The organism is Methylobacterium ajmalii, assembly GCF_036448855.1.
Lineage (GTDB): Bacteria > Pseudomonadota > Alphaproteobacteria > Rhizobiales > Beijerinckiaceae > Methylobacterium > Methylobacterium ajmalii.
This window is the reverse complement of sequence record NZ_JAZFXT010000030.1, coordinates 1-47633: the sequence shown is the minus strand read 5'-3', so window position 1 is coordinate 47633 and position 47633 is coordinate 1. Positions and strand designations below refer to the sequence as shown.

Annotated in this window: 42 protein-coding genes and 2 tRNA genes; 21 read left to right on the top strand and 23 right to left on the bottom strand. The window is 71.0% G+C overall.

Features of this window, described 5'->3' with window-relative positions; all coding sequences use genetic code 11:
- Together V3T34_RS15525 and V3T34_RS15520 are read left to right on the top strand one after the other, a co-directional pair.
- Window positions 1-481, top strand: a 481-nt coding sequence (locus tag V3T34_RS15525; protein ID WP_331369227.1) for an IS5 family transposase, incomplete at its 5' end; no start/stop codon positions are given.
- Window positions 482-534: 53 nt separating this feature from the next.
- Entirely contained in the window at window positions 535-2943 is a 2409-nt protein-coding gene (locus V3T34_RS15520; protein ID WP_305079144.1) for a DEAD/DEAH box helicase, read from the top strand.
- 288 nt (window positions 2944-3231) lie between these two features.
- Here V3T34_RS15520 and V3T34_RS15515 read toward each other — a convergent pair whose 3' ends face one another.
- The 5 genes from V3T34_RS15515 to V3T34_RS15495 all read right to left on the bottom strand — a co-directional run bounded on the left by V3T34_RS15515 (window position 3232) and on the right by V3T34_RS15495 (window position 7854).
- Window positions 3232-3912, bottom strand: a complete 681-nt coding sequence (locus V3T34_RS15515) for a hypothetical protein (RefSeq protein WP_305079143.1) — start codon at window positions 3910-3912, stop codon at window positions 3232-3234.
- Window positions 3909-4259: a hypothetical protein gene (locus V3T34_RS15510; protein WP_305079142.1), complete on the bottom strand. Its 351-nt coding sequence runs from the start codon at window positions 4257-4259 to the stop codon at window positions 3909-3911. The genes V3T34_RS15515 and V3T34_RS15510 overlap by 4 nt, the downstream gene beginning before the upstream one ends.
- 145 nt (window positions 4260-4404) lie before the next feature.
- Complete coding sequence (locus tag V3T34_RS15505; protein ID WP_305079141.1) at window positions 4405-5202, bottom strand: hypothetical protein; 798 nt, start codon at window positions 5200-5202, stop codon at window positions 4405-4407.
- 361 nt (window positions 5203-5563) lie between these two features.
- On the bottom strand, window positions 5564-6607 hold the full coding sequence (locus V3T34_RS15500; RefSeq protein ID WP_305079140.1) for a hypothetical protein: 1044 nt from the start codon (window positions 6605-6607) through the stop codon (window positions 5564-5566).
- Window positions 6604-7854: an MBL fold metallo-hydrolase gene (locus V3T34_RS15495; protein WP_305079139.1), complete on the bottom strand. Its 1251-nt coding sequence runs from the start codon at window positions 7852-7854 to the stop codon at window positions 6604-6606. Before V3T34_RS15495 ends, V3T34_RS15500 begins: the two co-directional genes overlap by 4 nt.
- 110 nt (window positions 7855-7964) lie before the next feature.
- Between V3T34_RS15495 and V3T34_RS15490 the strand changes: the two genes are divergently transcribed.
- On the top strand, window positions 7965-8222 hold the full coding sequence (locus tag V3T34_RS15490; protein ID WP_048463683.1) for a helix-turn-helix domain-containing protein: 258 nt from the start codon (window positions 7965-7967) through the stop codon (window positions 8220-8222).
- Window positions 8223-8296: 74 nt separating this feature from the next.
- Here the strand turns inward: V3T34_RS15490 and V3T34_RS15485 are convergent, their stop codons facing one another.
- Entirely contained in the window at window positions 8297-10054 is a 1758-nt protein-coding gene (locus tag V3T34_RS15485) for a site-specific integrase (RefSeq protein ID WP_331369226.1), read from the bottom strand.
- A gap of 117 nt (window positions 10055-10171) precedes the next feature.
- Window positions 10172-10246: transfer RNA gene (locus tag V3T34_RS15480), tRNA-Gln, on the bottom strand.
- A 200-nt stretch (window positions 10247-10446) separates the two neighbouring features.
- Between V3T34_RS15480 and V3T34_RS15475 the strand changes: the two genes are divergently transcribed.
- Both V3T34_RS15475 and V3T34_RS15470 read left to right on the top strand, forming a co-directional pair.
- A complete protein-coding gene (locus V3T34_RS15475) occupies window positions 10447-11202 on the top strand; it encodes an SDR family oxidoreductase (RefSeq protein WP_305079137.1) in 756 nt (251 codons plus the stop codon).
- 261 nt (window positions 11203-11463) lie between these two features.
- On the top strand, window positions 11464-13077 hold the full coding sequence (locus V3T34_RS15470; protein WP_091889759.1) for a peptide chain release factor 3: 1614 nt from the start codon (window positions 11464-11466) through the stop codon (window positions 13075-13077).
- Between the two features lie 40 nt (window positions 13078-13117).
- Here the strand turns inward: V3T34_RS15470 and V3T34_RS15465 are convergent, their stop codons facing one another.
- Both V3T34_RS15465 and V3T34_RS15460 read right to left on the bottom strand, forming a co-directional pair.
- Window positions 13118-13570: a response regulator gene (locus V3T34_RS15465; protein ID WP_060847270.1), complete on the bottom strand. Its 453-nt coding sequence runs from the start codon at window positions 13568-13570 to the stop codon at window positions 13118-13120.
- 57 nt (window positions 13571-13627) lie between these two features.
- Entirely contained in the window at window positions 13628-14098 is a 471-nt protein-coding gene (locus V3T34_RS15460; protein ID WP_060847271.1) for a BLUF domain-containing protein, read from the bottom strand.
- Window positions 14099-14330: 232 nt separating this feature from the next.
- On the opposite strand from V3T34_RS15460, the gene V3T34_RS15455 reads away from it, so the two are divergent.
- The 3 genes from V3T34_RS15455 to V3T34_RS15445 all read left to right on the top strand — a co-directional run bounded on the left by V3T34_RS15455 (window position 14331) and on the right by V3T34_RS15445 (window position 19542).
- On the top strand, window positions 14331-15704 hold the full coding sequence (locus V3T34_RS15455; RefSeq protein ID WP_091889761.1) for a flagellar hook protein FlgE: 1374 nt from the start codon (window positions 14331-14333) through the stop codon (window positions 15702-15704).
- Between the two features lie 142 nt (window positions 15705-15846).
- Complete coding sequence (gene flgK, locus V3T34_RS15450) at window positions 15847-17718, top strand: flagellar hook-associated protein FlgK (protein ID WP_331369225.1); 1872 nt, start codon at window positions 15847-15849, stop codon at window positions 17716-17718.
- Window positions 17719-17733: 15 nt separating this feature from the next.
- The gene (locus V3T34_RS15445; protein ID WP_305079135.1) at window positions 17734-19542 is read left to right on the top strand and encodes a hypothetical protein; all 1809 of its coding nucleotides are present in this window, start codon (window positions 17734-17736) and stop codon (window positions 19540-19542) included.
- 193 nt (window positions 19543-19735) lie between these two features.
- On the opposite strand, the gene V3T34_RS15440 is transcribed toward V3T34_RS15445, so the two are convergent.
- The 4 genes from V3T34_RS15440 to V3T34_RS15425 all read right to left on the bottom strand — a co-directional run bounded on the left by V3T34_RS15440 (window position 19736) and on the right by V3T34_RS15425 (window position 22938).
- The gene (locus V3T34_RS15440; RefSeq protein WP_305079134.1) at window positions 19736-19978 is read right to left on the bottom strand and encodes a hypothetical protein; all 243 of its coding nucleotides are present in this window, start codon (window positions 19976-19978) and stop codon (window positions 19736-19738) included.
- A 111-nt stretch (window positions 19979-20089) separates the two neighbouring features.
- Window positions 20090-20998 (bottom strand): LysR substrate-binding domain-containing protein, encoded by a 909-nt coding sequence (locus V3T34_RS15435; protein WP_060847275.1) that lies wholly within the window; start codon window positions 20996-20998, stop codon window positions 20090-20092.
- Between the two features lie 110 nt (window positions 20999-21108).
- Window positions 21109-21699, bottom strand: a complete 591-nt coding sequence (locus V3T34_RS15430) for a glutathione S-transferase family protein (protein WP_305079133.1) — start codon at window positions 21697-21699, stop codon at window positions 21109-21111.
- A gap of 15 nt (window positions 21700-21714) precedes the next feature.
- Window positions 21715-22938 carry an ABC transporter substrate-binding protein gene (locus V3T34_RS15425; protein WP_060847277.1) on the bottom strand — a complete coding sequence of 408 codons (1224 nt, stop codon included), beginning with the start codon at window positions 22936-22938 and terminating at the stop codon, window positions 21715-21717.
- Between the two features lie 301 nt (window positions 22939-23239).
- On the opposite strand from V3T34_RS15425, the gene V3T34_RS15420 reads away from it, so the two are divergent.
- Both V3T34_RS15420 and V3T34_RS15415 read left to right on the top strand, forming a co-directional pair.
- Window positions 23240-24445: an iron-containing alcohol dehydrogenase gene (locus tag V3T34_RS15420; RefSeq protein ID WP_305079132.1), complete on the top strand. Its 1206-nt coding sequence runs from the start codon at window positions 23240-23242 to the stop codon at window positions 24443-24445.
- A gap of 377 nt (window positions 24446-24822) precedes the next feature.
- Window positions 24823-25263: a porin family protein gene (locus V3T34_RS15415; RefSeq protein WP_305079131.1), complete on the top strand. Its 441-nt coding sequence runs from the start codon at window positions 24823-24825 to the stop codon at window positions 25261-25263.
- 7 nt (window positions 25264-25270) lie between these two features.
- Here V3T34_RS15415 and V3T34_RS15410 read toward each other — a convergent pair whose 3' ends face one another.
- Genes V3T34_RS15410 through V3T34_RS15400 form a run of 3 tightly spaced genes read right to left on the bottom strand, consistent with a single transcriptional unit; the run spans window position 25271 to window position 27256 of the window.
- Window positions 25271-25747: a hypothetical protein gene (locus V3T34_RS15410; protein ID WP_091753125.1), complete on the bottom strand. Its 477-nt coding sequence runs from the start codon at window positions 25745-25747 to the stop codon at window positions 25271-25273.
- The gene (locus V3T34_RS15405) at window positions 25740-26081 is read right to left on the bottom strand and encodes a rod-binding protein (protein WP_048431051.1); all 342 of its coding nucleotides are present in this window, start codon (window positions 26079-26081) and stop codon (window positions 25740-25742) included. Before V3T34_RS15405 ends, V3T34_RS15410 begins: the two co-directional genes overlap by 8 nt.
- A 53-nt stretch (window positions 26082-26134) precedes the next feature.
- Window positions 26135-27256: a flagellar basal body P-ring protein FlgI gene (locus V3T34_RS15400; protein WP_060847281.1), complete on the bottom strand. Its 1122-nt coding sequence runs from the start codon at window positions 27254-27256 to the stop codon at window positions 26135-26137.
- 234 nt (window positions 27257-27490) lie between these two features.
- On the opposite strand from V3T34_RS15400, the gene V3T34_RS15395 reads away from it, so the two are divergent.
- The 5 genes from V3T34_RS15395 (at window position 27491) to dksA (ending at window position 32874) form a co-directional block, all read left to right on the top strand.
- On the top strand, window positions 27491-27907 hold the full coding sequence (locus V3T34_RS15395; RefSeq protein ID WP_060847282.1) for a flagellar assembly protein FliX: 417 nt from the start codon (window positions 27491-27493) through the stop codon (window positions 27905-27907).
- A gap of 168 nt (window positions 27908-28075) precedes the next feature.
- Window positions 28076-29755, top strand: coding sequence for a methyl-accepting chemotaxis protein (locus V3T34_RS15390; RefSeq protein ID WP_305079130.1), 1680 nt, complete (start codon window positions 28076-28078; stop codon window positions 29753-29755).
- Window positions 29756-29867: 112 nt separating this feature from the next.
- A complete protein-coding gene (locus V3T34_RS15385) occupies window positions 29868-31244 on the top strand; it encodes an MBOAT family O-acyltransferase (RefSeq protein WP_091889781.1) in 1377 nt (458 codons plus the stop codon).
- Window positions 31245-31256: 12 nt separating this feature from the next.
- The gene (locus tag V3T34_RS15380; RefSeq protein WP_305079129.1) at window positions 31257-32294 is read left to right on the top strand and encodes a hypothetical protein; all 1038 of its coding nucleotides are present in this window, start codon (window positions 31257-31259) and stop codon (window positions 32292-32294) included.
- Between the two features lie 160 nt (window positions 32295-32454).
- Complete coding sequence (gene dksA, locus V3T34_RS15375) at window positions 32455-32874, top strand: RNA polymerase-binding protein DksA (protein ID WP_060847286.1); 420 nt, start codon at window positions 32455-32457, stop codon at window positions 32872-32874.
- Window positions 32875-33400: 526 nt separating this feature from the next.
- Here the strand turns inward: dksA and flgH are convergent.
- The 4 genes from flgH to flgF are packed head-to-tail and all read right to left on the bottom strand — an operon-like array spanning window position 33401 to window position 36782.
- Entirely contained in the window at window positions 33401-34147 is a 747-nt protein-coding gene (gene flgH / locus V3T34_RS15370) for a flagellar basal body L-ring protein FlgH (RefSeq protein ID WP_091754694.1), read from the bottom strand.
- Window positions 34148-34158: 11 nt separating this feature from the next.
- Window positions 34159-35220 (bottom strand): flagellar basal body P-ring formation chaperone FlgA, encoded by a 1062-nt coding sequence (gene flgA, locus V3T34_RS15365; protein WP_060847288.1) that lies wholly within the window; start codon window positions 35218-35220, stop codon window positions 34159-34161.
- An 8-nt stretch (window positions 35221-35228) separates the two neighbouring features.
- Window positions 35229-36020: a flagellar basal-body rod protein FlgG gene (flgG, locus tag V3T34_RS15360; RefSeq protein WP_048431285.1), complete on the bottom strand. Its 792-nt coding sequence runs from the start codon at window positions 36018-36020 to the stop codon at window positions 35229-35231.
- Between the two features lie 15 nt (window positions 36021-36035).
- The gene (gene flgF, locus V3T34_RS15355) at window positions 36036-36782 is read right to left on the bottom strand and encodes a flagellar basal-body rod protein FlgF (protein WP_060847289.1); all 747 of its coding nucleotides are present in this window, start codon (window positions 36780-36782) and stop codon (window positions 36036-36038) included.
- A 281-nt stretch (window positions 36783-37063) separates the two neighbouring features.
- Between flgF and fliL the strand changes: the two genes are divergently transcribed.
- The 5 genes from fliL to V3T34_RS15330 all read left to right on the top strand — a co-directional run bounded on the left by fliL (window position 37064) and on the right by V3T34_RS15330 (window position 44049).
- A complete protein-coding gene (gene fliL / locus V3T34_RS15350; protein WP_060847290.1) occupies window positions 37064-37579 on the top strand; it encodes a flagellar basal body-associated protein FliL in 516 nt (171 codons plus the stop codon).
- Window positions 37580-37606: 27 nt separating this feature from the next.
- On the top strand, window positions 37607-38821 hold the full coding sequence (gene fliM / locus V3T34_RS15345) for a flagellar motor switch protein FliM (protein ID WP_060847291.1): 1215 nt from the start codon (window positions 37607-37609) through the stop codon (window positions 38819-38821).
- A 62-nt stretch (window positions 38822-38883) separates the two neighbouring features.
- Complete coding sequence (locus tag V3T34_RS15340) at window positions 38884-39507, top strand: DUF6468 domain-containing protein (protein WP_305079128.1); 624 nt, start codon at window positions 38884-38886, stop codon at window positions 39505-39507.
- Window positions 39504-40499 carry a MotE family protein gene (locus V3T34_RS15335; protein WP_331369224.1) on the top strand — a complete coding sequence of 332 codons (996 nt, stop codon included), beginning with the start codon at window positions 39504-39506 and terminating at the stop codon, window positions 40497-40499. The genes V3T34_RS15340 and V3T34_RS15335 overlap by 4 nt, the downstream gene beginning before the upstream one ends.
- Before the next feature lie 91 nt (window positions 40500-40590).
- On the top strand, window positions 40591-44049 hold the full coding sequence (locus V3T34_RS15330) for a hypothetical protein (RefSeq protein ID WP_305079127.1): 3459 nt from the start codon (window positions 40591-40593) through the stop codon (window positions 44047-44049).
- A 164-nt stretch (window positions 44050-44213) separates the two neighbouring features.
- On the opposite strand, the gene V3T34_RS15325 is transcribed toward V3T34_RS15330, so the two are convergent.
- The 3 genes from V3T34_RS15325 to V3T34_RS15315 form a co-directional block, all read right to left on the bottom strand.
- Entirely contained in the window at window positions 44214-45332 is a 1119-nt protein-coding gene (locus tag V3T34_RS15325) for an aminotransferase class V-fold PLP-dependent enzyme (RefSeq protein WP_305079126.1), read from the bottom strand.
- Window positions 45333-45488: 156 nt separating this feature from the next.
- The gene (locus V3T34_RS15320; protein ID WP_305079125.1) at window positions 45489-45689 is read right to left on the bottom strand and encodes a hypothetical protein; all 201 of its coding nucleotides are present in this window, start codon (window positions 45687-45689) and stop codon (window positions 45489-45491) included.
- 144 nt (window positions 45690-45833) lie between these two features.
- Window positions 45834-45918: transfer RNA gene (locus V3T34_RS15315), tRNA-Leu, on the bottom strand.
- 497 nt (window positions 45919-46415) lie between these two features.
- Here V3T34_RS15315 and V3T34_RS15310 point away from each other — a divergent pair.
- A protein-coding gene (locus V3T34_RS15310) for an IS3 family transposase (RefSeq protein WP_331369223.1) occupies window positions 46416-47599 on the top strand; the annotation gives its coding sequence in 2 pieces (ribosomal slippage) (window positions 46416-46680 and window positions 46680-47599; 1185 coding nt in all).
- Window positions 47600-47633 lie beyond the last annotated feature (34 nt).

The window sequence follows — 47633 nt, the reverse complement described above, 5'->3', positions numbered from 1 at the left end:
CGGCGAAAAAAGGGGGTCTGCCACCGGCCCGAACCCGACGGATCGGGGCAAGGCGGGCACCAAGCGCCACCTCGTCACCGACGCCCGTGGCACGCCGCTCGGCCTCGTCCTGACGGGTGCCAACTGTCACGACAGCCCGCTGATGGCCCCGACGCTGGAAGCGATCCCGCCCTTGCGCAGCGGGCGGCGTGGACGCCCGCGCCAGCGCCCCGACAAGCTGCACGCCGACAAAGCCTATGATGCCCCCGTGCGGCGGCAGGAGTGCCGGGCGCGGGGGATCAGGTCGCGGATTGCCCGACGCGGCATCGAGAGAAGTGACAGGCTCGGGCGGCACCGCTGGGTGGTCGAGCGCAGCCATGCCTGGTTCAACCGCGCCCGCCGCTTGCCCGTCCGCTACGAACGGCGCGCCGACATCTACGAGGCCTTCACATTCCTGCAGGCCAGCCTCATCACCCTCAACCAGATCAAGAGGTTCTGTTAGGCGCTCTAAATATGCCTGATGCACCGTCTTCGGCGGAGGTCGCCAAGGCGGTGATGTCGGCCGCCATCCTTGCATGCTCGGAGGTCCCCCGGCACCGCCTCGCGGCGTTCCGAACCGCGACATCTGCCTACGAACTTCGCGGCGCGTCTGAGCTACCCCTCGACCAAGCAGTCCGCGTTGTGCTGGCGCGACTGGGTAATTTCCCGTCCATGCTCACGCAACCAGAGGTACGGACGGCGCGTGACGCGCTGCCGATCGGTCTCCTTGCCGAAGAGCTGGTGGAGAGCGACCGTCGCACCGTCCTCATCGGCAAAGAGCCCACGCAGCTAACCGACTTCCAGCTAGACCTCTGGTCGAGGCTGCGCTCGGGTCGGCGCGTCGCAATGGCCGCCCCGACGTCTGCGGGCAAGTCCTTCGTCCTGGAGCGCTTTCTTGCAGCTTCGTTTGAGGATCCCAGCCCACGCTCTGTGGTGTATCTCGTGCCGACGAGGGCCCTTATTACGCAGGTCTCCCGCTCGATTCGCGTTGGCCTGGCTGGCTCCCAGGGGCGTGTGGCCCCACCGGAGGTGCCGACCGTGCCCATTGAGGCGGCTTCAACGCCGCCGGCCCGCGCCGTCTATGTGTTGACGCCCGAGCGAGCGCAAGCTCTGCTCGCGGCCCACCCCGGTTTTGCGGCCGACGCTGTAGTGGTCGATGAGGCGCATCTCGTTGCCGAGGGTGCGCGCGGAGTCAGGCTAAACACTGTCCTGCGAGACTTGATAGAGCGCAAGGCCTCGATCCAGTTGATGTTCGCTAGCCCCGGCGTCAGGAACCTCGACGTATTCGGACGCCTGCTCGGCGTCCCGGATGTGCAGACGCTGCGCTCGCGCGAGCCTACCGTCGCGCAGAACTTCGTTCTCGTACGTGTGGACGACCCGGGCGCCGGGGGGATCTCGCTTCGGCTCGTGGGCGAGGACGGAAGTCGTCTGCTTGTGGGCGAACTCCGGTTGGGCCGCCGGACGACGACTAAAATTGAGAAGCTGGCCAACGTCGCCGCAGCATTGGGACGGGGTACAACGAACATAGTCTATACGAACGGCCAGTCAGACGCGGAGGAGGTCGCGCTTGAACTAGTACGACGGCTGGGCGACAGACCTCTCACCCCAGGACGTGCAGAACTCGCCCGTGTGGCCCGTGAGTCGGTCCACCGCGATTATGCTCTGGTCGGGTGCGCGATGGCCGGCGTCGCGTTCCACTACTCAAACATGCCCACGCAGCTTCGTGTTGCAGTCGAGGATGCCGTGGCCGCTGGTGACGTCGACTACTTGGTATGTACGAGCACCTTGCTTCAGGGTGTGAACCTGCCGGCAAGGAACATCTTCATGTTCCGACCTGAGAAGGGGCAAGGCATCCCGTTGCGGGGCGTTGATTTCTGGAATCTTTCGGGCCGAGCCGGACGCCTGCTGCGAGAGTTCCAGGGCAACATCTTCCTCGTCGATTACGACGACTGGAGGACTGCTCCGCTCGCGGAATCGAGAGACGCACCGCTGCTACCTGCGCTGGACGGAGGGGTTGTTCGAACCACGCGGCTGCTGTCGACGATTGCCGGGCCGACCGGTTCCGCGCCCGACCAAGCAGGGTTTGACGCGGTGTTCATCAGCCTACTGGGCGATTATCGGGACGGCACGCTACCCGCGACGCTTGAAAGGATTTCTCGGGATCACGGGGTCGACAGTCGTCGGGTCGATGCCATCCAGGCCGCAATCTCGACCGCGTCCGGAGTCATCCGCTTGCCACAGGGGGTGCTGCGGCAAAGCCCAGACATCTCGGCCCACAGGCAGCAGCTACTTTATGACCAGCTTAAGGAGCAGGCGTCCGACGACCTTAGGGCAGCTGCCCTCGTACCGAAGTATCCCGACAACAAAAACGCTTATGATTCCTACTGCGCAGTCCTTGAGGCGTGCCACAAGACGCTGCTGGGTCTCCTTGAGCGCAGCCGCCTGCATCGCTTCCTTGCCCTGGTTTGCCTCTGGTGGATGCAGGGCCGTTCGCTGCCGCGGATTGTGCAGAACCAACTGGACAAGGACCCCGGGGAGGACCCGCGGCGCGTCATTCGGGCTACCCTTGAGCTTGTCGAGCGAGACGTTCGCTACCAGTGTGTGAGGTTATTCACGTGCTACGGCGCCATCCTGGCTCAAGTCCTCGGGGACCTCGGCTATCACTCCCTTGCGGGTCGCATACCAGAGTTGCCGCTCTACTTAGAGTTCGGGGCGTCCGACCGTACGACGATCAGCCTTATGTCGCTTGGGATTTCTCGTCCGACGGCGACGCGCTTGAACGGATCTGCGCCTTCGGCGCGGATGGACGTAGCCGCTGTGCTGTCGTGGCTGGCTTCCTCCCCCGACGCGGTATCACGGCTCCCTCCGACAGCGTTGGCGGAGGTTAGGAGCGCTATGCTGAGCATTGTCCCGCCGTCCCGATAGCTGGTGCTGAGGTCACCTTTCGCCGTGCTCGGGGACATGTTAATGTACCGAAGGTTGGGATCACTTGTCCGCCTGTCTGGGGTACGCTGGTGCTCACCGGTCGAATCTCGCTGGCTCTTGGTTTGGGCCTCTGGCCCAACTTCTCTGCTGCTAGCCGGGACAATTTTCGCTGTAATGTAGTCGTCGGGACACCCGCAGGGCAGCCGTGGACGCGGTCGTCCTCCAGAGCGCTCCGGGGTTGTGGCCCAGCGGACCACTGTGCTCTCAGCGATCGTCGCGGTCTGCGGCCTACGCTTGGCGCAGGCGCCAGACCGGCACTCGGTTCGGGTCGAGCCGGGCCCGCCGCTCGGCCATGAACCGGCTGAACGAGGACGTTGCCGACAGGACCGCGTCGCCGATTGCCAGCCGCAGTCGCCGCTGACCGATTTCCTGCACGTCATCCGTCGTGCGCAGCAGATCCCGTACGGAGTAGAGGTCGACAGCGCCCCCCGTGATCAGTGCTGACGCGTCTACCGCGTGGTCGAGGCTGTCGGACCGGCACCATAGCCAAAGCAGGTACTCGGCGCTCGCTAGCCGAGCCTGGACACCGAACCACTGGCATGTGACCGCGTCCGCTAGCAGCTGCGTTTCGGCGACACAGGTGCTGAGTCTCAGCGTCAGAACGATGTGGAGCCGGCACAATCGCGGGTCCATGTGTGCCGCGAATCGTGCTTGGGTTGCTCGTGCGAGGGCGGCGATGCGGTCGTGTTCGTCTGCGTCGCCGCCCACAACGATCTCGATCTCGCGCACGAAGCGGGCTCGCTCGTGAAGCGCCAGGGCGATGCGGCCGATCACGGCATACGCGTAACCGCCCGCGTCGAGGCGTCCGACGATGTCGCGGAAGATCGCCGGCAGCATGCCGGGCGTCGGGTTGCTCAGGTCGTTGACGTCAACCAGTAGCGCTTCGATGTCTGCAGAGCTGCCGGTCATACTAACTGCCTTCCGCCCCGGGTCCGATAGTGCGCGTCTGAGCGCACCGTGTGTCGCTCGCCGGCGAGGCCGAAAAGCCAGATGATGTTGGTGATCGTCTCCGGCCGTTGCAGGTGCCGGTCGGCGTAGAGGGTGAAAAGCGCCGGTTCGCGCATGTAGACCACCCGCCCGCGCGGGAACGCCTCGTACTCGTGATTTACGATGGCCGGCGGCAAGCCACGACGGCGCAGCGCCGTGGCTCCGAGCTTGCGACATGCTTCCCAGACCTCGTGGTGCCCGCGCGGGTGGGTGAGGCAGTCGCCATAGATTTCCGCCTCGGTCATGGGCGTGCGGTCGGTGACCAGCACGGTGCGTCCGCCGTCCGGCACGCCCCAGAAGATGCCGACGCTCGGTAAGGAGGCTCCCGTGTTGTCAGGGTGCTCCAGTTGGCATCCACCTGCTGGTTGCATTGCCTAGCTTCTCCAGCTGTTGAGTCGTTAGGGCACGGGCAGTTTACCGGACGTGCAGGCGGATCTCGTCCGCGCTACAGGTGTCGCGGCAGACGATCTTCAGAACCTCGAGCGTCTCCGGCCTTACGACGTAGTCCAGCGTCGCGCCGTCCGCGCGCTTCCAGCGGCCGACGCAATAGTCGGCGTAGCAGGCGCGGATCTCGGGGTACTTGCGGCAGAAGTCTAGCAGGCAGACCTCGTCCTTCGCGCGCGGGAGGGGCGTCCCTTTCTCGCCCAGGAGTTCTTGGCGGCGCTCGTCATAGTCCGCCGGGTAGGCGTGCCCCTCGTAGTACTCGCCTGTACGCAGCGGGGGCAGGACGTAGTGCGGCGTTGTCGGGTCCGGGGCGCCGGGCTTCGCCGCGACCTCGTTCGGGCGCTCACACAGGACCAGCTTCTCGGTGTAGGGCTCGCCGCCGACGAAGCGCGTCGTGTAGGTCAGCGTCTTCGGGCCGGTGCGGGTCGCCGTGGCCGTCGTCTCGAAGCTCAGCGGACCCTCGCTGCCGAAGTCGCAGACGAGCGCGAGCGCGACGCTCGTGCGGTGCGGGGTCGCGCGCTTGACGCGGCAGCTTAGGTTCTCCGCCGCGCGGCCGTCTGTGACCTGCTCGTTTTCCGTGATGATCGTGACGCGCTGGTCCCGGTGGGGGCAGGCCCGCTCGCTCACCGCCCAAGTGCCGGCGATCTGCGTCAGCGCGCTCGTCGTCTCGGGCGCGCGTGCGGCGGCCGGCGGCCCGCCCGCCAGGAACAGGGCTGCCGTCAGCGCGGGGGCGGCGTAGTAACGGGGGCGGGGGTGTGGGCGGGCCATGATGCGCGGTCCTGCGTCGCCCGCTGCCGTGCTTATCTCAGCAGGCGGAGCGGGTTGAGGGAACGAACGATGTCTGAAGGGGCTAAAGCGCGACCGCGGCGTGGCACTCGCTCAGCGTCAGCCCTGAGCAACGGATCGCCCGCAACGTGTAGTCCGTGCGGACCGTCGCAAGTTTACGCACGGAGGTGCGGCGTGCGGCGCACAGGGCGGATGACGGGATTGGGCTGGACATGACGAAGGGGTCTCGCGGAGGCTCCGGCAGAGCCGACGATATGTATTCCCGTTGACCCCCCTCGGAATTTACCGCCGGACGCAGATTCCTGCCGCGGCCGGCGGTCGCACCCTATCTGGGCGGGTGCTGTCAGGCCGCGTCGGCAGGGCGGCGGAAGGCAGCTGTCGTGCGCCCGCCGGGGCGGCCGACCGCATAGACCTGTAGCCTATGCTGCCCGCGCAGTTCGTCGATCACCGCCTTCAGTGCGCCGTCACGCTGATCGGCATCGAAGCCGAACACCACGAGCCGGGGCTCAGTGTCGACTCGGAGCCGGCGCGCGCCGCGGGCGATCTCGTCCACCAGCGGATCAAGGGTCGGCACGGCGGCGAGGCCGCGGGCGGCACGCACCGTCCCGCGCAGGGCATCGAGGCGGACCAAGTCGCGGCACAGGGCCGGGTAGCTCTCTGCCAGCTGTTCCGCCTGCTCCGTCAACGTCGCGCGGTAGCGCGCGACCTGCGTGACGATCGCCGGAGTGGTCTTCGAACGAAGGCTCGGGTTCGCGGCGAGCTTGGCCTCGTGGAACACCAACCACGCCTCGTCGGCCGCGCCCTGTTCCTCCAGGCTCGCGACATCGAGCCGATCCTGGCGGGTCTGAGCCGGAGCTGGGGTGGCCGCGGCTTCTGTGTCCGGCGCCAGGAGCATGGCGTCCGCTTCTGCGCCCTCCCGCTCGGCGGACGCAGCCTCCACCGATGCGCCGGTGAGCGCGATCTCGACATCGACGACGTTCGGGCTGGCCTTCACGAGCGCGTGCACGCCCGCCTTCTCCAGGCCGGAGAGCGCGGCGGCGGCCCGCTTCATCTCGGCCAGCGTGCCGGGCCCCTCGTAGCGCGTCCACACCGCCGTGCCCGGGTCGAGCGTGAAGCCCCCGTCCTGGCCGAGCCGGGTCAGCGCTTGACGCTGGCGCACGAGGTACTTCACGTGCGTCTCAGCCGAGACGCCCGCGCCCGCCGGGGTAATCCGGAACAGCGACGCGCCGCGATAGTAGACGTTGAGCGAGCGGTCGCGCACTGCCAGCAGCAGGTCCGAGTCGGCGAGGACGTCGGCCCACCAGCCGCCATGCGGCGCGGTCGCGAGGGCTTCGAGCGCCGCGAGGAACGGCTCGCCCAGGGCCCGATAGGGTGTTGTCTCGCTCATGCCGTCGTGTCCCACCACTGTCCGTCCTCCTTGATGTCGACGCTGGCGCCGAACAGCGATGGGAAGCGCTGCGGCTCGAAGGTGTGAATCGGCACGAGCCGCCGGGGCGCGATCGCCGCCACCAGACGCTTGAGGTCCGGGATGCTGGCATGGCCCGAGGTGTGGGCGTGGGTCAGCGGGATGTCGCGGGCAGCGAGGCCGGCGGCGAGCGCCTGTCCGCGGGGCTGTCGGAGGTAGCCGTCCCACTGTGACCAGATCGCCTCGGCGCCCGCGAGGCAGCCGGCTCGGTCGAGGTCTGGCAGCAGGGAGTGCCGGAACAGCAGGGCCGCCCGGGGCGCGAGCGCCGCGAGTTGCTCCGCGTAGATCCGCTGACGGCCGTGCCGCGTGAGCAGGTCGAAGCGGCCGGTGCGCTTAATGCGCACGCGCTGGTGGTGCGGGACGAAGACCGCCACGCTCGGCCAGTCGGATTGCGGGATGCTGGGGTGGCCGGTCGCGGCCAGGATCTCAGCGGCGTAGAGGTCGAGGATCAACGTACGGTCGGTGCGCTTGCAGGCACGGTAGAGCGAGACCACGCGGTCGATGTTCTGGGCGGAGGCCGCGACGAGGGCCAGGCCTGACATCTCGCGGAACCGCGCAACGAAGCGGTGCTCGATCTCGTCCTCGGTCGGGAAAAGCCGCTCTGCGTCGAGGCGGCCGAGGCTCGATCCTTCCATGAGGAGGGCATCGATGGCGCGCGGCGGGCTGCGGACCAGACTCTCGAAGAGGGCACCCTTGCGTCCGTGCGCGCGCAGGTCGCCGGAGTAGAGCAGCCGCTGCCCGCCGGCTTCCACGACGAGCGCGTAGGCGTCGAAGGCGGAGTGGTCGACGAGGATCGGCGTGACGGTGAAGGGGCCGAAGGTGAGGGACTGGCCGTCGCCGAAAGTCACCGTGTTGGGCGGTACCCAGGTATCGGGAACGAAGGCAGCGGCGGCTTGGAGGATGCGGAGGGTCGCCGCGCCGAGCGCCACCGACAGGTCGGGTCCGGTGAGGTGGCTCAGCCCGACATGGTCGCGGTGGCCGTGGCTGAGAATGAGCGCGAGGAGGTCGCCGCTGCCGTCGAGTCCTTCGACCGGTGGGTGACAGTTCGCGTCGTCCGGCGTGCCGTCGAGGGGCAGGCCGAGGTCGAGTAGGAGCCGGGCACCATCGTGGGCGAGTTCGACGCAGGTGCCGCCGATCTCGCGCGTGCCGCGGTGAATGCGCACCCGCATCGTGACCCTGCCTGCCCCGCGCGGTCTTCCTCGCCGCGGGACAACCGTAGCCGTTCCCTGTGGCTATGGCCAGTGGTTTGATGGCCCTCGCTGGCCGCTGGTCCTCGTCCATGAAGGGACGAGCTTTGGTCGCGTGGAACCTGCGCCGCGTACGCGTGGCACAAGGGCTTAGCCAGGAGCGACTGGCTGCCGATGCGGGCGTGGACCGCGCGTATCTTGGCGGCTTGGAGCGGCAGGTCGAGAACCCGACGGTCGACCTGCTCGACAAGATTGCCGAGGCACTCTCTGTACCCTTGAGCGAGTTGTTCGTCACCCCTGCTGATGATGAGGCGCCGCCTAAACCGCTGCGGGGTGGGCGCAGAGGCTAACGTAGAGCGAGGAGATTTCTTTGCGCAGACAGGGGGCTTGAAGATGTTGCTGCGCCGAGATGTCAGGATTCTCGTTACGCAGACTTTGTTGTGTGGAGCTGCGTAAAGTCGACCCCGATGGCGACCGACTCTATTGCCGCTTGCAGCTGGGATAACGACGAACGCTTGGTGTACCGCGCCGTCTCGCCCGGTGTGACGTGCCCGGTCACGTGGTCGATGACGGCAGTTGCTGTGCCCGCCTGGTGCATCAGCGTCGTCGCGGTGTGCCGGAACGAGTGGAAGTCGAGCCCCTGCCGGTAGAGCTTCACGTCGCGTCGATAGCGGGTGAACCACTTGGTGAAGGCGTGACCCAGTCGACCGTCAGCCCCTCCGGGTTCGAGCGTGGGAAAGATGCGGTCTTGCCGGCGGCGGCGCTGCGCGTCGACATGCGCGAGGAAGCCCAGGCGGATCAGCTGCGAGTGGATCGGTACGCGCCGGACCGCCGTCGCGTTCTTGAGTTTCCGCGGGGGTCTGTCGTTGATGTCGATGAACCAGATGCCCTCGTCCTGCCGGATGTCCTCGGCATGCAGCTGGCAGATCTCTTCCTGGCGCATGCCGGAGAACACGGCGATCAGGGGCAGCCAGAATTTCTCATCGCGTAGGATGAGGGTGCCCGGTGTGGTTCGCCGGCCGGGGGAGGCACAGCCTGCCCAGATTGGTGTCGCGAAGAGGCGGGCGAGCTCGTCCCGCTCCCACATGGCGCGTTGCTCGCTCGCCTTTCGAGTGTTGCTGAAGCGAAATCCCAGGAAGATGTTCGTTGCCGCCTCGTCTCTTGCGACCGCAGCCGTCCAGAGCGCCGACAGTGCCGAGAAGTGCCGCTTCACGGTCCGCTGGGTGATCGGCTGTGTGCGCTGCTTGTCGGGCAGCGCCTCGTGCGCCGCCAGGATCTCGTCCACCGTGAGGTTTCGGTAGCGGGGGTGTTTGCCGTAGTCGTTCGGTAGCCGCTCGACGAGGCTGCGGAAGTGACCAGCATCCTTGCGGGTGTAGGCGGCGAGGGGGCGGTCTCCGCAGATGTCGACGAACAGGCGGAAGGTTGCGCCTGCTTGGGACGCGGTCTGGTTATCCCAGGTGTTGGTGGCGGCCTGCGTGTTTCGGAACGCCGCGGCGACTGCTGAAAAAAGCTCGGGGGCGTGCGGCGGCACCGCTTCCTTTTCAGCTGGACGGGGTGCCGCAGTGTTCTCCGTGGGCGGGGCTTTCGGAGCCTCGTCGAGTGCCGCCAGCTGCATCTTGAGCAGGCGGTCGCGGGGCTCGAAGTTGAAGTCGCCCTCGTAACGCGCCTTGAGCGCTTCGGCGACGTCGATGCCGGCCCGCAGCATCGCCTGCCGTGCTTGCGCGACTGCATGTGGTTCGAGGTCGGCTGCCGCGATGCCCTGCTTGCGGAGCATGGCGACGGTGACGAAGCCCACCTCTTCCAGCCGGTTGCAGCCGAGAGCGTCACGCGCCCGTGCCGCCATCGTCTCGTATTGGGCGACGCGCCGCTCCCGCATGTCGGCGGTGATAGCCCCATGCGTCATCCGTCCTTGTCCATCCCCGTCGAGGATCATCCCGTAGAAGTCCTGCACGAGGCGGGCGAGTTGGTCGTCGGTCAGCATCGGCGTCGCGCATAGGGCCGTGAATAGGCTCTCCGAGGCGAGGTATACCCGACAGGCTCTCGCCTTGGCAGCACGAAGGTCGGTGGTCGCGAGGCTGCGCACCAGTTCCTTCAGGCGCAGCCTCGGTCTGAGCGTGTCCGGCACGCGGCGTCGAAAGTGGAAGATTCGTCCCCGGAGGACGACGTTGGCGATGGACCCCACTCCGCTCCCTCGCCGCCCGGGTGGGCGGCCTGTGTAGCAGCGGAATGTAGCAACCGGCTCACTCCGCAGGGCGCCTGCGCGAGAAAGTGAGCGTTCTGAATGGGTTAGGTGAGAAGATGGCTGGGGCGCCAGGATTCGAACCTGGGAATGGCGGTACCAAAAACCGCTGCCTTACCGCTTGGCGACGCCCCAACGCGCGGCTGGCGCTTCCATAGCCGGGTGGGCTCGCGCTGGCAACCGGGGCGTCGGGCGGTTCCGGCGTTGCCGTCGCGATGCCGCTCGGCGGTCGGCGCGGGGGAGGGCCTGTCGGGCTCACGTCCGCTCGTGTATGCCGGCAGGGGCGCACAGGCCGGCGAAACGGCGGGCGCGACGAGTGGGGGAGGAGAGGCGCGATGAGCACGCAGAAGGTCGCCCTGGTGACCGGGGCCGGGTCGGGGGTGGGGCGCGCGGTGGCGCTCGGGCTGGCGGAGGCCGGCTACGACGTGGTGCTGTCGGGGCGCCGGCCCGAGCCGCTGCAGGCGGTGGCGGGCGAGATCGAGGCCCAGGGCCGGCGGGCGCTGGCGCAGCCGACCGACATCGGAGACGAGGCCTCGGTGGCCGCGCTGTTTGCGCGGATCGAGGAGACGTTCGGCCGTCTCGACGTGCTGTTCAACAATGCCGGCATCGGCGCGCCGCCGGTCGAACTCGACGAACTGCCGGTCGCGACCTGGAAGGCGGTGGTCGACACCAACCTCACCGGCGCCTTCCTGTGCACCCAGGGCGCGTTCCGGCTGATGAAGAAGCAGCAGCCGCGCGGCGGCCGCATCATCAACAACGGCTCGATCTCGGCCCACGTGCCGCGGCCGTTCTCGGCGCCCTACACCGCCACCAAGCACGCCATCACGGGCCTCACCCGCTCGACCTCCCTCGACGGACGCGCCCACGACATCGCCTGCGGCCAGGTCGATATCGGCAACGCCGCCACCGACATGACCGTGCGCATGCAGGCCGGCGTGCCCCAGCCCGACGGCTCGACGCGGCCAGAGCCGACGATGGACGCCAAGCACGTCGCCGACGCGGTGGTCTACATGGCGAGCCTGCCGCTCGACGCCAACGTGCAGTTCATGACCGTGATGGCGACCAAGATGCCGTTCATCGGCCGCGGCTGAGGCGAGGGCAGGGGGCCTTCGCAGCAGGGGCTCTCGTGGCAGGGGCTTGCGAGCGAGGGGCTCTTCGGGCGGGGAGCGTTCCGGTCCCGGACGGCACTCGGCCCTTGAGCCTCTGGCCCTGCGGCGCCGGCTTGGGGTAGAGAGGCGGCGCGGGCACCGCGCGCCCGCGCGTCCCCGTCCGGGGGCTCTCCTTTCCTCACCGACGACCGGGCCCCTTTTTAGGCCCGCGACAGAGTCCCGGGTCCGGGCTAGACACCTCCCATGCTGATGCAGACAGACGCTCCGCGCGCCCCCGCCGATCCGGTCGCCCGGCGCCGCACCTTCGCGATCATCTCGCACCCGGATGCCGGCAAGACCACGCTGACCGAGAAGCTGCTCTTGTTCGGCGGCGCGATCCAGCTCGCCGGCGAGGTCAAGGCCAAGCGCAACCGCGTCTCGACCCGCTCGGACTGGATGGGCATCGAGAAGGAGCGCGGCATCTCGGTCGTCACCTCGGTGATGACGTTCGAGTACGGCGACTGCGTCTTCAACCTGCTCGACACGCCGGGCCACGAGGACTTCTCGGAGGACACCTACCGGACGCTGACCGCGGTCGATTCCGCCGTGATGGTGATCGACGCGGCCAAGGGCATCGAGGCGCGCACCCGCAAGCTGTTCGAGGTCTGCCGCCTGCGCGACATCCCGATCGTCACCTTCGTCAACAAGCTCGACCGCGAATCCCGCGACCCCTTCGACCTCCTCGACGAGATCGAGAAGACGCTGGCCCTCGACGTGGCCCCCGTCACCTGGCCGATCGGGCGCGGGCGGAGCTTTGCCGGCACCTACGACCTCTTGCGCCGGCGCGTCCGCCGGCTCGACGCGGCGGACGATGCCGGCACGGTGCCGGTCTCGGGGATCGACGACCCGCTCTTCGACACCCTGCTGCCTGAACTCGGCGACGCCGCGACCTGGCGCGAGGAGGCGGAGCTGGCCGAGGGCGGCTGCAAGCCGTTCGACCTCGACGCGTTCCGCGAGGGCCACCTGACCCCGGTGTTCTTCGGCTCCGCTTTGCGCAACTTCGGCGTGCGCGACCTGATCGACGGGCTCGCCGAGGTGGCCCCGCCGCCGCGCGGCCAGGACGCCGACACCCGCGCGGTCTCGCCGACCGAGCCGAAGATGACCGGCTTCGTGTTCAAGATCCAGGCGAACATGGACCCGAACCACCGGGACCGCATCGCCTTCATGCGGGTCTGCTCCGGCAAGCTCAGCCGCGGCATGAAGGCGAGGCTGGTGCGCACCGGCAAGCCGATCTCGCTGTCCTCGCCGCAATTCTTCTTCGCCCAGGACCGGGCGATCGCCGACGAGGCCTATGCGGGCGACGTCGTCGGCATCCCCAACCACGGGACCCTGCGCATCGGCGACACGCTCACCGAGGGCGAGGAGCTGGTCTTCCGCGGCGTGCCGAGCTTCGCCCCCGAGCTCCTGCGCCGGATCAAGCTCACCGACGCGATGAAGGCCAAGAAGCTGCGCGAGGCGCTGCAGCAGATGGCCGAGGAGGGGGTGGTGCAGCTCTTCCTGCCGCAGGACGGCTCTGGCGCCATCGTCGGCGTCGTCGGGGCGCTGCAGCTCGACGTGCTCAAGGAGCGGCTCCAGGCCGAGTACGGCCTGCCGATCGACTACGAGCCGACCCGCTTCACCATCTGCCGCTGGATCGAGGCGCAGGACCAGGCCGAGCTCGACAAGTTCATCGGCTCGCACGGTTCGTCGATGGCGAGCGACCTCGACGGGGCGCCGGTCTTCATGGCGACCACGGGCTTCTCGCTCAAGTACGAGGAGGACCGGGCGCCGGCGATCCGCTTCACCGACGTGAAGGACTACCAGAAGCGGCGGGCGTGAGAGAGGTCCGGCGCGGCCCCGGGACGGGGCGGCGCCGGGTTCAGAACTTGCCGAGCAGCGGGAAGTCGACGTTGAGGCTGGACAGCGGGCCGACCGGCGTCTCGCGCTTGCGCGGCCGGCCGTTGAGCACCTGCTTGAGCTTGGTCTTCAGCAGCGACAGGTCGAACGGCTTGAGGATGAAGGCGTCGGCCCCGGCGAGGTGGGCGACGTTGATGTCCTCGAAGCTGAACGAGGTCTCGGTCAGGATGAACGGCGTGTTGTGCAGCGTGTCGTCGGCCCGGATCTCGCGCAGGAGCTGGATCCCGTCCATCGGCTCCATGTCGAGGTCGGAGATCACCAGGCCGTAGCGCTTGGTGCGCAGCTGGTCCAGCGCCTGCGGCCCGTCGGTCACGCCCTCGACCTCCGGGAAGCCGAGGCGGTTCATCAACTCGGTCACCAGGCGGACGAGTTTGGCCTGGTCGTCGACGATCAGGATCGGGGGTGCTTCGCTCATCGGGATCAGCCAGCGGGTTGGGTTTCATGACGGGCCGTCGGGGGCTCCCGGCGACACTTAGACGAACAGATGGTCGATACCCTGCTTGGCCATCGTGTCGGCCTGGAGAGCCTGGGCCAGCGCGTGGATCGTGCTCGACTTCGGGGTGCCGCGCTGGAGCATCGGCGCCAGGTTGGCCTTCTGGAACAGGGCGTCGTTGGTCGGCGTGCGCAGCACGTAGGCGAACGACGTCACGAATTCCCGCTTGGCGATCTCGCGCCACTCGACGATGTGCACGTCGCGATGGCGGGAATCCGCGCTGATCCGCTGGAAGGTGTCCTGCACCGACATCCGCTCCCCCTCGAGGATCTGGATGAAATAGCCCTGATCGACGATCAGCAGGCTGGTGATCACCGAGAACTCGTTCTTCTTCTGCGCGTGCCGGGCGATCTCGTTGATCTGGCGCAGGCGTGCGGCCGGATCGGCGGAGAGCTGGGCCCGCGAGAAGTAGATCAGGTGGATGAGGCTGCTTCGCTTGCTCGTGCGCATATCCCTGGGGTCCAGCACCGTCCAGACATGCAGGTAAGGGCAAGAGGTTCAACAGCCCGTAAACGTCATGCCCCTGTCCCGCGGCAGTTTTTGCCGGACGGCGCCGGCCGCGCCCGGCGGGTTTTGCCGCCTCGCTCCGCATCGTCTCAACAAAATCAATGGCTTACCCGTGGCACGCGGCTTGCGGACCTGTTCCCCCGGATGACCTTGGCGGAACGGAGCCCTGGGTGAGATGGACGTTTTCGGCGCGCTTCAGACCTCGGTGTCGGGCCTCAAGGCCCAGGCCTTCAGCCTCGAGAACATCTCGGGCAACATCGCGAACTCGCAGACCGTCGGCTACAAGCGGATCGACACCGACTTCGTCGACATGCTGACCGAACGGCCGACCAAGCAGCAGGCCGCCGGCGGCGTCGCGGCGTTCTCGCAGCTGACCAACAACCTCCAGGGCGGCGTGGCGGCGACCGGCGTCGCCACCAACATGGCGCTCAGCGGCGACGGCTTCTTCACGGTCCAGACCAAGGGCAGCGACGCGGGCGGCAGCCCGGTCTTCTCGGCCAACAACCTCTATACCCGCCGCGGCGACTTCGCGGTGGACCGCGACGGCTACCTCGTCAACGGCGCCGGCGCCTACCTGACCGGGCAGAGCCTCGACCCGGCGACCGGCCTCTCGACCGGCAACGGGCCGATCCAGATCTCCGGCACCTCCCTGCCGGCCAAGGCCACGACCAGCATCTCCTACGCGGCGAACCTGCCGAGCACCCCGGCCACCGCCTCGGGCTCGGCGCTGCTGGGCACCTTGCCGGGGGGCGATGCCCGGGTGCTCTCCGGCACCGCGGCGAGCGCCCCGTCGGTGGCGGCCTCGGACACCGACGCCTTCGTCAAGTCCAGCGTCGGCGGCGGCGAGCTCACGGCCTATTCGGGCACCGGCTCCCCGGTGAGCATGCAGCTGCGCTGGGCCAAGGTCGCGGAGGCCGACGCCACGGCCGGCACCAGCGGCACCTGGAACCTGTTCTACGCCGACCAGACCGCCACCGGGACCTCGGCCGGCACCTGGAAGAACGCCGGCACCGCCTTTTCCTTCAACGGCAGCGGCCAGCTCACCGCCCCGACCGGGACCAGCCTCAGCATCCCGGACGTGACGGTGAACGGCACGAAGCTCGGCGCGGTCACGCTGGATTTCGGCACCGGCGGCCTCACCCAGTACGGCGCGGCGGCCGGCCAGGTCACGACCAACACCCTGCAGCAGAACGGCTACGCCGCCGGCACCCTGAACTCGCTGGCGGTGACGAGCGACGGCAAGCTCACCGGCACCTATTCCAACGGCAACAGCGTGGCGCTGGCGCAGGTCGGGGTGGCGCGCTTCAACGCGCCCAACAGCCTCAAGGCGGTCTCGGGCGGCAACTACGCCGAGACGGCGGAATCCGGCGGGCCCCTCACCGGGCTGGCCGGCGGCACGATCATCGGCGGCAACGTCGAGCAGTCCAACACCGACACGGCCGGCGAGTTCTCGAAGCTCATCGTCACCCAGCAGGCCTATTCGGCCAACACCCGGGTGATGTCGACCGCCCAGCAGATGATGTCCGACCTGATCAACGTGATCCGCTGACGGCGGCTCGCCTCTCATCCCGTTCCGGACCCGGCCGCACGACGCGGCCGGGTCCGGCCCGCCCGCGAACAGCCGGAGCGCGGCGCGGTCCCGATCAGGGGCGCGGTGGCCCGGCCCCCCTCTGCCTACCCGGATCAGACCGATGTCCCTCAACGCCCTCAACACCGCGACCGCCGGACTGCAGGTGACGCAGGCGGCGATCGGCCTCGTCTCGCAGAACGTCGCCAATGCCGGCACCGCCGGCTACGTCAAGCGCACCCTCACGCCGGTCTCGACCCTGGGGAATTCCGGCGTCGCCACGGGCGCGATCGGCCGGACCCTCGACGCGGTCTCGCTCAAGCAGCTGCGGCTCGAGACCGCCGGGGCGGCCTATACCGGGCTCTCGGCCAAGGTGCAGGGCCAGCTCGACGCGCTCTACGGCACGCCCGGGACCGCCTCCGCCCTCGACGGGGTGATGAACGCCTTCACCCAGTCGCTCCAGGCGCTGGCGACCGACCCGACCTCCGCCGCCTCCCGGGCGAGCGCGGTGAGTGCGGCCAGGACCGTCGCCACCACCGTCTCGGGCATCGCGCAAGGGGTGCAGGACCTGCGCAGCGGGCTCGAATCGCAGCTCGGCAGCGAGGTCTCGTCGGCCAGCACGCTGCTCGCCCGGGTCGCCGCGCTCAACGGCAAGATCGCCGGCGCTTCGAAGACCGAGCCCGCCACCGCCGACCTCCTCGACCAGCGCGACCAGGCGATCAACACCCTGTCGCAATACCTCGACGTGACGGTGCGCGAGCAGTCCGACGGTTCGGTCTCCCTGCTCACCGCCTCGGGCGCGACGCTCGTCGACCACGGCGCGGCCGCGAGCCTCGCTTTCGACGGCCGCGGCGCCCTGACGGCGCAGGCGCAGTACACCGGCGATGCGAAGACCCGCGGGGTCGGCACCGTGACGGCGACGACGCCGGCCGGCGCGAGGATCGACCTCGTCGCCACCGGGGCGATCCGCTCCGGCTCGATCGCCGCCGCGGTCTCCTTGCGCGACGACACCCTGGTCCAGGCCCAGCGCCAGCTCGACGACCTCGCGGGCGGCCTGTCGCGGGCGCTGAGCGACCGGCCTGCCGCCGGCACCGCGGCCTCCGCGAACGGCCTCTCGGGGTTCGACATCGACCTCACCGGGCTCCAGGCCGGCAACGCCGTAACCCTCGGCGTGCGCAACGCCGCCGGGGTCGGCCGCAACCTGATCCTGATGCCGACGAACGGCGCGGCGCCCGATCCGATCGACCCCGGCCTCACCGACGACCCGACCGCCCTCGTGGTGCCGGTCGACATCTCGGGCGGGCCCGCGACCTTCGCGGCCCGGATCGGCGAGGTGCTCGGTACCGGCTTTGCCGTCTCGGGCGTGCCCGGCGGCGCGGCCGGCGCGGTGCGCATCCTGTCGGATCCGGCCGCCCTCGCGCTCACCGGGGCGAGCGCCTCCGTCACCGTGCCGGCGAGCGCCGCCGACACCAAGGCCGGCACCGGCCAGCTCGCGCTGTTCGTCGATGCCGGGACCGGCGGCGGGGTGTTCACCGGCTCCTTCGAGGGCGGCTCGCACCTGACGGGCTTCGCCCAGCGCCTCGCCGTCAACCCGGTGGTCGCGGCGGATTCCGCCACGATGGTGGATTACGCCGCCTCGACGGCCTCGGGCGACACCGCCCGGCCCCGCGCCCTCGCGGACGCCCTGGCGAGCCGCACCCTGACCTTCTCGGCGGCGAGCGGCATCGGCGGCGTCAGCGCCCCGCGCGCCGCCACGGTCGTCGGCTTCACCCAGGCGGTGATCGACGCCCGCGGCGCCGCCAGCGCCGAGGCCCGGCAGCTCGACGAGGGGCAGCAGATCGCCCTGTCCTCGGCCCAGAGCCGCTTCGGCAAGGAATCCGGGGTCAGCGTGGACGAGGAGATGTCCAAGCTGATCCAGCTCCAGACCGCCTACGGCGCCAATGCCCGGGTGCTGACGGCCGCCCGCGACATGCTCGACACCCTGCTCCGGATCTGACGAGGAAAGCCCGCGATGACCATCGCCCCCTTCGCGGCCGGCAGCGCCGCCGCCGATCTCAACACCCGCCGCCTCGTCGCCATGAAGGCGTCGCTCGGCACGCTCTCGAACCAGCTCTCCAGCGGCCGCACCGCCGACACCTATGGCGGGCTCGGCGCCGGACGCACCCAGAGCCTCGGCGCCCGCGCCCAGATCAGCGCCCTCGACGGCTTCATCGCGGCCGCCGGCACCGGCGCGAACCGCGTGGCGCTGGCGACCGCCAGCGTGCAGCAGGTCGCGACCCTGGGATCGGCCGCCTATAGCGGCCTCGTCGGCGCCCAGGCCGCCTCGGGCGCCGGGGCGCGTCCCACCCTGCAGCAGAGCGCGGCGGGCCAGCTCGGCGGCGTCCTCGACGCCCTCAACCAGAGCAACGGCAGCCTCTACATCCTGGGCGGCCGGGTCACCGACCGGCCCCCGGTGGAGACCGCGAGCCGCATCCTCGACGGCGACGCCGAGACCGGCCTCGACGGGGTCAAGGCGGTGATCGCCGAGCGGCAATCGGCCGATCTCGGCACCGGCACGGCGAAGACCGGCCGGCTCGACCTCTCGGCCGCGGGCGCGGCCGTGAGCCTGTCGGAGAGCGCCGCCGCCGGCGTGCGGGAGAATTTCGGCTTCACCCTCGGCAGCGTCGTCAGCTCGAACCCGGCCGGCCTCTCGGTCGCGCTCACCGCGGCGACGCCCTCGGCCGCGACCCTGTCCTTCGCCAGCCAGCCGCGGGAGGGCGACATCGTCCGGGTGACGGTCCGCAACGCCGACGGTAGCCAGGGCTTCGTCGACCTCACCGCCCGGGCGGCGGGGACGAGCGGGGACGACACCTTCGCGATCGGCGCCGATGCGGGCGAGAGCGCCCGGAACCTCACCGCGGCGCTCGCCAGCAAAACCTTCGCCGGCAAGGCCGTGGTCGGCGCCCAGAGCGCCAGCCCGCCGGGCGCGGCGGCCGCGCTCGCGGGCGGCAATCCGGCCTCGGCCACCGTCACGGTGGGAGCCGGGCTCAAGGCCGGCGACAGCGTCCAGGTCACGCTGGGCCTGCGCGACGGCACCAGCAAGACCCTGAGCCTCAAGGCCGGCGACGGCAGCCAGGCCGGCTCCTTCGCGATCGGCGCGACCGCCGGCGCCACCGCCGCCAACCTCTCGGCGGCGCTCGCCGGCGCCCTCGATTCCACCGCCCGGACCGACCTCGCGGCGAGCTCCGCCACCCGGGCGGCGAGCGACTTCTTCGCCGGCTCGTCCTCGCCGGGCCTGAGCCCGCGCCGGGTCGCCACGGATGCCGCCGGCAACGCCGCCGGCTACCTCGCCGACCCGAGCGGCCGCACCGTGATCTGGTACAAGGGCGACGACACGTCCGTCGATCCGCGCCGGACCGCGACCGTGCCGGTCTCCCGCGACCAGTCGGTGGCGATCGGCGTCCAGGCCAACGAGGCGGGTTTCCGCGCGACGCTGAGCGGCCTTGCCGTCCTCGCCACGACCTCGTTCGGCACCACCGAGGCCGACACTCCCCGCTTCGACGCCTACTCGGCCCGGGTGCAGGCCCAGCTGCGGCCCGGCGACGGCCGGCCCTCTGTACAGGGCATCGCCTCCGAGCTGAGCCTAGCCTCGGCCCAGATCGCCACCCAGAAGACCCAGAACACCGCCACCAAGTCGATGCTGGAGAAGACGGTGGACGGCGTCGAGACGGTCTCGACCGAGGAGACGGCGGCCAAGCTCCTCAGCCTGCAGAACCAGCTCCAGGCGAGCTACCAGGCGACCTCGATGCTCGCGAAGCTGTCGCTGACGAACTACCTGTAGGATCGGGGAAGGGGCGGCGGCGCCCGCGCCGCCGTGCCGGCGGCATCCCCCGGGCGAGCGTTGCGAGCCGTGCGACGAGATCGGACGGGATCTCGTCCGCGGCCCACCCTGCGGTCGTCGTGGCCTGGGACATCTTGCGGGGTCCCGCTGCGACCGTCGCAGCAGGGTCGGCATCTCACGGAGACGATCCGGGTCACGACATCAGTTCGACGAAGGCGGCCCCGGCCCCGAAGAGCGCCGCGCCCGCTGCCATGCTGGCGGCCATGGTCTGCCAGGGAGCGAGTATGCGGTCGCGTTCCTGCTTCGCCGCTTCGGCCTGAAGCTCGGCCTGCTCGGCCATCAGCTTGCGCTGTTCGGCGATAAACTTTTGCGTTTCCTCGTTCGAGCGAATGACGCGGGTGACCTGTTCGGCGATGTCGAGAGCGGCTTCGGCCATCGGGAAGGCCTCTCGGTTGACGCCGGGACTGTCCATGTTGTGCGGAAGAGATGACCTTTCGCCAAGGAATCGCCGGTGTCCGGTTGGTCGCGTTGCGACGCAGCCGCGCCGTCAGGCCTCGTCCCTCTCTTCCCGCGCCCGCGCCAGCACCAGATCCGTGAAGATCCGCGCGTGCGGCATCTCCGGGGCCGGCTGGCGCACCAGGGTCATCGGGGCGCGCGGGGCCGGGCCGGAGATCGCGCGGTAGCGCACGCCCTCGGTGGCCAGACGCGCCATCGAGCGCGGCACGACGGCGAGCGCGATGCCGGTGGCGACGAGGTTGACCACCGAGGCGAGCTGGGGCGCGTCCTGGGCGATGCGGGGCGAGAACCCGGCCGCCGCGCAGGCCGCCATGATGCCGTCGTAGAGCGCCCGGCCGTTGCGGCGCGGATAGACGATGAAGCCCTCCGTCGACAGCTCCGCCAGGCCGACCGGGCCGGTCTCGCCGGCGAGCCGGTGGGTCGCGGGCAACGCCACCACCATCGGCTCGTCGAACAGGTGGCGGGCCCACAGGTCGTCGACCTCGCCCTCGCCGGGACGCATGAAGGCGACGTCGACCCGGCCGGCCCGGAAGGCGTCGAGCAGGCTCGCGGTCGTCTCCTCGAGGAGCGCGACCCGCACGTCCGGGTAGGCGCTGCGGTAGTCGCGGATCGCCCCGGTCACCAGGGGGTGGAACGAGGCGGACGAGGTGAAGCCGATGCGGATCTCGCCGACGTCGCCGGTCGCGATGCGTAGCGCCCGGCTCTTGGCCGCGTCGACGGCGGCCAGCACCGCCCGGGCGTCGTCCGCGAAGGCGCGGCCGGGCTCGGTCAGGGCCACCCCGCGCGACAGGCGCTGGAGGAGCGCGGTGCCGATCTCGGTCTCGAGGCTCTTGATCTGGTGGCTGAGCGCCGGCTGCGCGATGTTCAGCCGCTCCGCCGCCCGGGTGATGCTGAGATCGTCGGCCACCGCGACGAAGTAGCGAAGATGGCGAAGCTCCATCGCGCCGGTTTCCCCCTGACCTCCGGCCCTCGCCGCCGCCGGAACCGTGTCCGTCGGTCCTACGATAGCCGAGGCTCGGGGGAATGGCATGGGGCGCGGACGGCTCGGGGTTATCCGCGCGGCACGGTGTCCCGCACCGACGGGCGGTCGGCTTGCGCATCGCGGAAGGCCGCGACCTTGGGGCAGAGCGAGCGCCAGTCCCGGTCGGGGAAGCGGAACGCCAGGTAGTCCAGCGCGGTGACCGCGGCGATCGCCGGCAGTCCGAAGGAGTCTCCGCTCTCGGCGAAGGCCGCATCGAGGCGCCGCAGGCCCTCCCGCATGGTGCGGAAGCGCTTCTGGCCGACGAGGCCGGTATCGAAGTCCGGCGCCGACTTGCGGCCGATGATCACCGCCACCGCGGCGTCGAACACCCCGATCGCCACCCCGGCGGCCGAGAGCGCGGCGGGTCCGCCCGCGAGAGTTGCCGGTGTCGTGCCGGCGGCGTCGAGATGGGCGAGGATCAGGAGCGCCTCGGTCAGCCGCGTGCCGTCGTCGGCGACCAGCGCCGGCACGCGGCCGGCCGGGTTGGCGTCGAGGAAGGCCGCGTCGTCGGCCCAGGCGTCGACGAAGGTGGTGTCGACCCGCTCGGTCAGGCCCTTCTCGATCAGCGCCATGCGGACGAGGCGCACGAAGGGCGAGGTCGGGTTGGCGTAGAGCTTCATCGGGGAGCCTTCCGGTCAGCCGGCGGTGGTCAGGGGGCAGCCGCTCTTGTCGGCGGGGGTGAACAGCGTGTCCCCGGGGATCGTCTCGACGACGCGGTAGAGATCGGCCTTGCTCTTCGAGTCCTTCGGGCTCTTCACCTCGACGAGCATCATGTCCATCACCACCCGGCCGTTCGCCTGGATGCGCGGCTTGCCGTAGAAGCCGTCGTCGATCGGCAGTTCCTTCATGGCCCTGTTGACGGCTGCCGCGTCGTCGGTGCCGGCCTTCTCGACCGCCCGCAGGTAGTGGCGCACCGAGGAATAGGCGGCGGCGTGGCCCATGGTCGGCACCACGTTGCCGTTGCGGGCCATCAGGCGCTTGGCCCAGGCGCGGCTCGGCTCGTTGGCGTCCCAGTAGAAGTTCACCGCCATGCGGATGCCCTGCGCCGCGTCGAGACCGAGCGCCACGGTGTTGTTGGTGAAGACCAGCATCGCCACCACCTTCGAGGTGATGCCGAATTCCCGCGCCTGCTTGATGGTGTTGACGAGGTCCGGCCCGGCATTGGCCAGCCCGATCACGTCGGCGCCCGAGGACTGGGCCTGGATCAGCTGCGACGAGATGTCGGTGGCGCCGAGCGGGTGCCGGATCTCCCCGACCACCGTGCCGCCGGCGGCCTTCACGGCCTTGCCGGCATCGGCAGCCAGCCCATGGCCGAACACGTAGTCGGCGGTGATGAAATACCACTTCTTGCCGCCGCCCTGCACCACGGCGCCCGCCACCGCGTTGGCGAGTTCGCCCGTCGAGGGAACCCATTGCGTGCCGTAGGGCGAGCAGCCGGGGCCGGAGAACTGCGAGGCGTAGCCGCCCGTCACCATCGTGGTGATCTTGCGCTCCTTGGCATAGGCCTGGACGCCCAGCCCCACCGAGCTCGCGCCGCCGAGCACGAAGGCGGTGACGCCGCGCTGGTCGACGAGCTGGCGGGCCAGCCCCGAGCCGATATCGGGCTTGTTCTGGTGGTCGACGCCGATCACCTCGATCGGCCGCCCCAGCACCTTGCCGCCGAAATCCTCCGCCGCCATCGTGGCGGCCAGCACCATGTTCGGGCCCCCGTTGCCGGAATACATCCCAGACAGGTCCTCGATCACGCCGATGCGCAAGGGCGTCTCGGCGGCGAAGGCGGGGGCGGTGAACGGGGCGGTCAGCGCTGTGGCGAGCAGGCCGGCGACGGCGAGGCGGCGCGTCCGGGACGGGCGGGGCATGGCGTTTCCTCGGCAGGCGGCATCGGCCGGTCTCGCGCCCGTTCTCGGGCGTCGGGGCGATGCGTGTTGATCGCAACGGTATCGCGGATGCGATCGATCGCCGTCCAATAGTTTGCGCGACGCCCCGCCATCGTTTCGCGATATGGCAGCACCCGCCCCCGGGTGTGACGCTCCGCCATCGTCGCCGGCTATGGCTCGTGCGCGATCTTTGTATTGGACGGAGCGCTCCCGCCCGAGCGACACCGCCGGCACGACCGCGAGGGCCCGAGGAGACAGGCGCCCCGCCCCCGAGGAGACGCCCATGATCACCAGCTTCTACATGCCGACCCGGATCGTCTCGGGGAGCGGGGCGCTCGCCACCCTCGGCGTGCTCGCCCGCGACCTGAAGATGAGCCGGGTGCTGGTCGTGTCCGACCCGGTGATCTCGGCGCAAGGGTTCCACGCCGACGCGCTCGCGGCCCTCTCCGAGGCCGGAATCACCGTCTCGCGCTTCGACGAATGCGGGATCGACGCGCGCTGCTCGCATATCGACGACCAGGGCGAGCGGGTGCGGCGCGATCGCATCGACGGCGTGGTGTGCATCGGCGGCGGCTCGGTGATGTGCACCGGCAAGGGCATCGCCATCGTGGCGACGAACCAGAAGCCCATGGCGGAGTGCACCGGCGTCGGGCAGTTCGACCGCAAGGCCTTGCCGATGATCATGGTGCCGACCACCGCCGGCTCCGGCTCGGAGGTGTCGCAATGGACCATCGTCAAGGACGAGGTTCGCCACCTCAAGCTCCTGGGCGGCGGCCCCTTGAGCTTCCCCGACGCCGCGATCCTCGATCCCGTCACCCTGCGCTCGCTGCCGATGCACGTCGCGGCGCTGCCCGCCGTCGACGCCCTGACCCACGGCGTCGAGGCCTACTTGAGCGGCATCGCTTCGCCGCTCACCGACGCGGTGGCGCTCGCGGCGGTGCGGCTCCAGGCGGCGTCCTTGCGCGCCTCGATCAACTCCGACGACGACCGGGCGCGGGAGGACAACCTGGTGGCCTCCTGCATGGCCAACATCGCCTGCGGCAACGCCCGCCTCGGCCACGGCCACGCCCTGTCGCTGCCGCTCGAGGGCCATCTCGACCTGCCCCACCCCTACGGCGTCGGGGTGCTGCTGCCGCACGTCGTCACCTTCAACCTCGCGGTGCTGCCCGCCAAGGTGCGCCCGCTCGCCGAGGCGCTGGAGGTCGAGACCGCGGGCCTGTCGCGCCAGGAGATGATTTCCGCCTGCGCCGACGCGATCCGGGCACTCTACGCCGACATCGGCTTCCCCACCCGCTTCACCCCCGGGCAACTGCCCCGCGACCGGGTGCGCGAGATGGCGCAGCGCGCCGTGCCGGGCCTCTATGCCGGCATCGCCGCCAAGGATTTCGATCCGGCGAGCACCAACGACCGCACGCTCATCGCGAGCCCGGCGGCGCGCAAGATGACGGTGAGGCAGGCGGAGGAGATCTTCGGGCTTTGCGTCGCATAGTCGTTCGGTCCGACCAACGTGTCCAAAACCCTCCGAGTCATCCTGGGGCCGCGCAGCGGAACCCGGGATCCATAAACGCCGACATTTCAGGAAGAGGCGGAACGCCAACCGCCTCGTTCGGCACCGTCGGCGTGTATGGATCCCGGGGTCTCGTTTTCGACAAGCCCCGGGATGACGTCGAGTGATGTCGGCAGATGGGGCAGATCGATCTGTCGGACAATGAAAAGTAGGACAAAATATCCCATCATCACACCTCATCCTGAGGTGTTATTCGATCAAAGATCGGCTGACCTCGAAGGAGGGCTCCAGGGATCGTGGCGACTTCTGGAGCCCTTTTTCGAGGCCTCCGCTTCGCTCCGGCACCTCAGGATGAGGTCGTGGGTGAGACCCACTTCATCAATCCCGTGGGCGTGCGTCGCAAGCCCTGGCGCACCGGCCCGCACCATGCTTTTCTGGCCCACGAACGGGGGGCCCGGCACATGCGCGCGACACCGATGATCCTCGCGGCCGCCCTCGTCGGGGCGGCCCTGCCGGCCCACGCCCTCGACATCCGCGACCTCCCCATCGCCAAGGCGCCCGAGGCCTGCCCGCACGAGGGACCGGGCTTCGTCCGCTTCGTCCCCGGCGGTCCCTGCACGCGGATCAGCGGGCGGGTGCGGGCCGAGGCCGGCACGCCGGTGCCGGCGCGGCCCGGCGCCGGCCTCGACGGGATGGCCCGGGGCGTCGTCGGCGGGTCGGGCCGGGTCGCGATCGATACCCGCACCCAGACCGAGTACGGCCCGGCCCGGGCCTATATCCGGCTCGGCACCGGGCGCTGATGCGCCCTCACAGGCTGCGCGAGAGCACCAGCGGCGCGCTGCGGCGGTGGCCGTAGGGGGAGGGGGCCGGGCGGCTGCCGTAGCCGCTCGGTTCGGCGTGGCGGTTGAGCTCGGTCGACAGGGTGCGCAGCAGCCCCTCCGAGACCGACCGGGCGGTCGCCAGCACCGCCTGGTTGGCCGCCACCGCATCCGAGAAGCGGCCATGGGCCTCGCGCAGGGCCGCGATGCCCTCGGGGGCGAAGCGGGCGAGCGCCACCGCGTTGGCCTTCACCGCCTGCAGGCCCTGCAGGTAGGCGCCGGCGAGCGCGGTCTTCTGCGGCGCCTCGGCCAGGCCCTCGGCGAGCCGCCCGACCCGGATGTGGTCGCTCTCGCGGGCGAGCAGGGCTTCGAGCGCCTGCATGGTGGTGAGCGTCTCGGCCACGAGGCGCGCGGCGGCCTCCGGGTCGGCGATGCGCAGCGGGGCGGGGCGGGCGGCCTCAGACATTCGCGCCTCCCTGCATCCGCAGCATCTCGCGCATCACCTGGTCGCCGATGCCGATGCCGCCGCTCTGCACGATCGACTGGGCGTATTCCTTGTTGAGCATCGAGCGGTAGACCCCGCCGCCGGTGCCGTTCTCGCCGAGCGGGCCGTCGGTGCCCTGCGAGCGGTTGAGCACGTCGAGGCTCTGCTCCAGGAACATCGATTCGAAGTCCTTGGCGGTCTTCTGGATCTTCGCCTTGTCGGCGTTGGCCCCCTGCAGGGCGGAGCCGGCGGCCCCGGCGAGGGCCTGGCCGACCGCGAGGCCCGCGGAGGCGGCGAGGGAAGCGAGGGGAAGCATCGGGGTTCAGACCTCGTGTCGGGAGAGAAGGGCAGGGGAGGGCGGGCGCGGGCTCACATCACCTCGATGTCGGCCTGGAGCGCGCCGGAGGCCTTGATCGCCTGGAGGATCGAGATCAGGTCGCGCGGGCCGATGCCGAGGGCGTTGAGCCCGTCGACCAATTCGCGCAGGGTCACGCCCTCCTTGACCAGGGCGAGCTTGTTCTTCTCGCCGGCATCGACCTTGAGCGCGGTGCGCGGCACCACCACGGTCTCGCCGTTGGAGAACGGGGCCGGCTGGCTCACCTGGGGCTGCTCGGTGATGGTGACGGTGAGGTTGCCCTGCGCCACCGCCACGGTGGAGACCCGCACGTCGCGGCCCATCACGATGATGCCGGAACGCTCGTCGATCACCACCCGGGCGGTCTGGTCGGGCTCGACCTTCAGCTGCTCGACCTCGGTGAGCAGCCGGATCATGTTGCCCTGGTAGCGCGGCGGGACCTGCAGGGTGACGGTGGAGGGGTCGGTCGGCTCGGCGGTGTCGGCGCCCATGAAGTCGTTGATCGCCGCGGCGATCCGCTTCGAGGTCGTGAAGTCGGGGTTGCGCAGGGACAGGCGCAGGCACTTCTGCTCGTTGAGCTTGAAGGCGATCTCGCGCTCGATCACGGCGCCGTTTGCGATGCGGCCGTTGGTCGGCACGCCGCGGGTGATCTTGGCCGCGTCGCCCTCGGCCTGGAAGCCCGCGATGGCGAGGGACCCTTGCGCCACCGCGTAGGCCTCGCCGTCGGCGGCGAGCAGCGGCGTGACCAGCAGCGTGCCGCCCTGGAGCGACTTGGCGTCGCCGAGCGACGACACCGTGACGTCGATGCGGGTGCCCTGCGCGGCGAAGGGCGGCAGGTTCGCCGTCACCATCACGGCGGCGAGGTTGGCGGTGCGCATCACGGCGCCGCGGGTGTTGACCCCGAGCCGCTCCAGCATCGCCTGTACCGACTGCTTGGTGAAGGGCGCGTTGTTCAGCGTGTCGCCGGTGCCGTTGAGGCCGACGACGATGCCGTAGCCGATGAGCTGGTTGGTCCGCATCCCCTCGACGCTGGCGAGGTCCTTCACCCGCGACAGGGCGAGGGCGGGGCCGGCCGCGAGGAGCAGGACGGGCAGCAGGCAGGAGAGGCAGGCGAGGGCGAGGAGGCGGAGGCGCATGACGGGGTCCCGAAACTCGGAACGTGCCGTTGCCAGGACCGTGCCAGCGCCGATCCCAGGCGTAAGTCTTTGGTAAGGTTACCGATCCGTTGCCGGGCCGGGCGCCGGGGGGTCGATCCGGGCCCGGTCGTTTTCGCCCGGCGGCAAGATCTGCCGCCTCGTTTACGGGGCGTTCACCATACCCGGGCGAGGTTCATGCCGCACACCGAAGACCCGTGACCCGGACCCCATCGCATGCGTGTCGACACCCGCCTCGCGGCCGCTCCCCTGTCGGGAGCCGGGCCGCGCTCCCTGCCGGCAGGCGGCGTGTTCTCCCTCGGGATGGAGGGCGCGCGCGGGCCGACCAGCGCCGGCGGCGCGGTGCCGCTCGCGGGCCTGAGCGCGATCCTGACCCTCCAGTGCCAGGACGAGATCTCCGCCGACCGCCGCCGCCGGGCGACCAAGCGCGGCCACGACCTCCTCGACGGGCTCGACCGCCTCAAGGCGGCGCTGCTCGGCGGGCGGGTCGCGGCGAGCGAGCTGAAAGCCATCGCGGGCCGCCTCGCCGAGCGCAGCGGCAATACCGGCGATCCACGCCTCGACGACCTGATCGGCCATATCGAGCTGCGGGCGCAGGTCGAGCTCGCCAAGCTCGAGGCCGCGGCCGGCTGAGCGGCGGGGGCCGGTGCCAGCGCAAGGCGCGCCGGCGACGTACGGTTGCGGGAAACGCCACTTTTCCGCCAGACTGTCCGTGTCGAAATGTTTCTCGGATTGACTTAGGGTTTCCTTCAAAATTCACGGCGATACAGGGCTCCCGCACAGTACTGGAGTCCCGACCCGATGCGCGCCCTCACCACGATCCGCGGACGACTGATCGCGCTTCTCGTCGTCCTCGCCGGGCTGATCGCGGGTTCGCTCGGGGGCGGCTGGTGGGGCGTCGCCGGCATGCGCGAGGCCGTCGACCACATCTACGGCGGCCGCGTCGTTCCGCTGCGCGACCTGAAGTCGGTCGCCGACCTCTACGCGGTCAACATCGTCGACACCTCGCACAAGCGCCGCGGCGAGAGCCTGTCCTGGGCCGACGCGCGGCGCAACGTCGAGCAGGCGATGGCGCGGGTCGACACCCACTGGTCGGCCTACCGCAGCAAGGCGATGAGCCCGCGCGAGGACGGGATCGCCCGCGAGGTCGAGGGCGCGATGGCGGCGGCGAAACCGGCGGTGACGCGGCTCGTCGGCCTCCTGCGGGCCGAGGACGCCGCCGGGCTCGCCGCCTTCGTGACGCGCGACCTCTACCCGGCGATCGACCCGATCTCGGACGCGGTCGGCAAGCTCGTCGACCTGCAGCTCGACGAGGCCCGCGAGGGCAAGCTCGCCGCCGACCGTCTCTACGACCTCCTGGCGGCGACCTTCCTCGGGGTGATGCTGGTGGCCGCCGCCGCGATCGCCGGCGCGGCCTGGATCGTGCTCGCCGGCGTCTCGACGCCGCTCACCCGCATCACCGGCCAGATGCGCGCCCTCTCGGACGGCGACCTCGCGGTGGCGGTGACCGACGGGGGCAAGCGCGACGAGATCGGCACCCTCGCCCGCGCCCTGCAGGTGTTCAAGGACGCCCTGATCGCCAAGCGCGAGGCCGACCGGGCCGCCGCCGGGGAGGCCGACGCCAAGCTGCGCCGTGCCGCCCATCTCGACGGCCTGATGCGGGCCTTCGAGACCCGGGTGACGGCCCTGAGCCGCGGCGTCGCGACGGCGGCGGCCGGCATGGAATCGGCGGCCGGCAGCATGGCGGCCACCGCCGAGGCGACGACCGGGCAGTCCGTGACCGTCGCGGCGGTCGCCGAGCAGACCTCGGCCAACGTCCAGACCGTGGCGAGCGCCACCGAGGAACTCGCCGCCTCGATCCAGGAGATCACCGGCCAGGTCGGCCTGTCCGCCCGCATGGCGGTCGCCGCCCGCGAGGAGACGCAGCGCACCGACGCGGTGGTCCAGTCCCTGGCGACCGGCGTCCGCGCGATCGGCGACGTGATCGGGTTGATCTCCGGCATCGCGGCCCAGACCAACCTGCTCGCGCTCAACGCCACCATCGAGGCGGCACGGGCGGGCCCGGCCGGCCGTGGCTTCGCGGTGGTGGCCGCCGAGGTCAAGGCGCTGGCCGAGCAGACCGCCAAGGCGACCGAGGAGATCGCCGCCCAGATCGGCGTGATCCAGGCCGGCACCGGCGGCGCGGTCGAGGCCATCGCGGCGATCGGCCGGCGGATCGGCGAGATGGATTCCATCGCCACCGGCGTCGCGGCGGCGATGGAGGAGCAGGGGGCGGCGACCCAGGAGATCGCCCGCAACGTGCAGGAGGCCTCCCGCGGTACGCTCACGGTGACGCAGTCCATCGCCACGGTGCGCGACGGCGCCGGACGGACCGGGGACGCCGCCGCCGAGGTGCTGGGGGCCGCCCAGGCGATGTCGCGTTCCGCCGAGGAGCTGCAGCGCGAGGTGATCGGCTTCCTCGGCGAGGTGCGGGCGGCGTGAGCCGCTCGCCGGCCCTCCGTTGACGCACCTGCCCCGATCTCCCACAACGGCGCCCGCTTGAAGACGGGCGGCCGTGGCGTCGCCGAAGAGGTCTGCGACACCCCCGGCCGCGATGCTGTTCAACTCCTTCCCGTTCCTGTTCGGCTTCCTGCCGGTCGCCCTGGCGCTGCACGCGCTGGTCGCCCTGCACCGCCCGGCCTGGCGCCTGCCGCTCCTCGTGGTGCTCTCGCTGGTCTTCTACGGCTGGTGGGACCCGCGCTTCGTGCCGCTGCTCGCCGCCTCGATCGGGCTGAACTGGCTCGTCGCGCGCCGGTTCGGGCACAGCCGCGCGGTCGTGCTGATCCCGCTCGCCATCGCCGCCAACCTCGCGGTGCTGGCGCTGTTCAAGTATGCCGGGTTCCTCGCCGGTCTCGCCGCGCTCCTGCCGGGGCTGCACGACCTCGCCCGGCCGAGCCTCGCGCTCCCGCTCGGCATCTCGTTCTTCACCTTCCACCACGTGATGTACCTCACCGACCTGCGCGCCGGCCGGGCGCCGCAGATGAGCCTCACGCGCTACGCCCTCTACATCGCGTTCTTCCCCCAGGTGCTCGCCGGGCCGCTGGTGCGCTGGAGCGAGATCCTCCACCAGTTCGACGAGAAGCCCTATGCCCGCCCGGACGCCGCCGAGCGGATCGGGCGCGGGCTGATGCTGCTCTGCCTCGGGCTCGCCAAGAAGGTGTTCCTCGGCGATCCGCTCGCAGCCTACGCCAACCCGGTGTTCCAGGCCGCCGCCGAGGGCAAGGTGGTCAGCGTCGTCGACGCCTGGCAGGGCACGCTCGCCTTCACGTTCCAGATCTACTTCGACTTCTCGGGCTACACCGACATGGCGCTGGGTCTCGCGCTGCTGTTCGGGATCGTGCTGCCGCAGAACTTCGACGTGCCCTACCGCGCGACCTCGCTGCAGGACTTCTGGCGGCGCTGGCACATGACCCTGTCGCGCTTCCTGCGCGACTACCTCTACATCCCCTTCGGCGGCAACCGCCGGGGCCTCGCCGTGCAGCTCGCCGCGCTCTTCGCCACGATGACGCTCGGCGGCCTGTGGCACGGCGCCGGCCTCACCTTCGTCGCCTGGGGGGCGGCGCACGGCGCCGGGCTCGGGATCGGCCTCCTGTGGCGCCGCGCCGGGCTGCCGATGCCGGCGCTGCTGGGCTGGGCCCTGACCTTCCTGTTCGTGGCCCTGACCTGGGTACTGTTTCGCGCCACCAGCTTCGAGGCGGCGATGGCCGTGTTCAAGGGCCTGGCCGGCCACGCGCCGGTCGGCCACGGCTTCAAGTGGCGGGCCTTCGTGCCCGCCGCCCTGGTGGCGCTGATCGGCCCGACCGCCTGGGCGGCGGTCCACCGCCTGCCGCCGCGGCCGGCCCTGGCGGTCGCCTTCGCGGTGCTCCTCGTCGCGGTGCTGCTGCGCATCGGCGACGACGCCAACTACGAGTTCATCTACTTCCAGTTCTGAGGGGCCGATCCGATGCGCGCTGACCCCTCGGTCGCGACCACCGCACCCGCCGCCTGGCGGCGTTTCGCCGTCACCCTCGTGGCCGCCGCCGCCCTCCTGCTCGCCGGCTACCTCGCCCTGGCGCTGGCGGTCGACCCCTACGACACCGGCCGGCCCCGGCTCCTCGCCCGCGACGGCGTGCGCCCGCAGGGGCCGCGCACCGCGACGGCGAGCCGGGGCCGCGACCCGGCCTTCACGGCGGCGATCGTCGGCAACTCGCACATCCAGCTCGTCGCCCCGGCCCGCCTGCGCGAGGCGACCGGGATCCCGTTCGTGCAGCTCTCCGTGCCGGGCACCGGCCCGGGCGAGCAGCTTCTCGTCGCCGGGTACTTCCTGCGCCATCACCCGCACGCGCGTGCCCTGGTGCTCGGGATCGATTCGGCCTGGTGCACCGGTGATCCCGCCCTGCCGCCCTTGAAGCCGTTCCCGTCCTGGCTGCTCGCCGACGACGCCCTCGGCTACCTGCGCGGGCTCCTGCGCATCCGCGTCGCCGCCGAGGTGGTCAACCGCATCGGCTGGGCCTCGCGCAAGGCCCCGCGCCGGGCGGCGCCGGACGGCTACTGGGACTACGAGCCGGACTACCTCGCCCTCGGCGCCCCCGACGGGCCGGGCTGGGAGGGGTTCCGCACCCGGCGCGCGCCGGACGACCCCGATCCGAACTCGGGCGGACCCGCCTTTCCGGCCGCCGAGCGACTGCGTGCCCTGGCGCGGGGCGTCGATCCCGCGACCCGGCTGGTCGTGGTCTTTCCGCCGGTCCACGCCCCGGCGCAGGACCGGGCGGGCACGCCCCGGGCGGCGGCCTCCGCCGCCTGCCGGGCGGCGCTGGCGGCGGCGGTGGCGCCGCGGGGCCGGGTGGTCGACTGGTCCGGCGATCGGCCCGAGACGCACGACCCCGCCCTGTTCTTCGACGCCACCCACTACCGCCAGCCGCTCGCCCGACGCCTCGAGGCCGATATCGCCGCCGCCCTCGCGGTACCGCGAGGCGAGGGCGCAGAAGCGCCTCGACCGTGACACGTTTGCCGCAGGGGGGCGCCGTCCCCTGGTCCGCTCCTTGCGTGCCGAGGTTCAGACATTGTGGTGGCGTGCGGGCTCTATTATAGGGCAGCGCCAAGTGGGCCACGGCCATCACATCGGCCGCGGTCTTGACAACATCGGTTATCCGAGGGGCGCGATGGCGAAGATCGTGATCGAGGAGGGCTATGCCCCCAATGACGCCGAGCCCTTCATGAACGAGCGTCAGCGAGAGTATTTTCGCCGCAAGCTCCAGGGGTGGAAGCAAGACATTCTGCGCGAGGCCCAGGACACCCTGGTAGCGCTGCAGAGCGAGAACGAGAACCATCCCGACCTGACTGACCGCGCCTCGTCGGAGACCGATCGGGCGATCGAGTTGCGCGCCCGCGACCGGCAGCGCAAGCTGATCGCCAAGATCGATGCCGCGCTCTCGCGCATCGAGGACGGGTCCTACGGTTACTGCGAGGAGACCGGCGAGCCGATCTCGCTCAAGCGCCTGGAAGCCCGCCCGATCGCGACGCTGTCGCTCGAGGCCCAGGAGCGCCACGAGCGGCGCGAGCGGGTGTACCGGGACGATTGAGGCTCCGCGCCCCCGAGGCGCACGTCCCAATCGAGCACGGGCAGGCCCGTGCTCCATGCCGGTATGCAAGCCCGACCCGGGACGGAGCAGGCGCAGCGGGATTTCCTCGCGCGCCGCTCGCCCGCAAGAATGCAGGGCTGTCCAGGAACAATTCTCGTTGAGAATTGATCGCCAGGCCCCTCTCTCAAAAGGGAGCGGGCGGACGCGGCATTCGTGTTTCCCCCCGGACAGCCTTGCTGCAGGGGGGGAGAGCTGCTGCGCGCTGCAGCGCGGTCTGGTCCATCAGGCATGACGATCCGACGGCCGGGGCCGGGCGCAAGCCGGCATCCCGGCCGTTCGCGTTCAGGCCACGCTGAAGCCGGCCATGGAAACGAGAGCGGCCCCGGCGGGAAGTGCCGGGGCCGCGCCGCGACCGGGGGACTCAAGGGGGGAGCGTGCCCCCCGGTGCGGGATTCTCAGGGACCGTCCGGGTGGGACGGCACCTTTCGCCGGACCGGCAACCGTTCGCTAGAACGGCAACCGTTCGCTAGAACGGCAGCACGACGTCGAGGAACTGCTGGCCGTAGCGCGGCTGCTGCACGTCGGTGATCTGGCCGCGGCCGCCATAGGCGATGCGGGCCTGGGCGATCTTGCTCGAATCGATCGTGTTGTCGGACTCGATGTCCTCGGGCCGCACCACGCCGCCGACGATCAGTTCGCGTACCTCGAAATTGATGCGGATCTCCTGGCGGCCTTCCAGCACCAGGTTGCCGTTCGGCAGGACCTGCGTGACGATCGCCGCCACGTTGGTGGTCACGGTCTCGGCCCGCTGGACCGAGCCGGCGCCGTCGTTGGTGGTGGTGGCGTCGGTGGCGAGCATCTTGGCCGGGTCCATGCCGGCGAGGAGCTTGGTCTTGGTCTCGAGGCCGAAGGCGTTGGGCATCCCGAACGACTCGCTGTTCGAGCGCGAGCGCTTGGTCTCGTTGTTGAGGTTGGCCTTGTCGGTGACGTTGATCTTCACCGTCACGAGATCGCCGACCTTGGCGGCGCGCTGGTCCTTGAAGAAGGCGCGCGAGCCGGTGCGCCACAGCGAGTTCGACGCGTACGAGACCGGCTGGACGTCCGGCATCGGCAGCCGCACCGGGCGGTAGCCGGGCTGGGCGGTCGGGTCGTCGATCGCCGAGAGGGTCGGCGTCGCGCCGATGTTCTGGAGGCGGTCGACGGTGTTGCAGCCGGCGAGCAGCGCGCCGGCGAGACCCAGGAGGGCGAGGCGCGAGAGGCGGGAGACGGTCACGGCGCGCCTCCTCACGGCTGGGCCGCGGCGAGGCGGGCGGCCGGGGCCGCCGCCGTCACCGGCACGATCGGCGCCACGGTGACGCGGCCGGGGCCGATCACGGTGGCCTGGATCACCTTCTTGGAGACCGGGTTGACCACCCCGATCACCGCCCCGAGGGGCCCGCCCTCGCGGGCCTGGCCGCGCAGCGCCAGGGCGACGCCCGGGGTCTCGTACACGATGGTCACCGCCTCGCCGCGGGCGACGAGGTCGGGCCGGGTCAGCTCGGCCGCGCGCAACGCCGTGCCGGCGCCGAGGGGCTTCTGCGCCACCTGGCCGAGGAAGGCGGCCGGGTCGGCGGCGATGTCGGCCGGCAGGCCGTCGCGGGGCCGGCGCTCCACCGCCACGTCGGCGGCGTTCAGGGTCTCGCCGCGGGCGATGGCGCGGGTCAGCACCGCGACGTCGGCCATCTCGACCACCTGGCCGGCGACGCGCAGCGAGGACTGGCGCTCGCCCACCACCACCAGCGCGGTGACGCGGCGGCTGCGCGGATCGTAGGTGACCTCCTGGGCGGTCACCGCGCTCACGAGGTCCGGCGGCACGGTCAGGACCGGGGCCTCGCCGTCGAACGCGATGGTGACGAAGCCGACGTCGAAGCCGCGCTGCTTGGCGAGCACCGCCTTCACGGCGCCCTCGATCTCCGGGGCGCCGATGCGGCGGGCCGCGCGCTGGACCGAGATCTGCAGCCGGCCGCCGCTCTCCGGCGCGTCGAGCCCGAGGCCGGCGGTGGCCTCGACGATGCGCCGGACCTGGATGGTGCCGGAGGTGCCGAGCGCCGGGGCCCGGAACAGCGCCTTCTGGGCGAGCGCCGGGGGTGCGCCGGAGACGAGGTCGCCCAGGGTGATCACGTCGCGCTCGGCGGTGATGTCGCCCTTGATCGCGAGGCGCGGGACCTCGACGGCCAGGACCGGCAGGGTGAGGAACCCGAGCGCCACCAGCGTCAGCGCGGTGCGCGACAGGATGCCGGCGCCGAGGAGCGCGCGGCGCGCTGCGGGCGAGCGAAGGGTGGGGGCGGGAAGAGCCGTGTGGGTCATCGGGGCGCTCATCCGCGGAACATCTGCGAGGTGGTGGAGAGCATCTGGTCGGCGGCGGTCACGACCTTCGAGTTCATCTCGTAGGCGCGCTGCGCGGCGATCAGCGACGAGATCTCCGAGACCGCGTTGACGTTGGCCTCCTCGAGGTAGCTCTGCTGCAGGTTGCCGAACCCGTCGGTGCCGGGATTGCCGGTGATCGCCGGGCCCGAGGCCAGGGTCTCGACGAACAGGTTGTCGCCGATCGATTCGAGGCCGACCTTGTTGACGAACCGCGCCATCTGGATCTGGCCGAGGTTCTGCGGCGCGGTCTGGCCCGGGATCTGCGCCTGCACGATGCCCGAGGCGCTGATGGTGACCGCGGTGGCGTTGTTCGGCACCGTGATGTTCGGGTTCATCAGGTAGCCCTCGCGGGTCACGATCTGCCCCTGCGCGTCGAGGTCGAACGACCCGTCGCGGGTGTAGGACGTGCGCCCGTCCGGCATCGTGACCTGGAAGAAGCCCTCGCCGCGCACGGCGATGTCGTAGGTCTTCTCGGTCGAGGTCAGGGTGCCCTGCGACATCACCCGGGCGGTCGAGGTCGTCTTCACGCCCGAGCCGATGGCGAGGCCCGCCGGCAGCTGGTTGTTCTGGTCCGAGGTCGCGGTGCCGGCCCGGCGCAGGTTCTGGTAGAGCAGATCCTGGAAATGCGCCTGCTGGCGCTTGTAGCCGGTGGTGCGCAGGTTCGCGATGTTGTTCGAGATGACCTGGACGTTGAGTTCCTGGGCCGCCATGCCGGTGGCGGCGGCGTAGAGCGCGCGCATCGTTCAGGCTCCCCTTCAAGCGTTGCCGACGTCGGCGAGGCGCTGGATCGCCTGGCCGCGCAGGGAATCGAGCCGCGACACCGTGTCGGAGACGAGCTGGTAGGTGCGGTTCACCTCCAGCATCCGGCTCATCGCCACGACCGGGCGGACGTTCGAGCGCTCGAGCGCGCCGGGCTCGATCCGCCCTTGCGGGCCGGCGGGCTGGGCCGGGGTGTTCGAGGAATAGAGGTTCGACCCGGCATTCGTCAGACCCTGCGGGTTGGCGAAGGTGACGAGGCGCAACTTGCCGCGGGTGCCCTGGTTGGTCGACACGGTGCCGTCGGGCCCGAGGCCGAGGCCGGTCTCCTGCTGGCCGATCTGGATCGGACCGCCCTCGCCGAGGACGGGGTAGCCGTCGCTCGTCACGATCTGCCCCTGCGCGTTCAGCTCGAAGGCGCCGTTGCGGGTGTAGCGCTCGCCCTGCGGCGTCTGCACCGCGAAGAACGCCTCGCCGCGGATCGCCGCGTTGAGCGGGTTGCCGGTCGCCTCGACCGGCCCCTGCGACAGGTCGAGCGGCGTGCCCGAATCGATGACGTAGGACAGACGCCGGTCGGGGCGCTGGAAGGTCTCCGCGCTCGCCTTCGGCATCAGGTATTCCTGGAAGCGCGTCGTGCGCGCCTTGAAGCCCGTCGTGGTGACGTTGGCCATGTTGTTGGCGATGACCTCGAGCTCGCGCCCGAGGGCCATCTGGGACGAGAGCCCGATCAACTGAGCATTCTGCACCGGCTACTCCCCGACGATGCGTGGTGGCGGGCCACCCCGCTCCCCAGCGGCGGACCCGGGATGGTGATCGCAGGCACCGTGCCAGGCCGGGGCACCGGGATTTCTTCAGTTAAGGCAAATGCTTGGTTAATCGGAGCGCCGGCCCGGACGGGTCGTTTCGTGCCGACCCGGCAGTTTCGACCAGGCAGAAATTGCCGCCTTAACGGCGCGTTAACCGTCTTCTCGCATTCTGCGGCCCTGTCCCGGCAACGGGTCATTCCGAAGGATTTGGACGGCGGGCGATGGCCAGGAAGCCGAAGAATGCGCCGGCCGGCGACGGCGAGGCGGAGGGCCAGGACGGCGCCGCCCCCGCCGGCGGCTCCAAGAAGAAGCTGATCGTGATCGGCGCGGCGGTGCTGCTGGTCGCGGGCGCCGGCGGCGGCGGCTTCATGGTGATGCGCAGCCGCGCCGCGCATGCCGAGAAGCCGGCCGCCGAGCAGAAGCTGCCGGTCGCCTTCATGGACGTGCGCGAGATGAGCATGAACCTGATGCCCGAGCCCGGGCAGACCCAGCCGCGCTTCGTGCGCCTGAAGGTCGCCCTCGAGGTGCGGGACTCCAAGGTGGCGGCCGAGATCCAGCCGCTGATGCCGCGGGTCGAGGACACGTTCCAGGTCTTCGTGCGCGAGCTGCGCGTCGGCGACTTCGAGGCCGCCGGCGGCACCTATCGCCTGCGCGAGGAGCTGCTGCGGCGGGTCAACGTGGCGGTCTACCCCGCCAAGGTCGACGCCGTGCTCTTCAAGGACTTCATCATCCAATAGGCCTCTCTCGCAGGATTTGGTGCTTCCGTGGCCGGACCCGACGACACCATCGACGAAGACGACTGGGCCTCCGCCCTGATCGAGCAGGGCGGCGGCGGCGACGCCTCGCTCGCCGACGAGTGGGGTGCGGCGCTCGCTGAGCAGGGCACCGCCACCCAGGCGAGCGACATGGCGGCCGAATGGGCCAACATGATCGACGAGGGGGAGACCGAGAACCTCCCCGAGCTCGCCGGCAACGACCGCATCCTGAACCAGGAGGAGATCGACCAGGTCCTCGGGTTCTCGCTGCGCGAGCTCTCGGCCTCGGGCGCGGGCGGCATCCGGGCCATCGTCGATTCGGGCGTCGTCTCGTACGAACGCCTGCCGATGCTCGAGATCGTCTTCGACCGGATGATCCGGTTGCTGTCGACGTCCTTGCGCAACTTCTTCCAGGACAACGTCGAGGTCACCCTCGACAACATCACCTCGGTGCGCTTCGGCGACTACCTGAACGCGATCCCGCTGCCGACCCTGCTCGGCGTGTTCCGGGCCGACGCCTGGGAGAATTCGGGCCTCGTCACGGTCGAGTCGAACCTCGCCTACTCGACCCTCGACCTCCTGCTCGGCGGCAAGCGCGGCGGCACGAGCATCCGCCTCGACGGGCGGCCGTTCACGCCGATCGAGATGCAGCTCGTGCGCCGCATGGTCGAGATCATCCTGGGCGACCTCGAGGCGTCGTTCCAGCCGCTCTCGCCGGTGCGCTTCCTCATCGACCGGATCGAGACCAACCCGCGCTTCGCCACCATCACACGGCCGGCCAACGCCGCGATCCTGATCGACCTCAAGCTCGACATGGAAGGCCGCGGCGGCCTCCTGCAGATCCTGTTTCCCTACGCCACGATCGAGCCGATCCGCGACCTGCTGCTGCAGAGCTTCATGGGCGAGAAGCTCGGCCGCGACCACATCTGGGAAGGCCACCTCGCCACCGAGATCTTCCAGGCCGACGTCGCGGTCGAGGCGGTGCTGCACGAGATGTCGCTGCCGCTGCGCCGGGTCCTGTCGCTTGAGGTCGGCGACACCATCATGTTCGACGCCAAGCCCGCCGACCTCATCACCCTGCGCTGCGGCGACTGGGCGACGACGCAAGGGCGGATCGGCCGGCTCGACGATTCGATCGCCGTGCAGGTGACGCGGCCCCTGCGCCGCTCGCGCACCACCTTCGCGGCCTTCGAGGCCTCGATGCAGAACCGCAAGGACGGCTAGCCGATGCCCGTCCCCGCATCCCCGTCCATCCCGTCGCCGACAAACCGGAGCGAGGCCGCGTCGTGAGCCTGATCGTCAGCATCCTGGCCGACCTCCTGGTCGCGGTCCTCCTCGTCGCCTGCATCGCCACGTCGGTCGGTCTCGGCCGCCGCATCACCCGCCTCAAGGGCGACGAGGCGGCGATGCGCCAGACCATCGGCGACCTGATGGTGGCGACCGAATCCGCCGAGCGGGCGATCTCGGGCCTGCGCAGCACCCTCGCCGAGTGCGACCGCACCCTGGCCGAGCGCCTGCGCATCGCCGAGCGCACCAACGCCGACCTCGCCACCCAGCTCCGGGCCGGCGACGAGGTGCTCTCGCGCATCGGCGGCATCCTGGCCCAGGCCCGCGCCTCGGTGCCCGGCGAGGCCGCCGGCATGACCTCCCAGCCCGGGGTGAGTCACCCCGGAATGACGCCGGCCGCCCAGGCCGCCATGGTGCAGGCCGCCTTCGCGCCGGTGTCGGCGCCCACCGCGGTGCCCGCCGCCGCCCAGATGCCGCCGCGCGCCGTGCCGCCGCAGGCCGCGCCGGGATCCGCCGCCGAGCCCCGGCCGGTCTCCACCGGCGAACGCCTCGGCGCCGCCGCCGCCGCCGCCCGCGCCCTCAGCGAGCGCGCCCTGAGCCGTCTCCAGGCCCAGGCCGCATGACCCTGACGCTGCTCCTGCGCCGCTTCGCCGGGTTGCCGGACGCCCCGGTCGCCGCCGGGGCTCAGCCCCAGGCCGCGGCGGCCGCGTTCCCCTCCGCCGGCGCGAAGCCGGACGCCGCGCCGGTCGCGGGTCGTCCCGCTGCAGGTGCTGCCGGCGCCGGCAAGCCCATGGCCGCCACCGGGCTTCCGGCGAAGCGGCCGCAGGCGCCCGTCACCCTGTCGGCGCTGTTGCGGCGCCTGACCGCGACGCCGGCCTGGCGCGGGCCGATGATCCGGCTGCGCCTCGTCGACGCGGTGGCGGTGGCGGCCTGCGGGCTCCTCTTCCTCAAGGTCCTGGCCTTCCTCGACGCCGCGCCCTCCACCGGCAGCCGCTTCGCCGAGGTGCTGGCCCATGCCCGCTCGGGCTGGGAGCCCGCCGACCCGACGGTGACCGGCTCGGTCTCGCCCAAGGAGACGGCGCCCGCCCCCACGACCTCGGCCCCGCCCGCGGAGCCGCCGCGGCCGTCCGGCGAGCCGGTCTCCTCTTCCGAGCGGGCGATCCTCGAGAAGCTCGGCGCCCGGCGCGACGCGCTCCAGCAGCGCTCGCGCGACCTCGAGACCCGCGAGCAGCTGATCGAGAACGCCGAGCGCAAGCTCGAGAGCCGCATCAACGACCTCAAGACCCTGGAGCAGAAGGGCGACGACGCCGCGGCCAAGCGCGCCGAGGCCGAGGCGGCCGGGCTCAAGTCCCTGGTGACGATGTACGAGACGATGAAGCCCAAGGAGGCCGCCCGGGTCTTCGACCGGCTGAAGCTCGACGTGCTGGTGCCGGTGGTGGTCGCCATGAACCCGCGCAAGATGGCCGAGGTGCTGGCGGTGATGCAGCCCGAGGCGGCCGAGCGGCTGACCGTGGCGCTCGCCCAGCGCGCCCGCGGGGCGGGCGGCCCGAAATCCGCCGCCGTCGCCCCGGGCCTGCCCCCGGGTGAGCTGCCGGCGATCGACGGGGTGCGCTGACCTTCCGTCCGGAGACCCGCGGGCGGCGAATTAAGCCCGCGTTAGCCGTGTGCCGTCATGGTGCCGGCTCGGGGTTTACGGGCGGATCGCGATGGGTTCGACGGGCAGGAGCCGCTGTGCTGCGGCGCTGATCGCGCTGGCGGGATGGACCGCCGGAGCGAGCGCGGCCGCCGCGGCGCAGCTCACGGCGATCCAGGGCAGCGAGCAGAAGAATTTCGGCCGCATCGCGCTCACCTTCGACCAGGGCGTGAAGGTGACCGCCAAGGTCGTCGGCGGCGTGCTGGTGGTGGGCTTCCGCGAGCCCGTCACGGGCCAGCGCGACCGCCTGGCGAGCGAGATGCCGGCCTACGTGGCCCAGGTCCGCCGCGACCCGGACGGCTCCGGCCTGCGCGTCGCCCTCCAGGCCCCCTACAAGGTCAACGTGCTGGAGGCCGGCGAGCGGGTCTTCATCGACCTGCTGCCCGAGGGCTGGAGCGGCCTGCCGCCGAGCCTGCCGCCCGACGTGCTGGCCGACCTCACCCGCCGAGCCGAGGAGCTGAGCGCCCGCCTGCGCCGCGAGGCCGCCGCCCGCGCGCCGCGCCCGGTGCCGCTGCGCCTCGAGGTCGCCCATCTGCCGACCCTGACCCGGTTCACCCTGCGCCTGCCCAGGGAGGCCCAGGCCGCCCTGACCCGGGCCGGCGGCGACGTCCGCCTGCGCGTCCCGGGCGCCTACACGATCGACGCGTCCGAGGCCCGCTCCGGCGCCCGGCCGGCCGTGACCGCCCTGGCCACCGAGGCGAGCGCGGAGGCCGCCGGGGTCACCGTGAAGCTCGCCGAGGGCTACACCGCCGAGGGCTACCGCGAGGAGGATTCCTACGTCCTCGACCTGATCAAACCGGGCGGCCAGGCCTCGGCTCAGGATGCCAAGACTGCCGAAGCCAAGCCCGCCGAAGCCAAGCCCGCCGAAGCCAAGCCCACCGATACCAAGTCCGCCGAAGCCAAGCCCTCGGATGCCAAGCCGCCGGAGCCCCGCGCCGCGGACGCCCGGATGACGGCGGGCGAGGCGCCCGCCGGCCCGCCGCCCGCCGCCCGGGCCGAGGCCGGGTCCGGCGTCACGCCACCGGCGGATCCGGCCGCGTCGTCCGGCCCGGTCCAGGCCCGGATCGTGCGTGCCTGGCCCGGCCTGCGCATCGCCTTCCCGTTTGCCTCCCGGCCGCCGGCGGCTCTGTTCGAGCGTGCCGGGATCGCCACCCTGGTGTTCGAATCCACCGCGCCCGTCACCCTGCCGGCGCTGGCGGCGGGCGGGCCGGCGAGCGTCGTCGACGCGCCGCAGACGGACGGCGCCTTCACGGTGATGCGGCTGCGCCTCGAATCCGGCACCCTCGCCCAGCTCGCGATGGGCGAGGGGCAGGGCTGGGACCTGGTGCTCGGCGACGGCAGCGCGCCGAGCGGCGACCTGCTCGCGCCCCAGCGCAGCGCCGACCCGTCGGGCAAGCCCGCGGTCTCGGTGCCGCTCGCCCGGCCCGGCGGCGCCCTCTGGCTCGAGCGCGACGGCGAGCGCATCGCCGTGGTGACCGCCCGGGGGGCGCGGATCGCCGGGGTGCCCAAGCGCGGCCGCTTCGTCGAGTTCGAGGTGCTGCCGAGCCGCCAGGGCGTCGCCGTGCTGGCCGCCGCCGACGACCTCACGGTGCGGCCCGGCCTCGCCGAGGTGACGATCACCCGGCCCGGCGGCCTGTCGGTCTCCCCGACGGTGGTCGAGGCGCCGGAGGCCGGCCCGAAGGCCGCCTCCACCCTGATGGTGCAGCCCGAGCGCTGGGCCGAGGACAAGCGCGGCGACGTGCGGGCCCGGATCCATGCCGCCGAGGCCGCCGCCGCCGCCGCCGAGCGGCCGGCCCGCTCGGCCGCCCGGATCGACCTCGCCCGCGTGCTCCTCGCCAACGGCTTCTCGGCCGAGGCCTCCGGCGTGCTGAACTACGCGACCCGCGAGGACCCGACATTGGCCTCCCAGGCGCCGGTGCGGCTGCTCTCGGCGATCGCCGCGCTGCGCATGGGCCAGGACGCCCGGGCGGCGGGCTTCCTCAACCCCGACGGCAAGCAGGCGCTCGACCCCGAGATGCGGCTGTGGCGCGGCTATCTCGATGCCCGCGGCCGGCGCAGCGGCCAGGCCCTCGCCGCCTTCAAGGCCGCGCTCCCGGTGATCGAGGCCTATCCGGACGACCTGCAGCTGCCGCTCTACCTCGCGGGGGCGGAGGCCGCGCTCGAGGTCAAGGACCCGGCCTTCGCCCAGCGGGCGCTCACCGCGGCGACGCCGCTGGCCGAGGCGCCGTTGCCCCGCGACCGGCTGGCCTTCCTCAAGGCCCGCTTCGCCGAGGCGATCGGCCAGGAGGCCGAGGCTCGCCGGGCCTACCAGCAGATCTCCGAGACCGGCGTGCCGCCGGTCGCCGCCGAGGCGACCCTGCGGCTCGTCGATGCCGGGCGCGCCGCCGGCACGATGACGCCGGAGGCGGCGATCGACCGGCTCGAGCGCCTGACCCTGATCTGGCACGGCGACACCGAGGCCGAGGCCCTCGCGCGCCTCGGCCGGCTCTATGCCGGCACCGGCCGCTGGCGCGACGCCTTCGCGACCGCCCGCAAGGCCAACCGCCTCTATCCCGACCATCCGGCGACCCGCGGCCTGCACGACGACACGGTGGCGCTGTTCTCCGCCCTGTTCCTGTCGGACAAGGGCGCCAGCCTCGGGCGGATCGAGGCCCTGGCCCTGTTCTACGACTTCAAGGAGTTCACGCCGGTCGGCCGCCAGGGCGACGAGATCGTGCGGCGGCTGGCCGACCGGCTGGTCGCCCTCGACCTCCTCGACGCCGCCGGCGACCTGCTGCAGCACCAGGTCGACAACCGCCTCACCGGCGCGGCGCGGGCGAGCGTCGCGGCCAGGCTGGCGACGGTGCGGCTGATGGAGGGCGAGCCGCTCAAGGCCCTCAAGGTGATCCAGAACACCCGCCTGCCGGAGCTGCCGGCGCCGATCCGCGACGCGCGCCTGCTCCTCGAGGCCCGGGCGCTGTCCGACCTGTCGCGCACCGACCTCGCCCTCGAGCTCCTCGACGGCAATGCGAGCGCCGAGGCGGCGCACCTGCGCGGCGACATCCTGTGGGGCGCGCGACGCTGGCGCGAGGCCGGGGAGGCGCACGAGACGCTGCTCGGCACCCGCTGGCGCGATCCCGGGCCGCTGTCCGACGCGGAGCGCAACGACGTGATGCGGGCGGCGATCAGCTACGCGCTGGCCGAGGACACCCTGAGCCTCGACCGCCTGCGCACGAAGTACACCCCGAAGATGGCCGACAGCCCGGACGCGCGCACCTTCGGCCTCGTCGCGGCCCCCAACGCCGCCGCCACCGCGGCCTTCCGCAGCCTGGTGCGCCAGGCGACGAGCGCCGAGACTCTGACCGAGTTCCTGCGCGCCTACCGTGCCCGCTACCCCGAGAGCGCCGCGCCGGAGCGCCCGAGGCCCGGCCCCGACGGCACCCCGGGCACCGGCCCGGAGGCGCGCGGCGCCGGCGGCCCGGCGCCGGGCTAGAGCGTTTCCCGACGAAGCGGATGCCGGTTCGTCGAAGAAAATGCCGCAAAATCAAAAACCTAGAAAGCTTCGCGATTGCAACGCGATCGTGAAGCGCTCTAGTCCCCCGGGCCGACGCCGACGCCGGGTCGTCGCGCCCCCGCCGGCGCCGGCGGGGGCGAGGCCTACGGTTCGCGGCGCAAGGCGGCGATGCAGCGGTCGATGTCGTCCTCGTCGGCCCAGACATGCGGGCTGAGGCGCAGCGCGCCGGATCGCTCGCTCGCGTGGATGCCGGCCTCGCGCAGGCGATCGAGCAGGCCGGCGGGCAGGCCGCCCGGCGCGCGCAGCCCGAGGACGCCCGGCGCACGCAAGGCGCGCGGCGCGGCGGCGAGCGCGAGCCCGGCGATGCCCTCCTCCAGGCGGTCGGTGAGGTGCCGCAACCGGGCCGTCACCGCCGACGCATCGAAGGACAGGAGCAGTTCCAGCCCGGTCGCCGCCATCGGCAGCAGGACGGGGTCGTTCAGCTCGCCCCGGTCGTAGCGGCGGGCGCCGGCCGCGGGCGGGCGGTTGCCGAGGTTCTCCTCGATAGGTGTGCCGTCCTGCCGGTGGGGAGCCGCGTACAGGAAGGCGAGCCCGTAGGGGCCGAGCGTCCACTTGTAGGTCGGGAAGGCCAGGAAGTCCGGGAGCCAGCGACCGACATCCACCGGCACGGCGCCGGCCGCCTGGGTCGCGTCGATCACCAGCGCGGCCCCGACGGCGTGGACCGCCGGCGCGAGCCGGTCGAGGTCGATCAACCCACCATCGGTCCAGTGCGACGGGGTCAGGGTGGCGATCGCCAGGGGCGGCGCCCCGGGGCGCCCGATCGCGGCCAGCAGGGCCGCCGTCCAGTCGCCGTCCCCGGGGCGGGGAACCTCCTCGACGCTCAGACCCCGCGCGGCGGCGAGCCGGTCGAAGGCGTAGCGCAGCGACGGGAATTCGTCCGCGACCCGCAGCACCCGTCCGCCCGGCGCGACGGGGAGGTTTGCCGCGGCCGTCGCCATCGCGTGGCTCACCGACCCCACGATCGCTACGTCGTCCATCCCCGCGCCGACGAGCCGGGCGGCGGCCGTCCGCGCCCGCTCGGCCTGGATCGGGATCGCCTCGCGCCGGTGCGTCCAGGGCCGGCTCTTCACCAGCAGGCCCGCCTCCCCGGCCTCGCGGACCGCCCAGGGCAGCGGGGACCACGCCGCCGCGTCGAGGTAGCTGACGTCCCGGGGGATTTCGAACAGGTGCCGCTGGCAGGGCAGGGGGGTGATCGCGCTCATGCGGAAGGATCTGCGTTCGCTCTCCCGATCACGCGGGCGAACCGCGCCGCGGCTCGTCGAACGGGGGAGTGGGGGGATCGGGGCACGACCCGCCCTACCACGACGCGCCCCGGCCCAGGAGGCCCGGCGGACGGGCCGGTCCCTCGGGTCTCCGCGTCAGACCTCGCCCTCACCCGACGGGCCGGGACGCCGCCGCGGCTCCTCGCCGGTGGTGCTGGTACCGGGATCGAGGGCGTCGGGTTTGCGGGCCGCGTCGTGGTTGGCCGGCGTCACGCCAGCCTTGGCGGCGGCCGCGTCTTCGTCGCGGCGGGTCAGGTGCGGGCGGGCGGTGAGCAGATCTTCGCGTCTGTCGGGCATGAACGATCCTCCGGTCAGCACACGCCAACGCGGATCGACCCGGACGGGTTCGTCACGGTGCAACCGAGAGACCAAAAGGGTAATGCCGGGACTGAAGGCATTCGCGTCCGCTGCGGGGACAGCATCAACACCCTCGAAGGGTGTTGGTGCCCAGGAGAGGACTCGAACCTCCACGGCTTGCACCACTGGTACCTGAAACCAGCGCGTCTACCAATTCCGCCACCTGGGCCCGAAGCGCCTTGCGGCCCCGCGGTAGGGAGCGTTTAGAGCGTGGCGGGGGCGGCGTCAACGGAATTGCGTCGACTTTGCTGATCCCGAGTCGGGTGCGGATCGCAGCCTGCAGATCTCACCGTCAGGATTCATATCGCGGCTCAGGCGCAGTGAGCGTCGAGGTTCTGGAGTCGCGCCCGCTTCCCCCACCAACCGGCGGAGGACTTTGTGTTGGGAGCTTGATTATCAGGATAAAAAAATTGATTCATCTTAATTAATATAGGTATATATACTTATATATCATGAAATTAAATCATGTTTATCCATGATAAAATCAATCAATATAAATAAATACATTTACTTTTTTTGACAAATACGTATTTTTGAAGATTTTAAATGTTTTGAGGAAAATCGAATTTTCGAAAATTCGATCTTTCAAACACGCTTGAAATGGTCAGCCCCCATCGGAGTGGTCCGCCCTGAAGTATGGCTTTGAGCCGACGGAGGACGGACGCGATGGGAACGAAGAAGCACAAACCGGAAGAGGTTGTGGCCAAGCTGCGGCAGGTGGACGTGCTGGTCTCGCAGGGGCAGAGCGTGGCAGACGCGATCCGGGCGATCGGCGTGACCGAGGTCACGTATTACCGCTGGCGCAAGGAGTTCGGCGGGCTGAAGTCCGACCAGGTGCGCCGGATGAAGGAGCTGGAGACCGAGAACCAGCGGCTGCGCAAGGCGATTGCGGATCTCACGCTCGACAAGCTGATCCTGCAGGAGGCCGCCCGGGGAAACTTCTGAGCCCCGCGCGCCGGCGCGCCTGCATCGAGCATGTCCGGACCGTGCTGACGGTCTCCGAGCGGCGCGCCTGTCGCGCCCTCGGACAGCATCGCTCGACGCAGCGCAAGGTGCCGCGGGGGAGAGACGACGAGGCGGCGCTGCTGGCCGACCTGGTCGAGTTGGCGCGCCGGTATGGCCGCTACGGCTATCGCAAGATCGCCGCCCTGCTGCGGGCGGCGGGCTGGCTGGTCAACGACAAGCGGGTGGAGCGGCTTTGGCGGCAGGAGGGGCTGAAGGTGCCGGCCCGTCAGCCCAAGAAGGGCCGGTTGTGGAACGGGGATGGCTCCTGTGTCCGGCTGCGGCCCGAGCACCGCAACCACGTCTGGTCCTACGACTTCGTCGAGGCGCGCACGCATGACGGGCGTAAGGTCCGCCTGCTGAACGTCATCGACGAGTTCACCCGCGAGTGCCTGGCGATCCGGGTAGCGCGCAAGCTCAAGGCACCGGACGTGGTCGATGTGCTCTCGGACTTGTTCATTCTGCGCGGCGTGCCTGCGCACGTTCGCTCTGACAATGGACCGGAGTTCATCGCTCAATCTGTGCAGAAGTGGATCACCGCCGTGGGCGCAAAGACAGCCTACATCACGCCAGGCTCACCGTGGGAGAACGGCTACATCGAGACCTTCAACGCGAGGCTGCGGGATGAGTTGCTGAACGGGGAGATCTTCTACTCTCTGCGGGAGGCACAGATCCTGATCGAGAGCTGGAGGAGACACTACAACGGGGTTCGGCCGCACGCCTCGCTCGGCTACCGCCCGCCGGTCCCGGAGGTGTTCGTGCCAGCTTTAACCGCTTGGCCGGCTGCGCTCGCCCGACCGGCTCCGCCGGCCAAGCTACCCGTGGTGGAAAGGCCCACGGTTCACTAACATTCCACTCGGGCCACCCCGTGGGGGCTGATCA

Coding starts and splice junctions, on each gene's coding strand:
- V3T34_RS15520 (WP_305079144.1), top strand. CDS start 535: ATGTCGGCCGCCATCCTTGCATGCTCGGAGGTCCCCCGGCACCGCCTC.
- V3T34_RS15515 (WP_305079143.1), bottom strand. CDS start 3,912: ATGACCGGCAGCTCTGCAGACATCGAAGCGCTACTGGTTGACGTCAAC.
- V3T34_RS15505 (WP_305079141.1), bottom strand. CDS start 5,202: ATGGCCCGCCCACACCCCCGCCCCCGTTACTACGCCGCCCCCGCGCTG.
- V3T34_RS15500 (WP_305079140.1), bottom strand. CDS start 6,607: ATGAGCGAGACAACACCCTATCGGGCCCTGGGCGAGCCGTTCCTCGCG.
- V3T34_RS15495 (WP_305079139.1), bottom strand. CDS start 7,854: ATGCGGGTGCGCATTCACCGCGGCACGCGCGAGATCGGCGGCACCTGC.
- V3T34_RS15490 (WP_048463683.1), top strand. CDS start 7,965: ATGAAGGGACGAGCTTTGGTCGCGTGGAACCTGCGCCGCGTACGCGTG.
- V3T34_RS15475 (WP_305079137.1), top strand. CDS start 10,447: ATGAGCACGCAGAAGGTCGCCCTGGTGACCGGGGCCGGGTCGGGGGTG.
- V3T34_RS15470 (WP_091889759.1), top strand. CDS start 11,464: ATGCTGATGCAGACAGACGCTCCGCGCGCCCCCGCCGATCCGGTCGCC.
- V3T34_RS15465 (WP_060847270.1), bottom strand. CDS start 13,570: ATGAGCGAAGCACCCCCGATCCTGATCGTCGACGACCAGGCCAAACTC.
- V3T34_RS15460 (WP_060847271.1), bottom strand. CDS start 14,098: ATGCGCACGAGCAAGCGAAGCAGCCTCATCCACCTGATCTACTTCTCG.
- V3T34_RS15455 (WP_091889761.1), top strand. CDS start 14,331: ATGGACGTTTTCGGCGCGCTTCAGACCTCGGTGTCGGGCCTCAAGGCC.
- flgK (WP_331369225.1), top strand. CDS start 15,847: ATGTCCCTCAACGCCCTCAACACCGCGACCGCCGGACTGCAGGTGACG.
- V3T34_RS15445 (WP_305079135.1), top strand. CDS start 17,734: ATGACCATCGCCCCCTTCGCGGCCGGCAGCGCCGCCGCCGATCTCAAC.
- V3T34_RS15440 (WP_305079134.1), bottom strand. CDS start 19,978: ATGGCCGAAGCCGCTCTCGACATCGCCGAACAGGTCACCCGCGTCATT.
- V3T34_RS15435 (WP_060847275.1), bottom strand. CDS start 20,998: ATGGAGCTTCGCCATCTTCGCTACTTCGTCGCGGTGGCCGACGATCTC.
- V3T34_RS15430 (WP_305079133.1), bottom strand. CDS start 21,699: ATGAAGCTCTACGCCAACCCGACCTCGCCCTTCGTGCGCCTCGTCCGC.
- V3T34_RS15425 (WP_060847277.1), bottom strand. CDS start 22,938: ATGCCCCGCCCGTCCCGGACGCGCCGCCTCGCCGTCGCCGGCCTGCTC.
- V3T34_RS15420 (WP_305079132.1), top strand. CDS start 23,240: ATGATCACCAGCTTCTACATGCCGACCCGGATCGTCTCGGGGAGCGGG.
- V3T34_RS15410 (WP_091753125.1), bottom strand. CDS start 25,747: ATGTCTGAGGCCGCCCGCCCCGCCCCGCTGCGCATCGCCGACCCGGAG.
- V3T34_RS15405 (WP_048431051.1), bottom strand. CDS start 26,081: ATGCTTCCCCTCGCTTCCCTCGCCGCCTCCGCGGGCCTCGCGGTCGGC.
- V3T34_RS15400 (WP_060847281.1), bottom strand. CDS start 27,256: ATGCGCCTCCGCCTCCTCGCCCTCGCCTGCCTCTCCTGCCTGCTGCCC.
- V3T34_RS15395 (WP_060847282.1), top strand. CDS start 27,491: ATGCGTGTCGACACCCGCCTCGCGGCCGCTCCCCTGTCGGGAGCCGGG.
- V3T34_RS15390 (WP_305079130.1), top strand. CDS start 28,076: ATGCGCGCCCTCACCACGATCCGCGGACGACTGATCGCGCTTCTCGTC.
- V3T34_RS15385 (WP_091889781.1), top strand. CDS start 29,868: ATGCTGTTCAACTCCTTCCCGTTCCTGTTCGGCTTCCTGCCGGTCGCC.
- V3T34_RS15380 (WP_305079129.1), top strand. CDS start 31,257: ATGCGCGCTGACCCCTCGGTCGCGACCACCGCACCCGCCGCCTGGCGG.
- dksA (WP_060847286.1), top strand. CDS start 32,455: ATGGCGAAGATCGTGATCGAGGAGGGCTATGCCCCCAATGACGCCGAG.
- flgA (WP_060847288.1), bottom strand. CDS start 35,220: ATGACCCACACGGCTCTTCCCGCCCCCACCCTTCGCTCGCCCGCAGCG.
- flgG (WP_048431285.1), bottom strand. CDS start 36,020: ATGCGCGCGCTCTACGCCGCCGCCACCGGCATGGCGGCCCAGGAACTC.
- fliL (WP_060847290.1), top strand. CDS start 37,064: ATGGCCAGGAAGCCGAAGAATGCGCCGGCCGGCGACGGCGAGGCGGAG.
- V3T34_RS15335 (WP_331369224.1), top strand. CDS start 39,504: ATGACCCTGACGCTGCTCCTGCGCCGCTTCGCCGGGTTGCCGGACGCC.
- V3T34_RS15330 (WP_305079127.1), top strand. CDS start 40,591: ATGGGTTCGACGGGCAGGAGCCGCTGTGCTGCGGCGCTGATCGCGCTG.
- V3T34_RS15325 (WP_305079126.1), bottom strand. CDS start 45,332: ATGAGCGCGATCACCCCCCTGCCCTGCCAGCGGCACCTGTTCGAAATC.
- V3T34_RS15320 (WP_305079125.1), bottom strand. CDS start 45,689: ATGCCCGACAGACGCGAAGATCTGCTCACCGCCCGCCCGCACCTGACC.